The sequence below is a fragment of the Brachybacterium sp. AOP29-B2-41 genome, assembly GCF_052378395.1.
In the GTDB taxonomy this organism is placed as follows: Bacteria; Actinomycetota; Actinomycetes; order Actinomycetales; family Dermabacteraceae; genus Brachybacterium.
In genome coordinates this window covers 55,909-112,896 of sequence record NZ_JBQSXR010000010.1, presented here as the reverse complement: position 1 = coordinate 112,896, position 56,988 = coordinate 55,909, and the positions used below count along the sequence as shown (strand labels likewise).

The 56,988-nt window shown below is 68.9% G+C and carries 51 protein-coding genes and 2 tRNA genes (2 of these 53 cut by a window edge); 18 read left to right on the top strand and 35 right to left on the bottom strand.

The genetic code is table 11. The features are described 5' to 3' along the window. The 3 genes from ACT3T9_RS11310 to ACT3T9_RS11300 all read right to left on the bottom strand — a co-directional run. Positions 1-56: the start of a tetratricopeptide repeat protein gene (locus ACT3T9_RS11310; protein ID WP_441444788.1), read on the bottom strand. 850 nt of this gene lie to the left of the window's left edge; 56 of the gene's 906 nt are visible here — the first part of the coding sequence; its start codon is at positions 54-56; its stop codon lies beyond the left edge, outside the window. Between the two features lie 75 nt (positions 57-131). Beyond that, a complete protein-coding gene (locus ACT3T9_RS11305; protein WP_444606631.1) occupies positions 132-1,223 on the bottom strand; it encodes a hypothetical protein in 1,092 nt (363 codons plus the stop codon). Continuing rightward, positions 1,220-2,215: a hypothetical protein gene (locus ACT3T9_RS11300; protein ID WP_444606630.1), complete on the bottom strand. Its 996-nt coding sequence runs from the start codon at positions 2,213-2,215 to the stop codon at positions 1,220-1,222. The genes ACT3T9_RS11305 and ACT3T9_RS11300 overlap by 4 nt, the downstream gene beginning before the upstream one ends. Positions 2,216-2,411: 196 nt before the next feature. On the opposite strand from ACT3T9_RS11300, the gene nucS reads away from it, so the two are divergent. Together nucS and ACT3T9_RS11290 are read left to right on the top strand one after the other, a co-directional pair. After that, positions 2,412-3,119: an endonuclease NucS gene (gene nucS, locus ACT3T9_RS11295; protein WP_444606629.1), complete on the top strand. Its 708-nt coding sequence runs from the start codon at positions 2,412-2,414 to the stop codon at positions 3,117-3,119. A gap of 146 nt (positions 3,120-3,265) precedes the next feature. Continuing rightward, the gene (locus tag ACT3T9_RS11290; protein WP_444606628.1) at positions 3,266-4,495 is read left to right on the top strand and encodes an N-acetylglucosamine-6-phosphate deacetylase; all 1,230 of its coding nucleotides are present in this window, start codon (positions 3,266-3,268) and stop codon (positions 4,493-4,495) included. 158 nt (positions 4,496-4,653) lie between these two features. Here ACT3T9_RS11290 and ACT3T9_RS11285 read toward each other — a convergent pair whose 3' ends face one another. The 22 genes from ACT3T9_RS11285 to lysA all read right to left on the bottom strand — a co-directional run bounded on the left by ACT3T9_RS11285 (position 4,654) and on the right by lysA (position 27,980). Then, a complete protein-coding gene (locus tag ACT3T9_RS11285) occupies positions 4,654-5,094 on the bottom strand; it encodes a DUF2550 family protein (RefSeq protein WP_441444783.1) in 441 nt (146 codons plus the stop codon). Positions 5,095-5,110: 16 nt separating this feature from the next. After that, positions 5,111-5,392 (bottom strand): F0F1 ATP synthase subunit epsilon, encoded by a 282-nt coding sequence (locus ACT3T9_RS11280; RefSeq protein ID WP_441444782.1) that lies wholly within the window; start codon positions 5,390-5,392, stop codon positions 5,111-5,113. Then, entirely contained in the window at positions 5,389-6,846 is a 1,458-nt protein-coding gene (gene atpD, locus ACT3T9_RS11275; RefSeq protein WP_441444781.1) for a F0F1 ATP synthase subunit beta, read from the bottom strand. The genes ACT3T9_RS11280 and atpD overlap by 4 nt, the downstream gene beginning before the upstream one ends. A gap of 51 nt (positions 6,847-6,897) precedes the next feature. Further along, positions 6,898-7,812 (bottom strand): F0F1 ATP synthase subunit gamma, encoded by a 915-nt coding sequence (locus ACT3T9_RS11270; protein WP_444599413.1) that lies wholly within the window; start codon positions 7,810-7,812, stop codon positions 6,898-6,900. 70 nt (positions 7,813-7,882) lie between these two features. Continuing rightward, the gene (gene atpA / locus ACT3T9_RS11265) at positions 7,883-9,508 is read right to left on the bottom strand and encodes a F0F1 ATP synthase subunit alpha (protein WP_442332093.1); all 1,626 of its coding nucleotides are present in this window, start codon (positions 9,506-9,508) and stop codon (positions 7,883-7,885) included. Between the two features lie 86 nt (positions 9,509-9,594). Beyond that, positions 9,595-10,410: a F0F1 ATP synthase subunit delta gene (locus ACT3T9_RS11260; RefSeq protein ID WP_441444778.1), complete on the bottom strand. Its 816-nt coding sequence runs from the start codon at positions 10,408-10,410 to the stop codon at positions 9,595-9,597. 9 nt (positions 10,411-10,419) lie between these two features. Continuing rightward, on the bottom strand, positions 10,420-10,965 hold the full coding sequence (locus ACT3T9_RS11255) for a F0F1 ATP synthase subunit B (RefSeq protein ID WP_441444777.1): 546 nt from the start codon (positions 10,963-10,965) through the stop codon (positions 10,420-10,422). A gap of 10 nt (positions 10,966-10,975) precedes the next feature. Further along, the gene (gene atpE, locus ACT3T9_RS11250; RefSeq protein ID WP_087485484.1) at positions 10,976-11,203 is read right to left on the bottom strand and encodes an ATP synthase F0 subunit C; all 228 of its coding nucleotides are present in this window, start codon (positions 11,201-11,203) and stop codon (positions 10,976-10,978) included. A 108-nt stretch (positions 11,204-11,311) separates the two neighbouring features. Continuing rightward, positions 11,312-12,055, bottom strand: coding sequence for a F0F1 ATP synthase subunit A (atpB, locus tag ACT3T9_RS11245; RefSeq protein ID WP_441444813.1), 744 nt, complete (start codon positions 12,053-12,055; stop codon positions 11,312-11,314). 259 nt (positions 12,056-12,314) lie between these two features. Next, complete coding sequence (locus ACT3T9_RS11240) at positions 12,315-12,824, bottom strand: hypothetical protein (RefSeq protein ID WP_441444776.1); 510 nt, start codon at positions 12,822-12,824, stop codon at positions 12,315-12,317. Then, positions 12,808-13,932, bottom strand: a complete 1,125-nt coding sequence (locus tag ACT3T9_RS11235; RefSeq protein ID WP_441444775.1) for an MraY family glycosyltransferase — start codon at positions 13,930-13,932, stop codon at positions 12,808-12,810. Before ACT3T9_RS11235 ends, ACT3T9_RS11240 begins: the two co-directional genes overlap by 17 nt. Beyond that, positions 13,929-14,939 carry an L-threonylcarbamoyladenylate synthase gene (locus ACT3T9_RS11230; RefSeq protein ID WP_441444774.1) on the bottom strand — a complete coding sequence of 337 codons (1,011 nt, stop codon included), beginning with the start codon at positions 14,937-14,939 and terminating at the stop codon, positions 13,929-13,931. The genes ACT3T9_RS11235 and ACT3T9_RS11230 overlap by 4 nt, the downstream gene beginning before the upstream one ends. Then, positions 14,936-15,841 (bottom strand): N5-glutamine methyltransferase family protein, encoded by a 906-nt coding sequence (locus ACT3T9_RS11225; RefSeq protein ID WP_444606627.1) that lies wholly within the window; start codon positions 15,839-15,841, stop codon positions 14,936-14,938. Before ACT3T9_RS11225 ends, ACT3T9_RS11230 begins: the two co-directional genes overlap by 4 nt. Next, positions 15,841-16,977 carry a peptide chain release factor 1 gene (gene prfA, locus ACT3T9_RS11220; RefSeq protein ID WP_441444772.1) on the bottom strand — a complete coding sequence of 379 codons (1,137 nt, stop codon included), beginning with the start codon at positions 16,975-16,977 and terminating at the stop codon, positions 15,841-15,843. Before prfA ends, ACT3T9_RS11225 begins: the two co-directional genes overlap by 1 nt. Positions 16,978-17,071: 94 nt before the next feature. Beyond that, positions 17,072-17,281: a 50S ribosomal protein L31 gene (gene rpmE / locus ACT3T9_RS11215; RefSeq protein WP_345079107.1), complete on the bottom strand. Its 210-nt coding sequence runs from the start codon at positions 17,279-17,281 to the stop codon at positions 17,072-17,074. Between the two features lie 131 nt (positions 17,282-17,412). Next, entirely contained in the window at positions 17,413-18,387 is a 975-nt protein-coding gene (locus ACT3T9_RS11210; protein WP_441444771.1) for a LacI family DNA-binding transcriptional regulator, read from the bottom strand. A 5-nt stretch (positions 18,388-18,392) separates the two neighbouring features. Beyond that, positions 18,393-20,408 (bottom strand): aldo/keto reductase, encoded by a 2,016-nt coding sequence (locus tag ACT3T9_RS11205; RefSeq protein ID WP_444606626.1) that lies wholly within the window; start codon positions 20,406-20,408, stop codon positions 18,393-18,395. A 206-nt stretch (positions 20,409-20,614) separates the two neighbouring features. Next, a complete protein-coding gene (rho, locus tag ACT3T9_RS11200; RefSeq protein WP_444606625.1) occupies positions 20,615-22,795 on the bottom strand; it encodes a transcription termination factor Rho in 2,181 nt (726 codons plus the stop codon). Positions 22,796-23,125: 330 nt separating this feature from the next. Next, the gene (gene thrB / locus ACT3T9_RS11195; protein ID WP_444606624.1) at positions 23,126-24,040 is read right to left on the bottom strand and encodes a homoserine kinase; all 915 of its coding nucleotides are present in this window, start codon (positions 24,038-24,040) and stop codon (positions 23,126-23,128) included. Beyond that, on the bottom strand, positions 24,037-25,095 hold the full coding sequence (thrC, locus tag ACT3T9_RS11190) for a threonine synthase (RefSeq protein ID WP_441446077.1): 1,059 nt from the start codon (positions 25,093-25,095) through the stop codon (positions 24,037-24,039). Before thrC ends, thrB begins: the two co-directional genes overlap by 4 nt. A 4-nt stretch (positions 25,096-25,099) precedes the next feature. Then, complete coding sequence (locus ACT3T9_RS11185) at positions 25,100-26,449, bottom strand: homoserine dehydrogenase (protein WP_441446078.1); 1,350 nt, start codon at positions 26,447-26,449, stop codon at positions 25,100-25,102. Between the two features lie 118 nt (positions 26,450-26,567). Then, entirely contained in the window at positions 26,568-27,980 is a 1,413-nt protein-coding gene (gene lysA / locus ACT3T9_RS11180; RefSeq protein WP_441446079.1) for a diaminopimelate decarboxylase, read from the bottom strand. 354 nt (positions 27,981-28,334) lie between these two features. Here lysA and ACT3T9_RS11175 point away from each other — a divergent pair, with 354 nt between their 5' ends. Next, a complete protein-coding gene (locus ACT3T9_RS11175) occupies positions 28,335-30,611 on the top strand; it encodes a bifunctional alpha,alpha-trehalose-phosphate synthase (UDP-forming)/trehalose-phosphatase (protein WP_441446080.1) in 2,277 nt (758 codons plus the stop codon). Between the two features lie 62 nt (positions 30,612-30,673). Here the strand turns inward: ACT3T9_RS11175 and ACT3T9_RS11170 are convergent. The 3 genes from ACT3T9_RS11170 to ACT3T9_RS11160 all read right to left on the bottom strand — a co-directional run bounded on the left by ACT3T9_RS11170 (position 30,674) and on the right by ACT3T9_RS11160 (position 32,662). Further along, positions 30,674-30,749 (bottom strand) — tRNA-Arg (locus ACT3T9_RS11170). 78 nt (positions 30,750-30,827) lie between these two features. Next, positions 30,828-31,886, bottom strand: coding sequence for a tRNA (adenosine(37)-N6)-threonylcarbamoyltransferase complex transferase subunit TsaD (tsaD, locus tag ACT3T9_RS11165; RefSeq protein WP_441446081.1), 1,059 nt, complete (start codon positions 31,884-31,886; stop codon positions 30,828-30,830). Then, positions 31,883-32,662, bottom strand: a complete 780-nt coding sequence (locus tag ACT3T9_RS11160) for a M23 family metallopeptidase (protein ID WP_442332458.1) — start codon at positions 32,660-32,662, stop codon at positions 31,883-31,885. Before ACT3T9_RS11160 ends, tsaD begins: the two co-directional genes overlap by 4 nt. Before the next feature lie 489 nt (positions 32,663-33,151). Between ACT3T9_RS11160 and ACT3T9_RS11155 the strand changes: the two genes are divergently transcribed. The 5 genes from ACT3T9_RS11155 (at position 33,152) to ACT3T9_RS11135 (ending at position 40,068) form a co-directional block, all read left to right on the top strand. Continuing rightward, positions 33,152-33,976, top strand: a complete 825-nt coding sequence (locus ACT3T9_RS11155) for a response regulator transcription factor (RefSeq protein WP_441446083.1) — start codon at positions 33,152-33,154, stop codon at positions 33,974-33,976. Continuing rightward, complete coding sequence (locus ACT3T9_RS11150; RefSeq protein ID WP_441446084.1) at positions 33,973-35,070, top strand: ATP-binding protein; 1,098 nt, start codon at positions 33,973-33,975, stop codon at positions 35,068-35,070. The genes ACT3T9_RS11155 and ACT3T9_RS11150 overlap by 4 nt, the downstream gene beginning before the upstream one ends. Before the next feature lie 150 nt (positions 35,071-35,220). Further along, a complete protein-coding gene (locus ACT3T9_RS11145) occupies positions 35,221-39,117 on the top strand; it encodes a multifunctional oxoglutarate decarboxylase/oxoglutarate dehydrogenase thiamine pyrophosphate-binding subunit/dihydrolipoyllysine-residue succinyltransferase subunit (RefSeq protein WP_444502100.1) in 3,897 nt (1,298 codons plus the stop codon). Between the two features lie 94 nt (positions 39,118-39,211). Beyond that, positions 39,212-39,856, top strand: a complete 645-nt coding sequence (locus tag ACT3T9_RS11140) for a GDSL-type esterase/lipase family protein (protein ID WP_441446017.1) — start codon at positions 39,212-39,214, stop codon at positions 39,854-39,856. A gap of 137 nt (positions 39,857-39,993) precedes the next feature. Continuing rightward, a complete protein-coding gene (locus tag ACT3T9_RS11135) occupies positions 39,994-40,068 on the top strand; it encodes a 50S ribosomal protein bL37 (RefSeq protein WP_395963762.1) in 75 nt (24 codons plus the stop codon). A gap of 130 nt (positions 40,069-40,198) precedes the next feature. Here the strand turns inward: ACT3T9_RS11135 and ACT3T9_RS11130 are convergent, their stop codons facing one another. Then, on the bottom strand, positions 40,199-40,570 hold the full coding sequence (locus ACT3T9_RS11130) for an anti-sigma factor (protein WP_441446016.1): 372 nt from the start codon (positions 40,568-40,570) through the stop codon (positions 40,199-40,201). Then, positions 40,567-41,364 carry a sigma-70 family RNA polymerase sigma factor gene (locus ACT3T9_RS11125; RefSeq protein WP_441446015.1) on the bottom strand — a complete coding sequence of 266 codons (798 nt, stop codon included), beginning with the start codon at positions 41,362-41,364 and terminating at the stop codon, positions 40,567-40,569. The genes ACT3T9_RS11130 and ACT3T9_RS11125 overlap by 4 nt, the downstream gene beginning before the upstream one ends. A gap of 256 nt (positions 41,365-41,620) precedes the next feature. On the opposite strand from ACT3T9_RS11125, the gene ACT3T9_RS11120 reads away from it, so the two are divergent. The 6 genes from ACT3T9_RS11120 (at position 41,621) to ACT3T9_RS11095 (ending at position 47,746) form a co-directional block, all read left to right on the top strand. Beyond that, positions 41,621-42,187 carry a hypothetical protein gene (locus ACT3T9_RS11120; RefSeq protein WP_441446014.1) on the top strand — a complete coding sequence of 189 codons (567 nt, stop codon included), beginning with the start codon at positions 41,621-41,623 and terminating at the stop codon, positions 42,185-42,187. Between the two features lie 5 nt (positions 42,188-42,192). Next, a complete protein-coding gene (aroA, locus tag ACT3T9_RS11115) occupies positions 42,193-43,518 on the top strand; it encodes a 3-phosphoshikimate 1-carboxyvinyltransferase (RefSeq protein ID WP_442332462.1) in 1,326 nt (441 codons plus the stop codon). Further along, the gene (gene rsgA / locus ACT3T9_RS11110; RefSeq protein WP_441446012.1) at positions 43,515-44,591 is read left to right on the top strand and encodes a ribosome small subunit-dependent GTPase A; all 1,077 of its coding nucleotides are present in this window, start codon (positions 43,515-43,517) and stop codon (positions 44,589-44,591) included. Before aroA ends, rsgA begins: the two co-directional genes overlap by 4 nt. A gap of 98 nt (positions 44,592-44,689) precedes the next feature. Beyond that, on the top strand, positions 44,690-45,484 hold the full coding sequence (gene hisN / locus ACT3T9_RS11105) for a histidinol-phosphatase (protein WP_441446011.1): 795 nt from the start codon (positions 44,690-44,692) through the stop codon (positions 45,482-45,484). Between the two features lie 179 nt (positions 45,485-45,663). Then, the gene (locus tag ACT3T9_RS11100) at positions 45,664-46,884 is read left to right on the top strand and encodes a pyrophosphate--fructose-6-phosphate 1-phosphotransferase (protein ID WP_441446010.1); all 1,221 of its coding nucleotides are present in this window, start codon (positions 45,664-45,666) and stop codon (positions 46,882-46,884) included. 31 nt (positions 46,885-46,915) lie between these two features. Further along, on the top strand, positions 46,916-47,746 hold the full coding sequence (locus tag ACT3T9_RS11095; protein ID WP_441446009.1) for a C2 family cysteine protease: 831 nt from the start codon (positions 46,916-46,918) through the stop codon (positions 47,744-47,746). Between the two features lie 81 nt (positions 47,747-47,827). On the opposite strand, the gene ACT3T9_RS11090 is transcribed toward ACT3T9_RS11095, so the two are convergent. Beyond that, positions 47,828-48,457, bottom strand: coding sequence for an SGNH/GDSL hydrolase family protein (locus tag ACT3T9_RS11090; protein ID WP_441446008.1), 630 nt, complete (start codon positions 48,455-48,457; stop codon positions 47,828-47,830). Between ACT3T9_RS11090 and ACT3T9_RS11085 the strand changes: the two genes are divergently transcribed. Beyond that, on the top strand, positions 48,456-48,758 hold the full coding sequence (locus ACT3T9_RS11085; RefSeq protein WP_441446007.1) for a hypothetical protein: 303 nt from the start codon (positions 48,456-48,458) through the stop codon (positions 48,756-48,758). The genes ACT3T9_RS11090 and ACT3T9_RS11085 overlap by 2 nt on opposite strands. A gap of 37 nt (positions 48,759-48,795) precedes the next feature. Further along, positions 48,796-49,398 (top strand): DUF1349 domain-containing protein, encoded by a 603-nt coding sequence (locus tag ACT3T9_RS11080; protein ID WP_441446006.1) that lies wholly within the window; start codon positions 48,796-48,798, stop codon positions 49,396-49,398. A 410-nt stretch (positions 49,399-49,808) separates the two neighbouring features. Here ACT3T9_RS11080 and ACT3T9_RS11075 read toward each other — a convergent pair. Together ACT3T9_RS11075 and ACT3T9_RS11070 are read right to left on the bottom strand one after the other, a co-directional pair. Continuing rightward, positions 49,809-49,882 (bottom strand) — tRNA-Met (locus tag ACT3T9_RS11075). 172 nt (positions 49,883-50,054) lie between these two features. Next, positions 50,055-53,159, bottom strand: a complete 3,105-nt coding sequence (locus tag ACT3T9_RS11070; protein ID WP_441446005.1) for a UPF0182 family membrane protein — start codon at positions 53,157-53,159, stop codon at positions 50,055-50,057. A gap of 156 nt (positions 53,160-53,315) precedes the next feature. On the opposite strand from ACT3T9_RS11070, the gene ACT3T9_RS11065 reads away from it, so the two are divergent. Further along, positions 53,316-53,849, top strand: a complete 534-nt coding sequence (locus tag ACT3T9_RS11065) for a PPA1309 family protein (RefSeq protein WP_441446004.1) — start codon at positions 53,316-53,318, stop codon at positions 53,847-53,849. Between the two features lie 19 nt (positions 53,850-53,868). Here the strand turns inward: ACT3T9_RS11065 and ACT3T9_RS11060 are convergent, their stop codons facing one another. After that, positions 53,869-54,378 carry a single-stranded DNA-binding protein gene (locus ACT3T9_RS11060; protein WP_441446003.1) on the bottom strand — a complete coding sequence of 170 codons (510 nt, stop codon included), beginning with the start codon at positions 54,376-54,378 and terminating at the stop codon, positions 53,869-53,871. A 326-nt stretch (positions 54,379-54,704) separates the two neighbouring features. Continuing rightward, on the bottom strand, positions 54,705-55,334 hold the full coding sequence (locus ACT3T9_RS11055; protein ID WP_444502098.1) for a superoxide dismutase: 630 nt from the start codon (positions 55,332-55,334) through the stop codon (positions 54,705-54,707). 176 nt (positions 55,335-55,510) lie between these two features. On the opposite strand from ACT3T9_RS11055, the gene ACT3T9_RS11050 reads away from it, so the two are divergent. After that, positions 55,511-56,988, top strand: partial view of an ATP-dependent helicase gene (locus tag ACT3T9_RS11050; RefSeq protein ID WP_444606623.1) — the start only. 3,211 nt of this gene lie beyond the right edge of the window; 1,478 of the gene's 4,689 nt are visible here — the first part of the coding sequence; its start codon is at positions 55,511-55,513; its stop codon lies off the right edge, out of view.

The following is a 56,988-nucleotide window of genomic DNA, read 5'->3' as shown; positions in this document are numbered from 1 at the left end:
CCTCCGGCGGGCTGCTTCAGCGCTGCCAGATCGATGATTCCGTACGGATCGGTCACAGGTGTACTCCTTCGACGACTGCAGGACGGACCCAGTCTAGGGAGTCGTGCCGGGCATGCGCTGAGCCTGCCCGGTCACTTCCCGCTGGCATTCAGCGCGGTCTGCGTCGCGCCGATCGGCTGGACCTGTCCACCTGCGTCCTGAGACGGGATGTAGAGCGCGACATGGGTGCCGTACTCCCGAATGTACTCGGAGGTGAACTCCTTCTTCCCGATCACCTTGGTGTACTTGTTGTCCTCGGCGTAGCGCATCGTGGCGCCGTCCTTGATGGTGACCTTCCGGGTGGACATCAGCGTGCCCATCACGATCGCCCCGCCGTCATCGGTGCGCAGCCCGAGCAGCTCGCCGTCCTTGACGGTGTAGCTCTCCCGCACGGTCGCAGCCTCGTCCCACTCGACCCCGGCGTTGAGCTCGGAGCGCTCGGTCTGGATGCGCTCATGGGTGCCGGCCTGGAAAGGGTTGGGAGCGAGCAGGTCCTCGGCGTCGTCGGCATCGCCGCCGGTGAGCACCTGGGCGTAGAGCGCGAGCGCCTCGGCCGGAGTCATCACCAGGCCTTCGGTGTCCGCGGTGACCTGCTCCGCACCGATCAGCTCGTTGGCGACCACGGGCATCTCGATCCCCACGGCCTGCTGAGCCCAGCCCCAGGAGCTGTAGGGCGATTTCGCATCGGCCTGCTGCAGCGCCATGAAGTACGGGACCCCGTCCTCCGCCACCGAGTCCTGGACCAGCGCGATCGCGACCCGGGGGAACTCTGCGGTCACGGAGGTCATCGGGACGATCAGTTCGGTGCCGGGGACCTTGAGGTCCTCGGCCCACTCCTCTGCCTTGGCGATCATGGCGTAGGCGGCAGTGCGGAACTCGGCGGCGGATCCGGAGACACGCGGGGCGAGCAGCGCCGCGTCCCGCGCCTCATCGGCGGCGACCACTGCGGCATTGACCTCGGGCACGATGGTCGCGAACTGCTCCGTGGTCTGGACCGGAGCGGGCTCCTCTCGCGGCTCGCCGGTGGGCGGGGCCTCCGGCGGTGCGAGCTCGGCCGTGCAGGCGGCGAGGAGTCCGCTCGCCATGAGGGTTCCGGCACCGAGGAAGAGGCCGCGGCGACCGACGGATCGGCTGTTCATGGTGGTGTCCTTCGATGCAGGGTAGGGCAGGTCGTGGCGGCTCATCGGCGCTCCTCGTCATCGCCGAAGAGCCGGACCGGTCCGGCAGGATCCGAGTCGTCGTCCTCGGTGCCGGGCGTGCCGGGCGTTCCGAGCGACCAGACGCTCTCCTCCGGCACCGGATCCGTACCGGCGGTCTCGGTGCCTGCAGCCACGTCGTCAGCGGGTGCGGCGCCAGCGGCCGCGCCATCAGCAGGTGCGGCGTCAGCGGAGGTGAGGTCCGCGGAATCGACGTCGGGCTCGTCGGCGTCGGACTCATCGACGGTCGCAACAGCTTCGCTCCCGCCGGCTGCGGCACCGGCCAGGGCCGGAGCGGCCTGGTCCGCGACGCCGGGCTCCCCGTCCTCGACGCTCCAGTCCTCGTCCTCATCGCGTCGGCGGCCGCCGATCGAGACCACCAGCAGCACCAGTCCGATCACGGCGATCGCGGCGCCACCGGCGTAGGCGAAGGGCACCCATTCGTTCTCGGCGTCGACGGGCCAGGTGATGGAGACCTTGTCCGCGCCGGGGGCGGTGCCGTCGGTGACGATCAGCAGTGGCCGGTAGGCCTGCGCGTTCTCCCCATTCTCGCCCGCCCAGAAGTCCGCGACATCGATCGTGTAGGGGCTGGGCTTCGTCTCCACGGACCGCCAGAGGTCAGACGTGGTGGGATCGGTCAGCTCCGCGGCACCCTCGGGGTTGACCTCCTGGGTGCTCAGCGTGGTCCAGTCGTCGGCGCCGGTGATCCGGGTGTAGCGGACGTCTTCGAGGTAGGCATCGATATCGCCGTTCGCAGCGGTGATGACCGAGACGTCAGAGGCGCCTTCGATGACGACCTTCCCCTCCTCGCCGCCCACATAGAGCACACCCGGGTCGATCACCACGGCAGAGCCGGGATCGTCGAAGGTGACCGTCGCGGTGGTCTCGGTCTCGGGCGCCCAGGTGGTCTCCCCCAGGCGGCCCAGCACGAGTCCGATGATTCCGATGAGGATCAACAGGACTGCCAGGGGTCGTTGCACGGTAGGAAGCTCCTTCGGGGTGGCCCGGGATCGGGACCGGTGCGGGGACCTGTTCACGATACGAGCGGCGCGGATCCCAGACCAGGCCCTAGTGAGCATCTGCACCTGGGTAAAGCCCTTCTCATGAACGTCTCATCGAACTCTCATCCTCCGGCCCGGGACCAGACCGCCACGGCCGGTGACGTACCCTGGATGGGTGCGTCTCGTCGTTGCCCGTTGCTCTGTCGACTACACCGGTCGGCTCACCGCCCATCTCCCGCTGGCCCCTCGGCTGCTGATCATCAAAGCCGATGGCAGCGTCCTCATCCATTCCGATGGGGGAAGCTACAAGCCCCTGAACTGGATGAGCCCTCCCTGCACGCTGTCGACCACGCGTCGCGGCGACGAGGAGGCTGCCGACGATCCCGAGGGCGGCTGGTTCGAGCAGTGGGACGTGGTCCACGGGAAGACGGGCGACCGGTTGCGGGTGCGGCTCCACGAGGTCTTCGAGGACTCCTCCCATGAGCTCGGCGTGGATCCCGGCCTGCAGAAGGACGGGGTCGAAGCCCATCTCCAGGCTCTGCTGGCGGACAACATCGAGACCTTGGGCACGGGCTGGTCCCTGGTGCGCCGCGAGTACTTCACCGCGATCGGCCCGGTGGACATCCTCGCCCGCGACCAGGACGGCGGTTCTGTCGCAATTGAGATCAAGCGACGGGGCGAGATCGACGGCGTCGAGCAGCTCACCCGCTATCTCGAGCTGCTCAATCGTGACCCGCTGCTGGCTCCGGTGCGCGGCATCTTCGCCGCCCAGGCGATCAAGCCGCAGGCCCGGGTGCTCGCCGGTGACCGCGGCATCGACTGCGTGACCCTCGACTACGACGCCCTGCGCGGCATCGACGACGCCGAATCCCGTCTGTTCTGACTGCCTCTGTTCTGGCAGTCTCTGTTCTGACCGTCGCTGTTTCGACCGTCGCTGTTTCGACCGTCGCTGTTTCGACCCTCTCTGTTCTGACCGTCGCGCCTGATCCGATGGCGCCGTCGGCATCCACCGCCTGACCAGGAGCGACCATGAGCACGTCCGAGCCTGAGCGGTCCCCCGCACTCACCGCTGATCTGGTCCTGCGCGGAACTGCCGTGCTCGAGCAGGGGCTGGTGCCGGACGCGCTGGTGCTGATCGGAGGAGGCGACATCCTCTGGGCCGGGCCCGCCGCACTGGCTCCGGAGCATGGGGCGACGAAGGTCCTCTCCCACGACGGCATCATCCTTCCCGGGCTGGTAGACCTGCACTGCCACGGCGGTGGCGGGGCGTCGTTCCCCGATGCGAGTGATCCCCGCGAGCTGCTCACGGCGGTGCACGAGCATCGTCGACATGGCACGACCAGCCTGGTCGCCTCTCTGGTGACCGCCGATGCGCAGACGCTGCGCTCTCGCGTCGCGGATCTCGCCCAGCTCGCCGCCGACGGCGAGATCGCGGCGATCCATCTCGAGGGCCCGTTCATCTCCGTCGCCCGGCGCGGGGCCCAGAATCCCGAGCACATCACCGGCGGCGATGCCGATCTGGTCCGCGAGCTCGCCCAGATCGCCGGCGGCGCTCTCGTCACCATGACGGTGGCCCCGGAAGCAGAAGACGCCGACGCGGTGATCGAGGCGCTGGCCGAGGTCGGGGCACTCCCCTCGCTCGGTCACACCGACGGCAGCAGCGCCCAGATGACACGGGCGATCGAACTCTCCCGCACCGAGCTGCGGCGGGAGCACGGTCGTTCCGCGCTGCCCACCGCGACCCATCTGTTCAACGGAATGCGTCCGATCCATCATCGGGATCCCGGCCCCGCACTCGCCGCTCTGGATGCCGCCGCGCGCGGGGAGCTGGTGGTCGAGGTGATCGCGGATGGCGTCCACCTCGATGCCCGCACCGTGGCCCACGTCTTCACGATCGCTCACGAGGACAGCGTGGCATTGGTGACCGACGCGATGGCGGCGGCCGGGATGCCGGACGGCCAGTACCGGCTCGGCGCGCTCGACGTCACGGTCGATGCGGGGGTGGCGACCCTCACCGGCGGCACGTCGATCGCCGGTGGCACTGCGCATCTGCTCGACGTGGTCCGCTTCGCGGTCACCGAAGCCGGGGTGGACCTGGTCCGCGCCGTGCGTGCGGCCTCCACAGTGCCGGCCACGGTGCTCGGCATGCAGGATCGGATCGGGATGCTGGCCGCAGGCCGCCGTGCCGATGTGGTGCTGGCAGATGCGCAGCTGAGGCCCATGACCGTGCTGCGTAGCGGCGAGACCGTGAGCGTCTGAGGCTCTGAGCGTCTGAGGCTCTGAACCTCTGCTCTGAGGCTCTGGGCCTCTGGGCCTCTGGGCCTCTGGGCCTCTGGGCCTCTGGGCCTCTGGCGAGCCTTAGGGAGGTCGCGTGCTAAGGCCTTGGGGCTCCAGAGCCGCATGATGGGGTGAGGGTCTCAGTCGGCGTCGCCGAGGACCATCCCCGTCGGTGCGGCCTCGAGCCAGGAGTTCAGCGCCGCCCCGGAGACCAGGTCCACGATCGCGCTGACCTCACGCCCGCCGCGCAGGTCGAACTCGAGGAGATAGGAGTCCTCCCCGCCCTCGATCGGGGACGGGAGGCGACGCCGCGAGACGTCCAGGATGTCGATCCGGCGGATCACCACCTCGGGGCGCACCCGCAGCGAGAAGGCCCGGAACCAGCGCAGCCGGTCGTTGCCGAAGCGCATCAGGCCGTGCTGCCAGCTGGTGCCGCCCACCAGCCCCCGGCGCCGCAGCGTGCACTCGAAGGCACCTCGGCGGCGAGAGACCAGCACCTGGCGCAGCACCACGAGCAACGCGGCCACGACGACGAGCATCCCGACCCCCAGCAGGAGGATCGGGATGCTCAGCTCTGTCATGGTCGGAGGGCGCGGATCAGAACCGGGAGTCCTGCGACGGAACGCTCGTCGCGTCGTCCACGCCGATGGTCACGACATCGGAGTCGACCGAGACGAAGCCGCCGTCCACGGCAAGCTGCTCGACGTGGCCGTCCTGGTCGATGATCCGCACCGTGCCGGTGCCGAGGATCGCCAGGGTGGGCTGCATCTGGGGCAGGATGCCCATCGAGCCGTCCACGGCAGGCACGACGACCTGCGCGGCCTCTCCGGTCCAGACGGTCCGGTCCGCGGTGACGAAGGTGACGTCGAGCGCACTCACGCGCCGAGCTCCTTGTCGATGCGGTGCTGGTTCTCGAGCACCATGTCGATCCCGCCGACGTTGAAGAAGGCGGACTCGGTGATGTGGTCGAACTCGCCGTCGCAGATGCCGCGGAAACCCTCGATGGTGTCGCGCAGCGGGACGTCCGAGCCGTCGACGCCGGTGAACTGCTTCGCGAGGTGCGTGTTCTGGGAGAGGAACTGCTGGATGCGGCGCGCACGCGAGACGATGACCTTGTCCTCCTCGGACAGCTCATCGACGCCGAGCATAGCGATGATGTCCTGCAGCTCCTTGTTGCGCTGGAGGATCTGCTTCACGCGCACCGCGGTGTCGTAGTGGTCCTGGCCCACGTAGCGCGGGTCGAGGATCCGCGAGGTCGAGGTCAGCGGATCGATCGCCGGGTAGAGGCCGCGCGAGGCGATCTCACGCGAGAGCTCGGTGGTGGCGTCGAGGTGGGCGAAGGTGGTCGCCGGAGCCGGGTCGGTGTAGTCGTCGGCCGGGACGTAGATCGCCTGCATCGAGGTGATCGAGTGGCCGCGGGTCGAGGTGATGCGCTCCTGGAGCACACCCATCTCGTCGGCCAGGTTGGGCTGGTAGCCCACTGCAGAGGGCATACGGCCCAGCAGGGTCGAGACCTCGGAGCCCGCCTGGGTGAAGCGGAAGATGTTGTCGATGAACAGCAGCACGTCCTGGCTCTGCACATCGCGGAAGTACTCCGCCATGGTCAGTGCCGAGAGCGCGACGCGCAGGCGGGTGCCCGGCGGCTCGTCCATCTGGCCGAAGACGAGGGCCGTCTTCTCGATGACGCCGGATTCGGTCATCTCCTCGATGAGGTCCCAGCCCTCACGGGTGCGCTCGCCCACGCCGGCGAAGACGGAGACGCCGTCGTGGTTGTTCGCCACGCGGTAGATCATCTCCTGGATGAGGACCGTCTTGCCGACGCCCGCGCCGCCGAACAGGCCGATCTTTCCGCCCTGCACGTAGGGGGTGAGCAGGTCGATCGACTTGATGCCGGTCTCGAACATCGTGGTCGCCGATTCGAGCTGGTCGAAGTTCGGTGCCTTGCGGTGGATCGGCCAGCGCTCGGAGATCTCGAGCTCGGAAGCCGGCTTGTTCAGCGGGTTCCCGACCACGTCGAAGACCGTACCGAGCGTCGCATCGCCCACGGGCACGGAGATCGGGGCGCCGGTGTCGGTCACGGCCTGACCGCGCACGAGGCCATCGGTCGGCTTCAGAGCGATCGCACGGATCATGCCGTCGCCCAGGTGCTGGGCGGTCTCGAGCGTCAGGGTCGAGGCCTCGAGGCCCGAGCCTTCCGCCGAGATCTCGATGGTCAGCGCGTTGTAGAGGTTCGGAATGTTCCCCGGGGGGAACTCGATGTCGACGACGGCGCCGGTGACGCGGGCGACGCGCCCGGTGGCGGTCGCGGTCGGAACGGGGGCGGTGGTGGTCATGTGCGTTCTCTCCATGTCGGGCCGACGCGCGGGGCGCTGTCGGCCAGGGTCTCAGCGTTCGGTGCGGCCAGATCCCGAGAGGGCGTCGGCGCCGCCGACGATCTCCGTGATCTCCTGGGTGATCTCCGCCTGACGGGCGGAGTTCGCCAGTCGGGTGAACTTTCGGATCTGGGTCTCCGCGTTGTCGGTAGCGGACTTCATGGCGCGCTGCGTGGAAGCGTGCTCCGAAGCCATCGCCTGCAGCAGGATGTTGATGATCCTCGACTCGACGTATCGCGGCATCAGCTCCGCGACGACGGTGTCGGCGTCGGGAGCGAACTCGTACAGCGGGAACGCCGGTCGAGACTCGACTGCCCCGGGCGCCACAAGACCCATCGGCACCATCCGGATGGACTTGGTGTCCTGGACGAACCGGGTCTTGAACTGGGTGCCCACGACATACAGCTCGTCGAGGTGCACGGCCGGGTCCTCGCTGAGGAGATCCCCGGTGAGGACTCCCGCGATCTCCCGACCGAGATTCGGCAGCTCGTTCTCCTTGTACGGAGTCCACGCGCGATGCGGGGGACGATTTCGGAAGCGGTAGTACGACTCGCCCTTGCGGCCGACGACGTACATCACCGGTTCCTTGCCCTCGTCGCGGAGCGTGTTCGCGAGCTGCTCCGCCGCCCGGATCACGTTGTGCGAGTACGGACCGGTCATGCCGCGGTCCGCCGTGATCATCAGGATTCCCGCACGGCCCGTCTGCTGGCGCTCGCTGTCCAGGAACGGGTGCGTGATCTCATCGGAGTGGGTGGCCACCGAGCCGATGGCGCGCGTGAGCGCATCGGCGTACGGCGTCGTCGCCAACACCCGGGCGTGGGCCTTGGCGATGCGCGACGCGGCGACCATCTCCTTGGCCTTGAAGATCTTCTTCATCCCTTGGGCTGAACGGATCTTCTGCTTGTAAACCCTCTGCTGGGCTCCCATGTCTCTCCTCGTGCGGGGTGGATGCGTCCGGCGGATGCCGCCGCCTCCTCAGAGGCGGCGGCAGCTCGCATCAGCCGCGGACGATCTTCTCCTGCTCGATCTGATCGGCTGCGAGTCGGCCGCTCTCGTCGTTGCGCACCGCACCGTCGCCCTTGCCGGCGAGGTAGTCCTGCTTGACCTGGTCGAGAATGCTCGAGAGCTCCTCTTCGGTGGCGGACTCGAACTTGCCGGTGCTGCGGATCGCCTCGAGCACGCCGCCGTTGTGGCGGAGATGCTCGAGCAGCTGACCCTCGAACTCGCGCACGTCCTCGACCTCGAGGTCGTCGAACTTGCCCTTGGTGCCGGCCCAGATCGAGACGACCTGCTCCTCCATCGGGAACGGCGAGTACTGGGACTGCTTGAGCAGCTCCATGAGACGGGCGCCGCGGCTCAGCTGCTGCTTCGAGGCGGCGTCGAGATCCGAGGCGAACATCGCGAAAGCCTCGAGGTCCCGGTACTGGGCGAGGTCGATCTTCAGCGTGCCCGAGACCGACTTCATGGCCTTGGTCTGGGCGGAGCCGCCGACGCGGGACACCGAGATGCCGACGTCGACCGCAGGGCGCTGGTTCGAGTTGAACAGGTCCGACTGCAGGAAGCACTGGCCGTCGGTGATCGAGATGACGTTGGTCGGGATGTACGCCGAGACGTCATTCGCCTTGGTCTCGATGATCGGCAGGCCGGTCATCGAGCCGCCGCCCATCTCGTCCGAGAGCTTCGCACAGCGCTCGAGCAGGCGCGAGTGCAGGTAGAAGACGTCACCCGGGTAAGCCTCACGGCCCGGCGGGCGGCGCAGCAGCAGCGACACAGCGCGGTACGCCTCGGCCTGCTTCGAGAGGTCATCGAAGATGATGAGGACGTGCTTGCCCTCGTACATCCAGTGCTGGCCGATGGCCGAACCGGTGTAGGGAGCGATGTACTTGAAGCCCGCGGGGTCGGAGGCCGGGGCGGCGACGATGGTGGTGTACTCCATCGCGCCGTTCTCCTCGAGCGTCGCGCGCACCGAGGCGATGGTCGAGCCCTTCTGGCCGATGGCGACGTAGATGCAGCGCACCTGCTTGTCCGGATCGCCCGACTCCCAGTTCGCCTTCTGGTTCAGGATCGTGTCGATCCCGATGGCGGTCTTGCCGGTCTGCCGGTCACCGATGATCAGCTGACGCTGGCCACGGCCGATCGGGGTCATCGCATCGATCGCCTTGAGGCCCGTCTGCATGGGCTCCTTGACGGCCTTGCGCTGCATGACGCCGGGAGCCTGGAGCTCGAGGGCGCGACGGCCCACGGTCTCGATCTCGCCGAGGCCGTCGATCGGGGTGCCGACCGGGTCGACCACGCGGCCGAGGTAGCCGTCACCGACGGGCACGGAGAGGACCTGGCCGGTGCGACGCACCTGCTGGCCCTCCTCGATGCCGGTGAACTCGCCGAGCACGACGACACCGATCTCGCGCAGCTCGAGGTTCAGCGCGAGGCCGAGGGTGCCGTCCTCGAAGCGGACGAGCTCGTTCGCCATGACGTTCGGCAGGCCCTCGACACGCGCGATGCCATCGGCGGCTTCGCTGACGCGGCCGATCTCCTCGCGCTCGGTGGCGCCTGCCTGATAGGTGGACACCGCAGTGTCCAGGGCGTTCCGGATCTCCTCCGGGCTGATCGTGAGCTCCGCCATCTGGTGCTTCGCTTCCTCTCGGTCTCCCCGCTGGGGGGGGGATGGTCTTCACAAAGTGCTGGGGACGCCGGGGCGTCGGGACTAAGTCAGGCCACCAGCTGCGACCGGGCTCGGGAGAGCCGGGCCAGCACGGTGGCGTCGTAGAGGTCGTCGCCGACCTGGATCCGGAGACCGCCCACGACATCAGGGTCGACCTGGAGGTTCATCTGAACCTCGCGGCCGTAGATCCCGGCGAGGACCGCGCCGAGTCGGGACTGCTGTGCCTCGTTCAGGGGCACCGCGCTCGATACTGCAGCGAAGACGCGCCGACGACGATCGGAGGCGAAGCGTGCGAACTCCTCGACCCGCCGGGCCGGCTTGGTCGCGGTGCGACGTCCGACAGCTCTGGCCGCGAGGGCGAGAGCGAGCCGGTGGGTGCGACCCTCCAGCAGCGAGCGCAGGATGGTGGCGCGCTGCGCGGGATCCTCCCGAGAGCCGTCGAGCGCCGCAGTGAGATCACCGCTGTCGTCGATCAGCCGGGAGATCTCGAACAGCTCTCCTTCGACCTGCTCGAGCACGCCCTCGGACTGCGCCTGGGCAAGCAGCGCCGAGACGCCGAGCAGCTCGAGAGCGTCGAGGATGTCCTCCTGCTCGGACCAGCGCCGCTGCACGATCTCGAGCGTCAGCTCGAGGCTCTGCGGGCTGACCCGGCTGTTCAGCAGCGCACGCACGGTGGCCTCCTTGACCGCGGCCGGTCGGCCGGGGTCGGAGAGCGTGCGCACGAGCTGGTTGCTGGAGTCGATGGCATCTGCCACCGAGAACAGCTCCTGGGCTTCGGACTCCAGTGCACCGTTGCCGCCTGCGAAAGCGGCTTCGGCCTGCCGGAGCACCTCGGCGAAGGAGGTGGAGGAGGTTCCTCGCATCACGGTTCCTTATCGGGTGGTGGTCTGGCTCGACTCGAGGTCGTCCAGGAACCGGTCGATCACACGGCGGGAGCGCTCATCGTCGGTGAGTGACTCGCCGACGATCTTGGACGCCAGATCGCTTGCGAGCGATCCGACCTCCCCGCGCAGCTCGGTCGAGGCGGCGATCCGCTCGGCACTCAGCTGCTGACGGCCGTTGGCGAGCACGCGCTCGTTCTCGGCGTCGGCACGGGTACGGGCCTCGTCGACGATCTTCTGACCGTCGGCGCGGGCCTTCTCGCGGATCGAAGCGGCCTCCTGCCGAGCGGCAGCGAGCTCCTGCTCCTGATCGCTCTTGAGCTGGTCGACCTGCTCCTGGACCTTCTCCGCGTTGCGGATGCCGCCCTCGATCTTCTCTGAGCGTTCGTCCAGCACGGCGTTCATGCGCGGGAGCACGAACTTCATGAAGACGAGCACGAAGATCAGCAGGAAGATCGCCGACCAGGCGATCTCCTGCGGGAGCGGGATGAGCAGCCGCCAGCCGGGGACTTCTCCCCCTGCTTCTGCCAGAATCATCTGCTCCGCCTCAGAAGATCAGGCCGGTGACGATCGCCAGCAGCGCGAGGATCTCGGTGAAGGCGACGCCGATCAGCATCGTGGTCTGCAGCTGCGAGCGCATCTCGGGCTGACGAGCCTGAGCCTCAGCGGTCTTGCCGACCAGGATGCCGAGGCCGATGCCCGGGCCGATGGCGGCGAGGCCGTAGCCGATGGTCGCAATGTTGCCGGACACCTCAGCGAGGATCGTGGGCTCCATGGGGGTTTCCTTTCGTTGTGCCGCGTGGGGGCGACGATCAGGTTCTTGGGGGTCAGGCGGGAAAGCACCGCTCGGCGGTGGCCGCGAGGCCGCCCGCCGTGGCGGGGGTCAGTGCTCGTCGGAGGTCGCGAGCTGGATGTACACGGCGGTCAGCATCGTGAAGATGAAGGCCTGCAGTGCGCCGACGAAGATCTCGAAGCCGTAGATGCCGATGGCCATCGCTCCGGCGAAGGGGCTGATCGCGATCAGCCAGTCTCCCGAGAACAGCAGCGCGTGGGTCATGCCGATGAACACGACGATCATCATGTGTCCGGCGACCATGTTCGCGAGCAGTCGGATGGTGAGCGATGCCCAGCGAATCACGACGACCTGCAGCAGCTCGATCGGGATCAGCAGGATGTAGATCGGCCACGGGATGCCGGGGGGCATGGTCTCGGACTTCAGGTAGCCCAGGAAGCCATGCTTCTTGATGCCGGCGCCGACGTAGGTGACGAAGGTCCACAGGGCCAGCAGCAGAGGCAGCCCGATCACCGAGGTGCCGGCGAGGTTCAGGCCGGGGATCACACCGGCCAGGTTCATCGAGAGGATGAAGAAGAACATCGTGATCAGCATCGGGGCGAAACGCTTGCCATCCTTGAGGCCCAGCGTGTTCGCGATGATGTTGTTGTTCACGAAGTCGATCACGAGCTCGACGACGCTCTGGACGCGTCCGGGAACGAGCTTGGCCCGCGAGGCGATGATGCACATGGCGATCAGCACGACGGCGAGGACGATGAGCCGCACCAGCTGGACGCGGTTGAACTCGAACCAGGTCCCCTCGAAGAGGAGCGCCTCCGGGAAGAACTCCCCCAGCGTGGGGATATGGAAGAAGGAGTCCTCTGCATAGAGTGCGGGACTGAGGTCTGCGGTGTTCAGCTCGATCTCCCAGATTCGTTCGACCGTCGAGGACGGCCTGGATGGTCATGCCAGATCGAGTCCACTCGCGGTGCGGCCACCGTGCGTACGGCGATGGACGACGCCATGGCGGCCCGGGTGGTCGATCAGCCCTCGTCTGGTTCACAGTTCTATGCCGTGATCAGCGGTCGAGCGCCTCCGGAAGCATAACAGAGACTCATACTCCGGCAGTGGCCTCGGGCTCCTCCTCGGCGCCCTGATGGGGCTCCACATCCAGGGGCTGGCGGGTGCGGGCCAGCAGCACGGCCTCGACGAGCACCGCCGAGACCGCGCCGACCAGCAGTGCGAGCCCGATCCACGGCGTGGACACACTCGCCAGGTCCTTCACGGCGATCAGGACGAGGATCACAATGAACATCTTGACGGCCCAGCTGCCGAGCACGGTCGCGGCCATCGAGATCGGGGTGAGCCGTTTTCCGAGGAAGGTGATGCCCACTGTCGGCAGCACCATCACGAGGGTGAGCGCCGAGCCGACGAGCGCACCCCAGAGGGCTGCGGGGTCCGGGCGCGTGGCGGCGATGACGACCACGACCGCTGCCAGGAGGACACCCACGGCGAGTGCGATCAGCGTGGCGCGCTGCATGGCCCGGTCGCCAGCGGTGCGGGGCGGCGAGGTCCTGCGGCTGGCCTGCTCGGGAGCGTCGGGGGTCTCAGGGTGAGGGGACATCGGATTCCTTCCGGTGACGGCCGGAGCGCCATCTGAGGGGGTCGAAGGTGAGTAGGACGGCGAACAGCAGACCGATCACCCAGAAGATGACGACCGTGCGCATCGGGAGCACCAGTGGGAGCAGCAGCCCCACCGAGATGACCACGGTCCAGGTGTACATGATCAGCACAGCGGTGCGCTTGCTGTGCCCGAGGCTGAGCAGGCGGTGGTGCAGATGCGCCTTGTCCGCGTGGAAGGGCGACTTGCCGGAGCCGATCCGTCGCACGACCGCGAGGGCGAAGTCCAGGAACGGGACCACCATCACCCCGATCGGGAGCAGGATCGGCAGGAACTGGCCGAAGAAGTCCGCGCCCGAGAGTCTGCCGGGGTCGACCTGGCCGGTCACCGCGATGGTGCTCGCCGCGAGCAGCAGGCCCAGCAGCATCGACCCCGAGTCCCCCATGAAGATGCGGGCGCGGGTGAGGTTATGGGGCAGGAAGCCGAGGCACGCCCCGATCATCACTGCGGTCAGCAGCGCGGCCAGCGAGGAGTAGTCCGTGGCCGAGGAGCTGCGGGTGAGCGTGTAGGCGTAGACGAAGAAGGCGGAGCCGCCGATCGCCATCACTCCGGCGGCAAGGCCGTCGAGGCCGTCCACGAAGTTGACCGCATTCATGCTCACCACCACCACCAGCACGGTGAGGATCAGAGCAGTTCGCCCCGAGAGGACGGTGACGCCGTTGATCGGCAGGGTCACCAGGCTCACGCCCTGCCAGGCCAGCAGCAGCGCCGCCAGCACCTGGCCGGCGAGCTTGGTCACCCAGTCCAGATCCCATTTGTCGTCAGCGGCGCCGAGCAGGCACACGAGGCCTGCTGCGGCGAGGATCGCCCAGGGCTGCCGAGAATCGCGGAAGAGCCCTTCGAGGAAGGGCACGTTGCTCGCGACCAGCATCGCGCAGACCACGGCCACAAGCATCGCGAGGCCGCCGAGCCGGGGCGTGACGGCATCATGCACGTCACGGTCCCGCACCGCTGTCATCGCCCCTGCGCGCCGAGCCAGCAGCCTCACAGCAGGGGTTACCAGGTAGGCGACCGCCGCTGCGAGCAGCAGGAGGAAGAGATAGATCCTCACCCGGGCGTGTTCTCCGCGGGACCATCCTCCGCGCCGCTGTCCCCGGGTGCGGCAGGGGCCTCACCGATCCCGTCCAGCGGAGTCTCGGCGAGCGGCAGCTCGGCACTGGCCGCGGACTGCTCCGGCTCGGAGGGGAGGTCCAGGACGGAGTCGTCCGACGACGCCGGGGGGTTGGCCGGGGGGTTGGGCGGGGTGTTGGGCGGGGTATTGCCGGCCTCGTCTGCATCGCCCGGGGTGATGCCGGCCGACCCCTCATCGGTGGCCTCCAGCTCCCCCGCCGCTGCGGCGTCGGTCGCTGCGGCCTCCTCCCCGGGCTGCTCGGCATCCTCGGGATCCGTCTCCGGCTCCGCCTCGGGCTCGGGCTCGGGGGCGGTGAAGATGTCCCCGACCGCCTCGATGATCCGCTCCTTGCTGATGGCGCCTTCGCGGACGATCTCCGCAGGGGTCACGGTGGTGTCCAGGATGGTGGAGCTCGAGCCGATCCGGGCCGGTCCCCCATCGAGGTAGATCGCCACCGAATCACCGAGCTGGGTCGCCGCGTCCAGGACGCTCTTCGCAGCGGGCTTGCCGTGGCGGTTGGCGCTCGAGACGGCGAGCGGGCCGGTGCGACGCAGCAGCTCGAGCGCCACCTCGTCCTCAGGCATCCGCAACGCCACGGTGCCGCGCGTTTCGCCCAGGTCCCAGGTGAGCGAGGGCTGGGCGGTGAGGATCAGGGTCAGCGCACCGGGCCACAGCTCCTCGGCGAGCTCCTCGACATAGTCGGGGAGGTCCGCGGCCAGTGCCAGCAGCACGGCGTGGTCGCCGATCAGCACCGGCGGCGGGGTGTCCCGGCCGCGGCCCTTGGCCTCGAGCAGCGCTTCGACCGCCTCCGGCGTGAAGGCGTCCGCGCCGATGCCGTAGACGGTGTCCGTCGGCAGGACGATCAGCTCACCTCCGCGGACGGCGTCGACGGCGGCGGCGAGGGCTTCCTCGCGGTTCTCTGGGTTCTGTGTGTCGTGCACGCTCACCGGGACAGTCTCTCACTTCCGAGGTTCGGTGCCCCCTGGGAGCGGCGCGCGATGAGGAAACGGTCGCGGCCGGTCAGGTCGGGGGCGGTGGTCAGCAGGTCGAAGCCGTCGAGCTCGGCGGCGAGGGCGCGGGTCGCTGCGCCCTGGACGTCCGCGTGCTCCATGATCAGCACTCCGCCGGGTCGCAGCAGGCGTCCGGCCCAAGCGATGACCGCTCGCGGCACCTCCAGGCCGTCGTCCCCGCCGCCGAAGAGTGCGCGGTGCGGGTCATGGTCGATGACCTCCACGTCACGGGGCACGGCGTCGGGCAGGATATAGGGAGGGTTGGAGAGGATCGCGTCGAAGGGTGCAGCGGCGACCAGTTCCGGGATCGCCGCTCTGAGGTCCGCCTGCACGACCCGACCACGGCCGGGTCCCGCCAGCTCGAGGTTCTCGGTGCTCAGCGCCGCCGCAGCGGCATCGACCTCGATGGCCAGCACGGCGGCGCCGGGGATCTCGTCGAGCACCGCAGCGCCCAGCGCACCGGAGCCCGAGCAGAGGTCCGCCACCTGGGTGGGAGCATCCGGGAGGTGCTCGCGCAGGAGGTCGAGGGCCAGCTCGGTCTCCGGCCTCGGGATGAAGATTCCGGGACGCACCGTGAGCATCAGTCGGCGGAAAGGCGCGCGCCCGAGGATCAGCTGCAGCGGCTCCCGCCGCTCGCGGCGGAGGGTGAGCCGCTCGAGGTCTGCGGAGAAGTCCGCCGGGAGCTCATCGAGCATCACCAGCGGCTGCTCGGTCCGCGCCGCATGGGCGATCAGTGCCCGGGCATCGACGCTCGGGGAAGGCACCCCGGCCGCTCCGAGCCGCTGGGTGGTCTCGGCCAGTGCAGTGCGCAGCCGGGCGCGCAGGTCTCGGGCGTCCATCAGAGCCGTTCCTCGGGGGTGCCCGCGCGGGCATCGGCCAGGCGGGCGTCCCGCTCGGCGGTCCGGGAAGAGGCGATCAGGTCGTCGAGGTCCCCGGCGAGGACCTGGGAGAGGTTGCCGGCCTTGTACCCGGTGCGGTGATCCGCGACCCGGGATTCGGGGAAGTTGTAGGTGCGGATGCGCTCGCTGCGGTCAACGCTGCGGACCTGCAGGCGGCGGGTCGCCGAGGACTGCGCCTCCTGCTCGGCGCGGCGGGCGTCCAGCAGGCGGGTGCGGAGGATCCGCAGCGCCTGATCGCGGTTCTGCAGCTGGCTCTTCTGGTCCTGGCAGGAGACCACCACTCCAGTGGGCAGGTGGGTGATCCGCACTGCGGAGTCGGTGGTGTTGACGCTCTGCCCGCCCGGGCCGCTCGAGCGGAAGACATCGATGCGGAGGTTCGCGGGGGCCATCGCCTCGGCCAGCAGCTCCGATTCATCGGCCTCGTCCGCTTCGGGCAGCACCAGCACGCCGACGGCGGAGGTATGGATCCGCCCCTGGGACTCCGTGACCGGGACCCGCTGGACGCGGTGCACGCCCGCCTCATGCTTGAGATGCGCGTAGACGCCGTCACCCGGCCCGGTCGCCGTGCGAGCCGTGATCGCGACGGTGACGTCCTTGAGGCCTCCGAGGTCGGACTCCGCGGAGGTCAGCACCTCCAGGCGCCATCCCTTGGACTCGGCATAGGCGCGGTACATGCGCAGCATCTCGGTGGCGAACAGAGCGGACTCCTCGCCGCCCGCTCCTGCCTTGATCTCGAGGATCACGTCGCGTGCGTCGTCGGGATCGCGAGGGGCGAGCAGGTCGTCGAGATGCTCGTGCTCGTGCTCGAGGCGGGCGGCGAGCTGCTCGGCCTCTGCGATCAGCTCCTCGTCCCCGTCCTCCAGGGCGATGAGCTCGCGGGCGGTCGCGAGATCCGCGGCAGTGCTCTCCATCCGCGCGGAGGCGGCGAGCACGCTCTCCAGCTCCGCATAGCGCCGACCGACTCGTCGGGCACGGGCCGGGTCATCATGCAGGGCGGGATCGGCCATCGACTCCTGGAGTCGGGCATGCTCGAGGCGCAGCGGAGCGAGGCGATCTGCAGCGTCTTGCTCGCTCATCGGTGCATCTTCCTCTGCGGCCCGGGCTCCGAACCCTCACATGCGACGACGCCGGTGCACGCCCGCAGGCGCGCACCGGCGTCGGAGACGTCGATCAGTTCTTCTTGCCGTAGCGGGCCTGGAAGCGAGCGACGCGGCCGCCGGTGTCCAGGATCTTCTGCTTGCCGGTGTAGAACGGGTGGCACTCGGAGCAGACCTCGGTGCTGATGGCACCGTTGCTCTTGGTGCTGCGGGTGGTGAACGAGTTACCGCAGGTGCAGGTCACCGTGGTCTCGCCGTAAGCGGGGTGGATATCAGCCTTCATGACTCTCCTTGCTCGGGGTCGCTGGGTCGGCGCCCGGCGGGCACCGTGAACCAGAACCGACGTCACAGTCTGCCACGACCAGCCCCTCCCGGGCGAGGGCTGTGGGTGCGGCGTGCGCAACATCGCGCTGCTCAGGTGGAGGCACGCACCTCCAGGCGGTACGGCACCACCCGGTGGGCGCCCTCCCCCTGCAGCGGGACGGAGCCGTCGAGCATCCCGGCGACGAGCGAGACCGTCTCCCGGGCCACCGCCTCGATGTCGATGCTCAAGGTGGTCAGCTCGGGGGTGACCAGCGAGCCGATCTCGAGGCCGTCGATGCCCACCAGGCGCACCTGGTCCGGCACGGTGATCCCGAGCTCGCGCAGGGCCCGCAGCAGACGGACGGCGAGTTCGTCGTTGAAGGCGACGAGCGTATCGACCCCGTCGGCGAGGACCTCCTCGAGGAGCTCCCTGTGTCCCTCCCTCGCATCCACCTCGCGCACCGGCACCTCACCCTCTGGGACCAGCGGCGAGAGTGCGGCGGCGAGCGCGAGGCAGCGTGAGCGGCCGAGCCCGCCGGTGAGGTCGAGCACCAGGGGTCGGCGAGCACCGGACCGGCCCAGGTGCTCGGCAAGCTCCGCCATGGCGGTGCCCTGCGCCAGCTCGACCACCCCACCCTCATCGAGATGGGAGCGATGAGAATCCAGCTGGACCACCGGCATCCCGCCCCGGCCACGGATGTCGTCGGTGAGCACCCCGTAGCCGACGAGCGCGTCGACCCGTCGCGCCAGATCCCCTGCCACCTGCTGAGGGTTCGGGGCGTTCATCGCCTCGGCGAGCACCACGTTCCAGCCATGGGGTGCGCAGGCGCGGACCACTGCGGCGCCGAGCTCTGCGAAGTACGAGTTCGAGAGATCCTCCACCACCAGGCCGAGAGTGATCGGGCCCTGCTCGACGAGTCCGCGGCCGAACCGCGAGGGCCGGTAGCTCAGCTCCTTCGCGGCCGCGAGCACCCGCTCCCGGGTCCCCGCGCTGATGCCGGGCAGATCGTTCATCGCGCGCGAGACGGTCTGCCGGGAGACCCCGGCCCGCTCGGCGACGTCGACGATCGTGGCCCGGCGTGGCATGCCGCTCATCGTACCGGCGACTTGAGATCCAACCAGGCCATCTCCTCCGTGGTCAGCTCGACGCCCAGTCCCAGGGTGGACGAGCGCATCTCGGCGATGCTGCGGGGGCCGAACAGGGCGAAGGTCGGGAACTTCTGGTGCAGCACGAAGGCCAGCGCGATCGCCGTGGCCGGAACCCCCCGCTCGGCGCCGAGCTGCTCTGCGCGGGCGAGGCGTTCGAAGTTCTCGTCGCTGTAATAGCAGCGCACCAGCTCTGCATCCGAGCGGTCCTCCGGATGGGCGCGGCCGGTGAAGAAGCCGCGTGCCTGCGAGGACCACGGCAGCAGGGCGATGCCGCGCTCCTCGAACCAGGCCTTGGACTCGGGGTCGGTGGCGTGGACGCAGCCTGCCCACGGCACGTCCAGCGCCTCGGCGAGGCCGAAGTGGTTGGAGACGCCGACGAACCCGGTGCGTCCGTTGGCACGGGCGTACTCGTTGGCCTCGTCCACGCGGGCCGGGGTCCAGTTGGATCCGCCGTAGGCGTGGATCCGGCCGGCGCGCAGGTGCTCGTCCATCGCGTCCACGAACTCCCCGACGGGGATCTCGGGATTGTCGCGGTGCATCATGTAGAGGTCCGCATAGTCCGTGCCCTGACGCTCGAGGGACTCCTCGAGCTGGCGCGTGATCGACTCCGGGTCGCAGTGAGGGGTGTGCGCTCCCTTCGTGATCACGACGACGTCCTCGCGGACCCCGCGGTTGCGCACCCACTGGCCGAAGAGCTTCTCGATGTATCCGCCGCCGTAGATGTAGGCGGTGTCGAAGGTCGTTCCGCCGATCTCGTAGAAGGCGTCGAACATCGCCGATGCCTGGGGCAGGGTCATCTGGTTGTCACAGCCCATCACCAGGCGGGAGATCTGCTTCTCGATCCCCGGGATGCTGCCGTAGGTCATGGCCGGGCCCGTCTGGGCCGAGCCGTGCTCGATCGGGCGTCCGGTGAGGGTCGGGATATCCGCGTCCTCCGCTTCGAAGGGGTACTGCAGCCCGATCTGCTCGCGCCAGGAGTCCAGCGCCCGTGCCTGGCCTAGCGAGTTGTCCGCGGTGAGCTCGGGGACCTCTCCTGCTCCGCGTGCTGCCGCGGCGAGCGCATCGGCCTCGAGGGCATATGGAGCGGCGGCCGGCACCTCGATCCGCTGCGGCTGCTCCCCGACCACGTCGAGCTCGATCACCGTCGGCTCCTGGCCGAGAGCCCAGGGATCGGACAGCCGGATCACGCCGCGGGAGCCCGTGATGGTCGCGGACTGCGGATCGGCCAGACGCACCCCGGTGCGCAGGCTCGCGGTGATGTCGCCGGGCAGTGTGAGCTCGGCGGTGGCCCATTCGTCCACCCCCGTCTGGCCGATGGTCCCGTGGCCGGTGACGGTGAGCGGATCGGCGAAGGCTCGGCCCTGTGCGGCTCCGGCGACGAAACGGGCCAGGGACATCGGGTAGCAGCCCACGTCGAGGATGCCGCCTCCGGCGATGGCCGGGTCGAACAGGCGCCCGCTGCGGCCGCCGGTGTCGAAGGCGAAGGACGCATCGACATGGGCGACATCGCCGATCGCGCCCTCGGCGACGAGGTCGAGCACGCGCTGGGTCTGGGGGTGGAAGCGGTACATGTATGCCTCCAGCAGCACCCGGCCGGTGCGTGCGGCCAGATCGAGGAGGGCCATCGAGGTGGCGGCGTTCGGGGTGAGCGGCTTCTCGCACAGCACGTGCTTGCCCGCTTCCAGGGCCATCGCGGCCAGCCGGGCGTGACCGGTATGCACGGTCGAGATGTACACGGCATCGACCTGTTCGGAGGCGAGCACCTCGGCGTAGTCACCGATCAGCGCGGGCTCCGCGAGGGGGAACTCGTCGGCGAAGCTCTGCGCCCGCTCCTTGGAGCTGCTGCCGACGGCGACCAGGACACCGTCCTGGGAGGCGGGCAGCTGGGAGGCGAAGCGACGAGCGATCGAGCCGGGGCCAAGAACAGCCCAGCGGAAAGGGGAGGAATCGCGATGCATGGAGGGGTTCATCCTTCTGAAGGGGTCCGACACTGGACGTGAACGTTCACGAGGGATCACGCTATCCCCTCTTCCCCGTCCTCACAAGCGTTGCCGGGAAGCAGGCCCGGAAGCTCCCGGCCGCAGACGCCGCAGGGCCTGCCCACCATGGTCGGTGGGCAGGCCCTGCGGCGTCTGCGACCTGCGCAGTGACGGGTGACGCCGGGTCAGTCGCCGCTGCGCCCGTTCACGCTCGGGGTGTTCTTCTGGACCGTCATGAGGAACTCGGTGTTCGACTGAGTCTTCTTGACCCGCTCCATGAGTATCTCGAGCGCCTGCTGCTGCTCGAGCGAGCCCAGGACACGACGGAGCTTCCACATGATGGCCAGCTCCTCCTTGCCCATCAGCGCCTCCTCGCGGCGGGTGCCGGAGGCGTTGACATCCACTGCCGGGAAGATGCGCTTGTCCGCCAGATGGCGGGACAGTCGCAGCTCCATGTTGCCGGTGCCCTTGAACTCCTCGAAGATGACCTCGTCCATCTTGGAGCCGGTCTCCACCAGGGCCGAGGCCAGGATGGTCAGCGAGCCGCCGTGCTCGATGTTCCGCGCCGCGCCGAAGAATCGCTTCGGCGGGTACAGCGCCGAGGCGTCCACACCACCGGAGAGGATGCGGCCGGAGGCCGGGGCGGCGAGGTTGTACGCGCGGGACAGGCGGGTGAGCGAGTCCAGCAGCACGACCACGTCGCGGCCCATCTCCACCAGGCGCTTGGCGCGCTCGATGGCGAGCTCGGCCACGATCGTATGATCCGAGGCAGGGCGGTCGAAGGTGGAGGCGATGACCTCCCCCTTGACGGTGCGCTGCATGTCGGTGACCTCTTCGGGACGCTCGTCGACGAGCACAACCATGAGGTGGACCTCAGGGTTGTTGGTCGTGATGGCGTTCGCGATCTGCTGCATGATGATCGTCTTGCCGGCCTTCGGGGGCGCGACGATGAGTCCACGCTGGCCCTTGCCGACGGGCGAGACCAGATCGATCAGCCGGGGAGCGACGCTCTTGGGATCGGTCTCCAGTCGCAGCCGCTCGTCCGGGTACAGCGGAGTGAGCTTGCTGAAGTCCACCCTCTGGCGCGCACGCTCAGGAGGCATCCCGTTGATGGTGTCGACCTGCACCAGCGCCGCGTACTTGCTCTGGTTCCCGCCACCGCCGCCGCTCTTGCCGCGGCGGTTCCGGCCACCGCCATGGTGCTGCTGCGGCTGCTCGACATAGTGGTCCTCGCCGTCGCGCGGCGCCTTGACCTGCCCGGTGATCGCATCGCCCTTGCGCAGACCTGCGCGCTTGACCTGATTCATCGTCACGTACACGTCGCTCGCACCGGGCAGGTAGCCGGTGGTGCGCACGTAGGCGTTGTTGTCGCGGATGTCCAGGATGCCGGCGATCGACATCAGCTCATCGCCGTCGCGGGAGTCACCGCCGTCCTGCTGGCCGCCCTGGGTCGACGAGCCGCCCTGGCTCCGCTGGCCGCCCTGGTGGTGCTGGCCCTGCTGACCGCCCTGGCCACCCTGACCACCCTGGCTGCCCTGACCGTCCTGCTCGTTCGCAGCGCCACGGCCGCGACGCTTTCGGTCGCGGGAACGGTTCCGGCTGCGGGACCGACCGCGACGGTCGTCGTCGTAGTCATCCCCGCCCTGGCGATCGTCATCCTGCTCGCCGGAGCGATCCGGCAGCTCGATGTCTTCGAGCCGGCGGCGCTGGTTGCCACCCTGCTGGTTGCCACCCTGCTGGCCGCCGCCCTGCTGGCCGCCGCTCTGCTGAGTGCTGTCCTGCTGGCCGCCGCCCTGCTGGTTGCCGCTGCGCGAACCGCGCTGCTGGTCGCGTCCACCACGCTGCTGACCGCCGCTTTCGCGGCCGTCGTCCTGCTGGCTGCGATCCTGCTGGCCGCGGTCCTGCTGGCTGCGGTCCTCGTGACGTTCTGCAGCGTCCTCTGCACGCTCGTCCTGCTGCCCGCGCGAGGCGGAGCTGCTCGGCAGCTCGATGCCCAGTGCAGGGGCGCCCTCGTCCTGTCGTGCGGCAGCCTGGCTGCCGCGACGGGAACGGGACCGGCTGCGGGTGCCCTGTTCGGCCCGGTCATCGCCGGACTCGCCCAGCGGGTTCTGCTGAGCCTGTTCGGCGGGAGCCTCGCTCCGCGCCGGAGCTGCCTGCTGGGCGGGGGCCTCTGCGGCAGGGGCGGCAGCGGCGGGCGCTGCGGCGGAAGCGGGTGCTGCTGAGGTCGATCCACCCCCGCGGATCGCGTCGATCAATTCGCTCTTGCGCAGCCGACGAGCGCCCTTGATGCCGCGCTCGGCGGCCATGGCCTGCAGTTCGGGAAGCTTCTTCGCCGCAAGGTCTGCGCCGGAAGTGGTGTCGTTCACCCGGGTTCCTTCCTGTCGAGCCGTTCTCGCCGGCTCTGTTCTGGTCTGGATGCCGCGCAACGCCGGGAGCTCTCGGGCTCCGGGTGCTGCAGCGACTGGTCCGAGCAGGGTTGTTCCCCCAGGATGCAAGGCATCTGTGGTCGGCCTGCCGGTGTGGTTCTGGGTGCGTCAGCGGAGGTGCACGGACCTGCGGGGCACATCATGAAGGGTGCGCGAGGACCGTGCGAAGCACTGATCAGGGGACACATCGAGGCGCGGAGTTCTGCGCACAGCATCCACCGGGGATCTGCTGCAGGGTTCAGCGCCGTGCGATATCGCCTGGACGCAGGCTCAACCTACCACAGGGGCGGAAGGGATCTCTCGCAGCCGCACCTCAGCGATCCGCCAGGCTTCGGGGTCCGTGACGAAGCGACGCACCAAGGGGGCGAGCTCTCTGCGATGTCCCGACAGCACCAGCACCGAAGGGCCCGCGCCGGAGACCACTGCAGGGTGGCCCTCACGGCGCAGCACCTTCATCAGCTCAATGCTCTCGGGCATACCTGCGGAGCGCTGCTCCTGGTGGAGGCGGTCCTCCGTCGCGTCCAGCAGCAGCTCGGGAGCGCCGCTGAGCGCGTGCACGAGCAGCGCGGCACGGGAGGCGTTGTGGACGGCATCCTGGTGAGGGACGTGCTCGGGGAGCAGACCGCGGGCCTGATCGGTGGAGAGCGTCGTGCGCGGCAGCAGCACCACAGGGTGCAGCACTCCTTCAGCACAGGCCAGGGACACTGCGCGGGCCGTGTCGCCGTGCATCCAGGAGAGCACCACGCCACCCAGGAGCGCCGGGGCGGCATTGTCGGGATGCCCCTCGAACTCAGTGGCCAGCTGCAGGACAGCCTGGTCATCCAGAGCCTGCGGATCAGAGATCATCCCCCGCGCGAGCAGCAGGCCGGCGATCGTCGCCGCGGCGCTCGAGCCCAGGCCACGGCCATGCGGGATCCGGTTCAGCGCGCGCAACCGCAGTCCGGTCTGGGGAGCACCGGCATGATCCAGACCGCGGCGCAGAGCACGCACGACCAGATGGTCCTCCCCTGCGGGGACCGCACCGGCGCCCTCTCCCTCGACCTCGATCTCGATCGAACCGGTGGTCGCCTCGACCGTCAGCTCGTCACAGAGGTCCAGCGCGAGCCCCAGGGTGTCGAAACCGGGCCCGAGGTTCGCGGAGGTCGCGGGGACCTGCACGGACACTCGCGTGTTCTGGATCCTCACAGGCCGATGGCCTCCGCTGCGGCGGCGATGTCGACCGGCACGACGGTCGGCGTCAGGTCGTGCTGGGTCAGGGCGGTGTCGGTGTCCTTGAGTCCGTTGCCGGTGACCGTGATCGCGATCGTCGCCCCGGCCGGGACCAGCCCTCGCTCGGCCTGCTGCAGCAGGCCGGCGACGCCGGCCGCAGAAGCTGGCTCGACGAAGATACCGACCTCGCCGGCGAGGAGCTTCTGCGCATCGAGGATCTGCTGGTCGGTGACGGCATCGATGAGACCACCGGAATCGTCGCGCGCGGTCACGGCGAGGTCCCACGAGGCCGGCGCGCCGATCCGGATCGCGGTGGCGATCGTCTCGGGGTCGCTGATCGGGTGGCCCGCCACGAACGGTGCGGAGCCGGCGGCCTGGAAACCCCACATCTGCGGCAGCGACTGCGTGATGCCTGCCTCGCGGTACTCGCGATAGCCCATCCAGTAGGCGGAGATGTTCCCCGCGTTGCCGACCGGGAGGATGTGGATGTCCGGAGCCCTGCCCAGGGCATCGCCGACCTCGAAAGCGGCGGTCTTCTGGCCCTGGAGCCGATAGGGGTTCACGGAGTTCACGAGCTCGATCGGATGCTCTGCGTCCAGCTTGCGGGCGATCTCGAGGCAGTCGTCGAAGTTGCCGTCGACCTGGATGAGCTTGGCACCGTGGACCACTGCCTGGGCCAGCTTGCCAGCAGCGATCTTGCCCTGCGGCAGGAGCACCGCACAGGTCAGGCCCGCGGCGGTGGCGTAGGCGGCGGCCGACGCGCTGGTGTTCCCGGTGGAGGCGCACACGACAGCGGTCGCACCGTCGTTCAGCGCCTTCGTCATCGCGGAGACCATTCCCCGGTCTTTGAAGGAGCCCGTCGGGTTCATCCCCTCGACCTTGATGTGCACGTCCGCGCCCACGGTCTTCGACAGGGTGGGCGCGTGCAGCAGCGGGGTGCCTCCCTCCCCGAGGGTCAGCAGGGTGTCGTTCGCGGTGAACGGGAGGTGCTCGAGATATTCGGCGAGGACGCCGCGCCACTGGTGTGCCATTGGGTCATTCTCCTTCGATGCGCAGGACGGAATCGATGCTGAGCACCGTGGCAGTGGAGGAGAACACATCCAGAGAGGCGGTCATCGCGGACTCGAGCGCACGATGGGTGCTGATGCCGATGTGGGCACGGGCCTGCTCCCCCTCCTCTCCGCGTTCGTCCAGCAGCTCCTGGTGGATGGTCGAGATCGAGATCCCGTAGCCCGAGAGGGTGCCGGCGATCTCAGCGAGCACACCGGGGCGGTCCTGCACGGTCAGGGAGACGTAGAACGCACTGCGCAACTCCTCGAGCGGGATCGACTCGAGCTCGGCGTAGCGGGACTCCCGCGGTCCCACTCCCCCATGGACCCGGGCGCGGGCAGCGGAGACGACGTCGCCGAGAATCGCGGAGGCGGTCGGTGCACCGCCTGCACCCTGTCCGTAGAACATCAGGGAGCCGGCGGCCTCTGCCTCGATGAACACCGCGTTGTACGCCTCGGAGACCGAGGCCAGGGGGTGGTGGTCGGGGATCAGTGCCGGGTAGACACGGGCTGAGATCCGCTCGCCGCCCTCCTCCTCGATCCGCTCGACGATCGAGAGCAGCTTGATGGTGCGTCCCATGCGGGCGGCTGCGGTGATGTCCTGCGCGGAGACGGCGGTGATGCCCTCGCAGTGCACGTCCGCGAGCCGGACCCGGCTGTGGAAGGCGAGCGAGGCGAGGATGGACGCCTTCGCCGCCGCGTCGTGGCCCTCGACGTCCGCCGTCGGATCAGCTTCCGCATAGCCGAGCTCCTGGGCGTCGGCCAGGGCGTCCTCGAAGCTCGCCCCGGTGCGCGTCATGGCGTCGAGGATGAAGTTGGTGGTGCCGTTGACGATCCCGAGCACGCGCTGGATGCGGTCCCCCGCGAGGGACTCGCGCACCGGGCGCACCAGCGGGATCGCGCCGGCGACCGCTGCTTCGAAGTAGAGGTCCACGCCATGGGCGTCGGCCGCTTCGTAGAGCGAGGCACCGTCCTGGGCCAGCAGCGCCTTGTTGGCGGTCACCACGCTGGCTCCGTGGATCATCGCGTCCAGCAGCAGCGTGCGGGCCGGCTCGATGCCGCCCATCACCTCGACCACCAGATCCGCCTCCCGCACCAAGCGGGTCGCGTCGTCGGTGAGGAGGGCCGCGGGCACGTGCTCTCCGCGGTCCCGGCCGAGATCGCGCACGGCGACGCCGATCACCTCGAGCCGAGCCCCGATCCGGTGGGTGAACTCGCTGCCCTGCTGGGAGAGCAGGCGCAGCACCTCAGAGCCGACGGTCCCGGCGCCGAGGACGGCGACTCGGAGCGTCGGCAGATCCGGGGACACCGGGCTGCCTGAATGGTGCAATGACATCTGCGAGGTGGTCCTTCCACGGGGTCCGACGGATCGGCGGAGGCGGGCCCCCGCACTGTATCCGAGGGGGAGGGCGCTCCGTGACCCTGCATGAACGATTGCGACAGCCGCCGGAAGCTCAGCCGACGTCGAGGCCCAGCAGGTCCTCCTCCGTCTCGCGACGGATGAGGGTGCGGATCTCACCATCACGGACCGCGACCACCGGCGGTCGCGGGACATGGTTGTAGTTCGAGGCCAGTGAATAGCAGTAGGCACCGGTGACGGGGACCGAGATCAGGTCGCCGCGGCGGACGTCGCCGGGCAGGTACTCGTCCTTGACCACGATGTCGCCGCTCTCGCAGTGCTTGCCGACCACGCGGACCACCTCGGGGGTGACGTCGGAGACCCGACCGGTGAGCAGGCACGAGTAGTCGGCGTCGTAGAGGGCGGTGCGCACGTTGTCGCTCATACCACCGTCGACCGAGACGTAGAGGCGGTGATGAGGGCCGCCGAGGCGCACGTCCTTGATGGTGCCCACGGAGTAGAGCGTCTGTGTGGAGGGGCCGGCGATCGCGCGGCCGGGTTCGAAGGACACGTGGGGCACGTCGAGCTCGAGCTCGAGGCACTGCTTCTCGACGATCCGGGCGATGCCGTTCGCGAGCGCTTCCGGCGTGGCCGGCGTGTGCTGGGTGTTGTACATGACGCCGAAGCCGCCGCCGAGGTCGAGGTTCTTGATGGTGTGACCGAGCTCGTCCCGGACCTCGGCGACCAGCCCGAGCACGCGGCGTGCGGCGACCTCGAAGCCGCCGGTGTCGAAGATCTGGGAACCGATGTGGGAGTGCAGGCCGATCAGGTCCAGCTGGGGTGCCTCGAGCACGCGACGCACCGATTCCAGGGCGGCGCCTCCGGAGAGGGAGAGACCGAACTTCTGGTCCTCGTGCGCGGTGGCGATGAACTCGTGGGTGTGCGCCTCCACACCGGTGGTCACCCGCAGCATGACGGCAGTGCGCACGCCGAGCTGCTCGGCGAGCGCGTTGACGAGCTCGATCTCTTCGAGCGAGTCGATGACGATACGGCCTACCCCTGCCTCGAGGGCGCGGCGGATCTCGCCCTCGGACTTGTTGTTGCCGTGCAGCGCGATACGGGCAGCGGGGAATCCAGCACGCAGCGCCACGGCGAGCTCGCCGCCGGTGCAGACATCGAGGCCCAGCCCGTCCTCCTGGACCCAGCGGGCCACCGCCCCGCACAGGAAGGCCTTGCCCGCGTAGTAGACATCGGCCCCGGCATGCGCGTGGAACGCCTCGGCGAAGGCATCGCGGAAGGCCCGGGCCCGGTGGCGGAAGTCCTCCTCGTCGAGCACGAACGCAGGGGTGCCCACCTCTTCGGCGATGCGGTGGACGTCGACCCCGCCCACCTCGACCGCGCCCTGTGCATTCCTGGAGGTGTTGCGCGACCACAGCCCATCGATCAGGGTGTTGACATCGGTCGGATAGGGCAGCCAGGTGGGGGCGGCATCGTTGCCATGAAGGGCTCCGGCTTCGTGGGCGCGCATATCTGCTCCTGGTCTCGCACTCTCCCGCCCCGGCGGACGTGCCGAAGGGTCGCGCCATCGGCGCCCTGCCGAGGGTAGGCGCGCCACCGCGCACGGCGCAGGCGCGTCCGGTCCGCGAACGCCCCTCCGGGCTGTGCCCGTCCAGCCGGCTCAGAGCTGTGCCCATCCAGCCGGCCGGGATCCTCCACGCCGGTCAGAACCCCAGCTCACCGGCAGGCTCAGGGCCTTCCGGCGCGACGGGGTGAGTGAGCGCACTTGATAGTGTCGAGATATCGGCGCGGGAGCCCTGTCCGTCGCTCTCGGGCGACGACAGCCCCCTCGCCTCCTCACCCGACTCGACGCGAAGGAGACCCGATGCCCTCAGCATCCTCGACTCAGGGCGGGCACCACCAGCTGGTGGTGGTCGCCAACCGGCTGCCGGTGGATTCACGCACGCTTCCCGATGGTGCCACCGAGTGGGTGACCAGCCCCGGCGGCCTGGTCACGGCCATGGAGTCGGTGATGCGCAACGTCGACTCGGGGGCCTGGGTGGGATGGGGCGGCTCCCCGGGAGACGCTCCGGACCCGTTCGACGCGGATGGGATGAGCCTGTACCCCGTACGGCTGGACCAGCAGGACATCGAGCGGTACTACGAGGGGTTCTCCAATGGCACCCTCTGGCCGCTCTATCACGACGTCATCGTCGAGCCGGAGTTCCATCGCGGCTGGTGGGACACCTATCTCTCGGCGAACCGGCGCTTCGCGCAGACCGCGGCCCAGGTGGCGGCCGAGGGCGGGATGATCTGGGTGCACGACTACCAGCTCCAGCTCGTGCCGCAGATGATCCGGGCCTCGCGCAGCGACGTGCGGATCGGATTCTTCAACCACATCCCCTTCCCCGCCGTGGAGCTGTTCTCCCAGCTGCCCAAGCGGAACTCGGTGCTGCGCGGGCTGCTGGGCGCCGACCTGCTGGGCTTCCAGCGCGAGAGCGATTCGCTGAACTTCGTGGCGGCGGTGCGCAAGCTCCTGGGCTACCACGTCGAGGGGAAGACGATCTTCGTGCCCGGCCTCGGCGCCGCTCCTGTGCGCGAGGTACAGGTGCAGACCTTCCCGATCTCGATCGACTCCGCCGCCGTCTCCGCCCTCACCGAGGACCCGGAGATCCGGGAGCGTGCCGCGCAGCTGCGCCGAGACCTCGGCGAGCCCGAGAAGATCGTGCTGGGAGTGGACCGCCTCGACTACACCAAGGGCATCCGCCACCGCCTCAAGGCCTACGGCGAGCTGCTCGATGACGGGTCTATCGATCCGCACGAGACGGTCATGATCCAGGTCGCCACTCCGTCCCGGGAACGGGTGGAGGCTTACCGCCAGCTGCGCGACGAGATCGAGCTGATCGTGGGCAGGATCAACGGCGAGCATGCCCCCATCGGCCGCCCCGCCGTCTCCTATCAGCACCACTCCTTCGATCGCCGCGACATGACCGCGCTGTTCATGGCTGCGGACGTGGTGCTGGTGACGGCGTTGCGCGACGGCATGAACCTGGTGGCCAAGGAGTACGTCGCCTCCCGGCCCGACCTCCAGGGGGTGCTGGTGCTCAGCGAGTTCGCCGGCGCCGCCGACGAGCTGCGTGCCGCGGTGCTGGTGAACCCGCATGACATCGACGAGCTGAAGGCGGCGACGCTGCGGGCGCTGGCGATGCCGCCCGAGGAGCAGGAGGAGGCGATGCGCTCCCTGCGCCATCAGGTGATGGAGCAGGATGTGCAGGCCTGGGCGCACAGCTTCCTGCAGCAGCTCGAAGAGTCCCGGACCCCGGAGCAGAAGACCACCCCGGTGGTGCACCTGAGAGGGGACAAGACCAGCGCGGACGCAGAGATCGAGACGGCGCTGAAGGACTTCACCGAGGTGCCGCGGCTGCTGATCGCCTCGGACTTCGATGGGGTGCTCGCACCGATCGTCGCCGATCGCGATGCGGTCCAGCCCGACTTCCCTTCGCTCACCGCGCTGCGCGAGCTCTCGGAGCTGCCCGGCGTCGCGGTCGCCCTGGTCTCGGGGCGGGCGCTGGCCGACCTGGACGCGCTCACCAACATGCCCAGCTCGGTGGTGCTGGTGGGATCCCACGGTGCGGAGGTGGGGGCGCTGCCGCCGTGGATGCAGGCTGAGGTGGTCGACAAGACGGCGCTGGCGATGACTCCGGAGAAGGAGGACCTGCTCGCATCGATCACGGCAACCCTGCGCAGGATCGCCCGTGCCCATCCGGGCACGGAGGTCGAGACCAAGCCGACGGCTGCGGTGCTGCACACCCGCAATGCCAAGGGCCGCGGCGCGATCAACGCCACGGAGTCCGCGCTCGAATACGCGACGACCCTGCCGGATGTCACCGTGACGCCGGGCAAGGAGGTGGTGGAGTTCGCCGTCGTCCACACCTCGAAGGGGGTGGCCATCGATGCCCTGGCCCGGGCGAGCGCCGCCGACGCGTGGCTCTACCTGGGTGACGACGTCACCGACGAATCCGTCTTCGCCCAGCTCGGCGCCCATGATGTGGGGCTCAAGGTGGGCGGCGGAGACACCGCGGCCACGTTGCGGATCTCGGACACCGAGGCGGTGCGGGGCGTGCTGCAGCGGCTGCTCGCGCTGCGGGGCGAGCAGAGCTGATCCTCAGCGGAACAGAGAAGAGCCGGGACGCCGTCTGCTGACGACGTCCCGGCTCTTCATTCTGGTGCCCGCGACAGGATTCGAACCTACGACCTTCTGCTCCGGAGGCAGACGCTCTATCCACTGAGCTACGCGGGCCGACCACGGAAGTCTAGCAACACCTCTCGCCCGGGGTCGTCCTCGGACACTCCGCAGACGGTCGGTGTGAGCGGGACCTCACCGCAGCAGCGGCAGCTGGGCCCCGTGCAGAACGGCGGAGGGATCCGCGGCGATGCGCAGCCCGCTCGGAGCGGCGCCGGAGCGTACCAGGAGGTCGCCGACAGCGGCGATCATCGCCCCGTTGTCGGTGCACAGCGCCGGCGGTGGGATCCGCAGCTCGATGCCCGCCGCGTCGCACTTCTCCTGCGCCACGGCGCGCAGCCGAGCATTCGCGGCGACGCCGCCGACGATGATCAGGGTGTCCAGATTCCGTTCCTTCACGGCCCGGAGCGCCTTCTTGACCAGCACGTCGACCACGGCCTGTTCGAAGGAGGCTGCGATGTCTGCGACCGGCACCGGCTCTCCCGCCCGTTCGAGGGTCTCGACGGTCCGAGCCACCGCAGTCTTCAGCCCGGAGAAGGAGAAGGTGAACGGCGCGTCCTTCGGCCGCAGCATCGCGCGGGGGAAGGAGAACGCGGTGGGGTCCCCCTCGACCGCGGCACGGGAGATCGCCGGGCCACCGGGATAGCCGAGTCCCAGCAGACGCGAGACCTTGTCGAAGGCCTCGCCGGCAGCGTCGTCGAGGGTGTCGCCGAGGTGCTCGATGGGATCGCGCACCAGATCCCCGACGGCGAGGATCGAGGTGTGACCACCGGAGACGATCAGCACGATGCTGCGCTCGGGCAGCGGGCCGTGCTCGAGGGTGTCGGCGGCGGCGTGTCCGGCCAGGTGGTGGACGCCGTACAGGGGCTTGCCGAGCGACCATGCGATCGACTTCGCGGCGGCGAGGCCCACATGAACTGCAGTGGCGAGGCCCGGACCGGAGGTCACAGCGACGTGGGTGATGTCCGACAGCTGGATGCCGGCGTCCTCGACGGCGATTCGCAGGGTGGGGACCACCGCCTCGACGTGGGCACGGGCGGCGATCTCGGGGACCACTCCCCCGAAGTCGGCATGCTGTGCGGCGCTCGAGGCGAGACCCTGCCCCAGGAGGACTCCGTCGGAGACGAGGCCGAACCCGGTCTCGTCGCACGAGGACTCGATCCCGAGGACGATCGGGGACCCGGAGGTCGTCACCGCAGGATCGACATCGGGTTGGAGTAGTTGCCCGCCTCGTCCATCTTCGCGAAGTGCAGGTGGCAGCCGGTGGAGCGGCCGGTCGAGCCGACGTAGCCGATGGTGTCGCCTGCGCCTACGGTCGCACCCACCGAGGTGTTGAACCCCTGCAGGTGGTAGTAGCCGGTGACGACCCCGTTGCCGTGGTCGATCTTGACCCGGTTGCCGGAGGCGTGGTGGTACTCGACCGCGACGACGGTGCCGGACTTGGCCGCGTGCACCGGGGTACCGCAGGAGGCACCGAAGTCGACGCCGTCATGGCCCTTGTAATAGCCGAGAACGGGGTGGACGCGGCCGCCGTAGCCGGAGGTGATCGTGCCGTTGACGGGACGGACGTAGCCGGAGCCGCCGATGGGAGCCGCCGCGCCGGAGCCGTCGACCTCGACCGCCTCGGGTTCGGGTTCGGGCTCAGGGAGGGAGACCTCGATGCCGGTGCCCTGCTCTGCAGGCTCCTCGGCGGCGGCCTCGTCGGACGCGGGAGCGGTGCGCTCCTCGGAGCGGCTGGCGCCGTCCTCCTCGGTGCGGGTCTCGACCGCAGCATCGACGGTCGCGGCGGCCTCGGCGGCGGGCAGCGCCACCGGGGCGATGGCGGCAGCGGGCTGCGCGGCGACGGCAGCGGGCTGAGCCTGCGCCACGGTCTCGCCCTGCGGGGCGGCCTCATCGATCCCGGCCGCGGCGGCAGCCAGCGGAGCGGCGATGGTGGCGGTGGCCAGGACTCCCAGGACACCCGCCTTCAAGGCACCCGAAGAGAGTGCAGAATCGCGATGGGTCCCTCCGACTGCGCGGTGCTTGCGCACTGCTGCGCGTCCGTCGGCGCGATGATTCGCCACGTGTTGACCTCTTCCATTGCGACTGCGTAGTTCCCGTTCAAGCCTCTGTCCGAACGCGACGCCGGACAGGGGAAGTACGCGTCGCCGAACAACCTCGACCAAACTACGTGCCGCTCGGGGCGCCCGACGAGCAGGTCAACCGGGTCATTGCCAAGTTTTTGCCGAGATGCCATAAAGGTTGCCCGATCTTGACGCGAGGGCGCCCAGCCAGGGGTTCGCATCACGTCCGGAGGCTCGGGAGTGCCCCGTGCGTCACATTCCGGCGCGGCACCCGTCGCTGCGGTTCCTGCCGCTGCGATACCCGCCGTCACGCGCCGGGTGCCGGGCCGGTCGCAGGTCCCCACCTGCCCGGCCGTTACCCGGAGGGATCCAGGCAGCGCCGTCTAGAGTGTCCCCATGCCGACCCCGGACAAGACAGCAGCCACCGGAAACGCCCCCGTGCGCGTGGTGGTGATCGAGGACGAGCCCACGATCACCCGTGCGATCGCCGACCGGCTCACCGCCGAAGGGTGGGAGGTCTCCACCGCCCTGGACGGTCCGTCCGGAGTGCGGACGGTGGCCGAGGTGCGACCCGATGTGGTGGTGCTGGATGTGATGCTCCCGGGCTTCGACGGGCTCGAGGTGTGCCGCCGGATCCAGGCCGACGAGCCGGTCCCGGTGCTCATGCTCACCGCGCGCGACGACGAGACCGACATGCTGGTGGGCCTCGGCGTGGGCGCGGATGACTACATGACCAAGCCCTTCTCGATGCGCGAGCTCGTCGCCCGCCTCAAGGCGCTGCTGCGACGGGTGAGGCGCGCCGGTGCACCGGCCCCCACCGAGGCGGAGAAGCAGGAGGCTCTTGAGTTCGGGGACCTGGTCATCGACCGGGCCGGCCGCAGGGTGATGCGCGCTGGGGCCCCCGCCCATCTGACGCCCACCGAGTTCGATCTGCTGCTGTGCCTGGCTGGAGCGCCCGGCACCGTCCTGACTCGCGAGCAGCTGCTGGCGGATGTCTGGGACTGGGTGGACGCGACCGGAACCCGCACCGTGGACTCCCACGTCAAGGCGCTGCGCCGCAAGCTCGGCGCCGACCTGGTGCGCACGGTCCACGGAGTCGGCTACGCCCTGGAGATCCCCGAGGACCCGGAGGCGGGCGCGGAGGCTCCGGGCACGAGTGCAGGGACCACACCGGACCTCTCCTCGATGGCGACCCCCAACCTTCCCACCGACGGCTCGTGAGCTCCCCCCGGGGCGGGGTGCCCGGCTCTTCTCGGCGCCGCGTCCCCGAGCGGCTCGACGTGCGCCCCCTGGATCGTTTCCGCTCCTTCAAGGTCAAGCTCGGCATCCTGGTCGCGGCGAGCGTGAGCGTCGCAGCGCTGCTCACGCAGGTGAGCATCCGTGCCGGCATCGAACCGCTGCTCGCGCTGCCCCTGGTGGTGATCGCCGCGCTGGTCTTCACCCAGCTGCTGGCCCGCGGCATGACCTCGCCGCTGCGCGAGATGACCGGCGCCGCCCAGGCCATGGCCCGCGGCGACTACAGCCGAGAGGTGCGCACCAGCAGCCGCGACGAGGTGGGTCAGCTGGCCGCAGCGTTCTCCACGATGGCCTCTGAGCTCGAGCAGACCGACCGGATGCGCCGGGACCTGGTCGCCAACGTCTCCCATGAGCTGCGCACCCCGGTCGCCGGGCTGCGCGCGCAGCTGGAGAATCTCGTGGACGGGGTCACCGAGCCCGACCCCGCCGCTCTCGAGGTGGCGCTGAACGAGACCGAGCGGCTCTCCCAGCTGGTGGGCCACCTGCTGGATCTCTCCCGTCTGGATGCCGGGGTGGTCGAGCTGGATCTCGAGGCCGTCGAGCTCACTCCGTTCCTCCACGAGGTGGTGGACGCCGCGTCCCTGGCCTCGGGCGGCCGCGACGTGAGGTGGATCGTCGAGGTCGATCCTCCCGACCTGTCGGTCGCGGCGGATGCGGCCCGCTTGCATCAGGTCATCCACAACCTGCTCGAGAACGCCGCCCGGCACTCCCCCGTCGGCGGTCGGATACATATCTCCGCGGTGCGCACGGGAACGGACCGAGGGGTGCGGATCGACGTGCACGATGAGGGCCCGGGCATCGCGCGCGAGGACCGCTCCCGCGTGTTCGAACGATTCCAGCGAGGGGGCTACGCCGACTCCTCGGGAGGCACCGGCCTGGGCCTGGCGATCGCCCGATGGGCGGTGGGCCTGCATGGCGGCACGATCGAGGTGCTCGACGACCCCCGCAGCCGGGACGACCAGGACGGCCGCTCCTCGCTGATCCGAGTTGTGCTCCCGGGGGACGCGCCCCTGGTCTGACAGGGTGATCCTGGCCTGACAGGGTGATGTCAGGCACCTCACCCCCTCTGTTCCTGCCGAGGAGGCGGCGTCCGCGCACGTCGGGCACCGTCTGCCGTTAGGCTGAGCCCATCCGTATCTCTCGACCGTGAGAAGGCTGGCGATCTCAGAGTGTCACAGCAGACACAGGACTCCGATTCTGCGGAGTTCGGCCCGAATCAGTGGCTCGTGGACGCGCTCCGCGAGCAGTGGCGTGAGGATCCCTCGAGCGTCGACCCGAGCTGGGCGGAGTACTTCTCCACCCACACGGTGAACGCCGAGCCCTCGGCCCCTCCCGAGTCCTCCTCGAGTACCGACTCCCCCTCGAGCTCCTCCGAGACGTCGACGACGACGCCTCCGAAGAGCTCCGAGAGCTCGCCCGTCGCCCAGGAGCAGGACGCTTCTGCCGCGAAGGCATCCGCCGCTAAGGCCGATCCCCCGCCGGCGCAGCCCGCCGAGGCGGCGTCTGCAGCGGCCTCCCCTGCCCAGTCCTCCCCGTCCTCCCCGTCCTCCTCGTCGGCCGCAGCTCCAGCGTCCGCCTCCCAGCCCGCGAAGGAATCCCCTGCCGTGAACGACCATCCCGCGAAGTCAGCCTCCAAGGCACCGGCGGTCTCCACCACCTCGGACCGTCCCGCGAAGGTCCCCACCACCACGTCGCAGATCCCTGCCGTCGAGCTGCGCGAGCCCGAGGTCGTCAAGCTGCGCGGCCCTGCCGCGGCGATCGTGCGCAACATGGCCGAGTCCCTCGAGGTGCCCACGGCCACCTCGGTGCGTGACGTGCCGGTGAAGCTGCTGTTCGACAACCGCATCGTCATCAACAACCATCTCAAGCGCCACCGCGCCGGCAAGGTCTCCTTCACCCACCTCATCGGCTGGGCGATGATCGAGGCGATCACCGAGATCAACGACATGAACAACGGCTTCGATGTCGACGAGAAGGGCAAGCCGCTCCTCCTCAAGCGGGAAGACATCAACTTCGGCCTCGCCATCGACATGCCACGGCCCGACGGCTCGCGCGGCCTGGTGGTGCCGAGCATCAAGGCAGCCCAGCGCTTCGACTTCCGCGGCTTCTGGAAGGCCTATGAGGAGGTCGTCAAGAAGGCCCGCGCCGGCAAGCTCACCATGGACGATTTCGCGCACACCACGGTGTCGCTCACCAACCCGGGAGGCATCGGCACCGTCCATTCGATCCCGCGGCTCATGCAGGGCCAGGGCGTGATCGTGGGCGTCGGGGCGATGGACTACCCCGCCCAGTTCCAGGGCGCGAACCCCGCCACCCTCGCGGAGCTCGCGATCTCGAAGGTCATGACGCTGACCTCGACCTACGACCACCGCATCATCCAGGGCGCCGCCTCGGGCGAGTTCCTCAAGCGGATGGGCGACAAGCTGCTGGGCAAGGACGGCTTCTACGACCGTGTCTTCGTCTCGCTGCGGCTTCCGTACCAGCCGGTGCGCTGGGTGCCGGACAACCCCTTCAAGCACACCACCTCGGAGCGCCTGGCCCGGGTGATGGACATGATCCATGCCTACCGCGTGCGCGGGCACCTGATGGCGGACACCGATCCCCTCCAGTACAAGGTGCGCACCCACCCGGATCTCGATGTCGAGACCTATGGCCTGACCCTGTGGGACCTGGACCGCACCTTCCCCACCCGTGGGCTGGGCGGCAAGGACGAGATGTCGCTGCGGGACATCCTCGGGGTACTGCGCAATGCGTACTGCCGCACCATCGGTGTGGAGTACATGCACATCTCCGACCCGGAGGAGCGTGACTGGATCCAGCAGCAGATGGAGACTCCGCGCAAGCCCTTCGACAAGACCGAGCTGACCCACATCATGGATCGGCTCAATGCGGCGGAGGCCTTCGAGACCTTCCTGCAGACCAAGTTCGTGGGCCAGAAGCGCTTCTCGCTGGAGGGCGGCGAAGCCGTCATCCCGATGCTGGATGCCGTCCTGCATGGCGCCGCGCACAACGGTCTCGAAGAGGTCTGCATCGGCATGTCCCACCGAGGCCGCCTCAACGTGCTCTCGAACCTCGCCGGGAAGAGCTACGGTCAGATCTTCCAGGAGTTCGAGGGCAACTACGGCAAGAAGCTCGGCTCCGGCGACGTCAAGTACCACCTGGGCACCGAGGGTACCTACACCTCGCATGACGGCGAGTCCACCAAGGTGTACCTCGCAGCGAACCCCTCTCACCTGGAGGCCGTGAACCCGGTCCTCGAGGGCATCGTCCGCGCCAAGCAGGACCGTCTCGAGCGGCCCGAGGAGTTCCCGGTGCTCCCGGTCCTCGTGCACGGTGATGCGTCGTTCGCTGGCCAGGGAGTGGTCACCGAGACCCTCAACCTCTCGGAGCTGCGCGGTTACCGCACGGGCGGCACCATCCACGTGATCATCAACAACCAGATCGGTTTCACCACGCTGCCGGACTCCTCGCGCTCCTCGTACTACTCCACGGATGTCGCCAAGTCCACGCAGCTGCCGATCTTCCACGTCAACGGCGACGATCCGGAGGCCTGCGTGCGGGTCGCCGAGATCGCCTTCGAGTTCCGTCAGAAGTTCCAGCGCGATGTCGTCATCGACATGGTCTGCTACCGCCGCCGCGGGCACAACGAGGGGGACGATCCCTCGATGACCCAGCCCGAGATGTACAAGCTGATCTCGGAGAAGCCCTCCACGCGCAAGCTGTACATGGAGGCGCTGATCGAGCGCGGAGACCTCACCGAAGAGGAGACCGAAGGGCTGGTTCGCAACTTCCAGGATCACCTGGATGAGGCGTTCGCCTCCACGCGCGGGGGCGCTGCGAGCTCTTCGGACACGGACACGGTCAATGGCCTGGAGCTGCCGGACGCTCAGCAGGACGCTGCGGAGCCCGAGGAGGTGCGCACCGCCCTCGATCCCGCCGTGCTCGAGCAGATCGGCAAGGCGCACACCGACATCCCGGGTTCGTTCACCGTCCACCCCAAGCTGATGACGGTGCTCCAGCGCCGCACGCAGATGTCCACCTCCGGCAAGATCGACTGGGCCTTCGGCGAGCTGATCGCCTTCGGCTCGCTGCTGCTCCAGGGGCATCGGGTGCGACTGGCGGGCCAGGACTCCCGACGCGGCACCTTCGTGCAGCGCCACAGCGTGCTCATCGACCATGAGAACGGTGACACCTGGACCCCGCTGTCCTACCTCTCTGACGACCAGGCTCGCTTCAATGTCTACGACTCCTCGCTCTCGGAGTTCGCGGCACTGGGCTTCGAGTACGGCTACTCGGTCGAGAGCCCGAACTCCCTGGTGCTGTGGGAAGCGCAGTTCGGCGACTTCGTCAACGGCGCGCAGACCATCATCGACGAGTTCATCTCCGCCTCCGAGCAGAAGTGGGGCCAGAACTCGAGCGTGGTGATGCTGCTCCCGCACGGCTACGAGGGCCAGGGACCGGACCACTCCTCCGCCCGCATCGAGCGCTTCCTGCAGCTGTGCGCGGAGGAGAACATGCGGGTGGCGGCCCCGTCGACCCCTGCGAGCTACTTCCACCTGCTGCGCAAGCAGGCGCTCGCAGAGCCCAAGAAGCCGCTGGTGGTCTTCACCCCGAAGTCGATGCTGCGCAACAAGGCAGCGGTGAGCGGCGTGGAGGACTTCACGACCGGGACCTTCGAGCCTGTCCTGCCGGACACCACCGTGGACCCGGCCGGGGTGCGTCGCGTGCTGATCGCCTCCGGCAAGGTCTACTGGGACCTGGCCGCCCGCCGCGAAAAGATGGGCACTACCGACACTGCGATCGTCCGCGTCGAGCAGCTCTACCCGCTGCCCAGCGAGCAGCTGAAGAAGGCGCTGGACGGCTACCCCGACGCCCACCTGGTGTGGGTCCAGGAGGAGCCGCAGAACCAGGGCGCCTGGAGCTTCATGGCGATGAACTTCGCGGTCGAGGTCGGTCGCACGCTGCGGGTCGTCGCCCGAGCGGCCTCCGCCTCCCCCGCCACCGGCTCGAACGCGACCCACAAGGTCGAGCAGGAGGATCTGCTCGATCGGGCCTTCGACGCCTGATTCCTCGCGGGTCACGGGTTCGCCCGTGGCCCGCGACGCGGTTAGTGTTGACGCCGTTAGTGTTGAGGTCCCCGTCCCCGTCCAGGAGGTCCCGGTGCCCACCGTGCCCATGACGCTCGCCCCGCATCCGGAACCCCGGATCCGCATCATCGCGCTCGGAGACGAGCTCCTCGCCGGGGTCGGTGACGCCCGCGCACTGGGCTGGCTCGGACGAGCGGTGGCCAGCGAGCAGGGTGCGGACAGCCGCATCGACGTCTTCACCGCGGCACTGCCCGCGCAGAGCTCCGCGGACCTGGCCGAGCGCTGGGACGAAGAGGTGCAGCGTCGCTTCTCGACCCAGGGGCAGGCCGACGGATCGATCGATCATCGGGTGGTGGTGGCCATGGGACGCGGCGACGTCGAGGCGGGGATCTCCCTGGCCCGCTCGCGCCTGAACCTCGCCAAGATCCTCGACGGGCTGGAGCGTCTGCGGATCCCCGCGTTCGTGGTCGGCCCGCCGCCCAGCCGCGACCCGGGGACCACGAGCTCCGTCCGTGAGCTCTCCGCAGCCTTCGAGGACGTCTGCTCCCGTCGTCGGATCCCCTTCGTCGACACCGTCGGCGGTCTGACGGGTCACGACCAGTGGGAGAGCGACCTGTCCCGCTCACCGGGCGACCATCCGGGGCAGACCGGCTACGGGCTGATGGCCTGGCTGGTGCTGCACGCCGGCTTCGGCTCCTGGCTGGGCACCTCATCCTGACTCACCCGCCCCTGAGCAGGGACGAGGCCGAGTGACCTCGGACTCAGCAAAGTTCATGCGCCCCCTCCGGGAGACTCCAGGGGCGGCGTGATGTGGCACAATCGTCGGGTTCCCCCGGGCGAAGAAAGGAGATCGTGATGAGCAAGCGAGGACGCAAGCGCAAGGCTCGCCGCAAGAGCGGCGCGAATCACGGCAAGCGCCCCAACAGCTGACCGTGACGTCGCCACGAGCGACATGACGAAGGGCCCCTCCCATCGCGGGAGGGGCCCTTCGTCATGCCTGCGCTCGTCATGCCTGCGTCGGCGCCCGAAGGCAGTCTCTTCGCGGCGGCGCCACTCTCCGTCAGTCGGAGTCGGGATACGTGCGACGGGTGGTGGTCGAGCTGGTGGTGATGCGCACTGTGCTGCCGTCGACCTCGGTGCGGGTCACCGAGACGGTCCGGCACTGCACGGCGATGCGCTCGCGGAGCTCGGAGGGTGCGCGATCCGCACAGCTGCGGCGCACCAGCTCCTTCACCCGGCGCACCTGCTCCCACTCATCGGCGCATTCCGGGCAGTCCACGGTGTGGCGCTGCATCTTCTCCACCATCTCCCGGGGAAGCTCACCGTCGAGCGCCTCTTCGAGCCCGTAGCGAAGATCCCGTCGCGGCCGCTGCCCGGCATCCTCACGCCCTGCGTCGTCGCTGTCACGCCCTGCGTAGTCGCTGTCGCTCATCGTTCCTCCTCCCGATCGTCCGACGAGGTGATCGTCTGGTCCCGCACATCCGTCTCGGCTTCCGTCGTGGCGCCCGGCCCGGAACCTGCCCCTGTATCCGACCCGGTGCTCGACCTTGTGTCCGACCCGGTCTCCGTGGGGTCCTCTCGCAGGAAGCCGCTGCGGTAGGCATAGTCGGAGAGCTGCTCGCGCAGCTGTCGGCGCCCGCGGTGCAGGCGCGACATGACCGTGCCGATCGGGGTGTCCATGATCTCGGCGATCTCCTTGTACGCGAAGCCCTCCACGTCGGCGAGATAGACGGCGATGCGGTAGTCCTCCCGCAGCTCGCCCAGCGCATCTTTGACCGCCGAGTCGGGGAGGCTGTCGAGCACCTCGGTCTCCGCCGAGCGGAGACCGCTGCTGGTGTGGCCCGCGACCTCCGCCAGCTGCCAATCCTCGACCGTGTCGGTCCAGGCCTCCTTCGGCCTGCGCTGCTTCTTGCGGTAGATCGAGATGTAGCCGTTGGTCATGATCCGGTACAGCCAGGCGCGCATGTTGGTGCCCGGGGTGAACCGATCACGAGCACGGAAGGCCTTGACGAAGGTGTCCTGGACCAGATCCTCCGCGTCATGCGGGTTGCGAGTCATCCGCAAGGCGCCGCCATAAAGGGAGTCCAGGTGCGACAGCGCCTCGGTCTCGAAGTCGAAATCCTGCACGTCGTCAGGGGCTGGGATCGTCGGCGCCCGGTCAGCCTCAGGGGGGCCTGCCTCGGGCGGGCCGGCCTCAGGGCTCGGGGTGGCATCAGTCTGGATCATCGTCCTCCAACCTACGCCACGGGGCCGGGTCGGAGCGTGCTCGAGCACAGTCACGGACATACATCGTCTCCTCTCCCGGCATCCGCCGGAGTCTCGCGGGATCGTCAGGGGCGGCCAAGTCCGTCCCCTCCATGCACCCGGTGCAACGCAAGAGGCCCGGCGGATGTTCCCTCCGCTGTAGTCTGGACGCCGGTGAGCTGCCCGACACGGCCGGCTCACCGGACCTGCTGACACCCGTCAAGAACGTGAGGACACCATGGCCCTGGTCCGCCGCATCGCACGACCGCTGCTCGCCGCTCCCTTCATCTTCGAAGGTGTGCGCACCGCACTCCACCCCGAGCGGGAGATCGATGTCTACCCGCAGGCCTTCGACGCGGTCGATTCTGCGATCGCCAAGAGCTCAGCGCCCGGCTTCGTCGATGCGCGCACCGTGATCCGCGCTGCCGGCGCGGTCGCGGCCGGCGCCGGCGTCCTGTACGCCACCAACCGTTACCCGCGCGCCGCGGCGGCGACGCTGCTGTTGACCACCTCGATCGGCTGGGCCGGACGCAAGAAGGTCTGGGAGCTGCGGGGCGAGGAGCTGACCCATGAGGTCCAGTCGATCCTCACCGACGCCGGGCTGCTCGGCGGCGTGCTGCTGGCAGTGGTGGATCACGATGGTCGTCCTTCGCTGGGCTACCGCGCGAACAAGTTCGTCGAGCGCAGCCAGAAGAAGGCCGCTGCGACGCAGCGTGAGCTCGAGAAGAAGGCCGACAAGCTGGAGAAGAAGGCGAAGGGCGCAGTGCAGACAGCACAGAAGCAGCTCTCCGTCCAGCAGGGTTGACCTTGATGGCTTCCGAGGTGCTGTGGAACGCACCTGTTGCTGACGAACCCGTCGACGCGCTGGTGCGGGTCCCGGGATCGAAGTCCCTGACCGCGCGCTGGATGCTGCTGGCGGCCGCCGCGGACGAACCCTCGACGCTGCGTGGCGCCCTGGTCTCCCGCGACACCCGGCTGATGCGCGATGCGCTCGAGCGACTCGGCGCGGTGCTGGTGGTGCAGGACGGCTCCCTGCAGGTGACACCGCTTCCGCCCCCTGCCGAGCATCCTGCCGACCCGATCGAGATCCACACGGGTCTGGCGGGGACGGTGATGCGGTTCGTGCCGATGCTCGCAGCCCTCCATCACGGAGACGTCCGCTTCACCGGGGACGACGCCGCGCTGCAGCGTCCGATGGATGCGGTCATCGACGCCCTGCGGCAGCAGGGCGTCGAGATCACCGAGCACGGACAGCCCGGGCATCTGCCTCTGACCGTGCACGGCACCGGGCGCCTGCGCGGCGGCCGGATCGAGGTCGACGCCTCTGCCTCCAGCCAGTTCGTCTCCAACGTGCTGCTGGTCGCCGCGCGTGCCGAGACGGATGTGGAGCTGGTGCACGTGGGCCAGGTGCTGCCCTCGCTGCCGCACATCGAGATGACGCTGGAGACGATGCGTCAGGCCGGGATCCAGGCCTCTCATCGCATCGACGACCAGGGTCGGCACAGCTGGAGCGTGAGCGCCGGGCCTATCCGACCGGTGCAGGTCTCCATCGAGCCGGACCTGTCGAACTCCGGCCCCTTCCTGGCCGCGGCGATGGTCACCGGCGGCACGATCGCGGTTGACGACTGGCCCGAGACCACGACCCAGCCGGGGGATGCCTACCGGGAGCTGCTGAGCCGGATGGGCGGTGAGATCTGGCGTGAGGACGAGACGCTCTGCGTGAAGGGCACCGGGAAGATCCGTGGCATCGACGCGGATATGTCCGCGGTCGGCGAGCTGGTGCCCACCATGGCGGCGCTCTGCGCTCTCGCGGACTCTCCGTCCCGGCTGACCGGAGTCGCGCATCTGCGCGGCCACGAGACCGATCGGTTGAAGGCCCTGGCCACTGAGCTGTCGAAGATCGGGGCACGCACCGTCGAGCTGGAGGACGGGCTGGAGATCCACCCGGGGCCGCTGCATGGCGAGGTGTTCGAGAGCTACGAGGATCACCGCATGGCCACTGCCGGCGCGATCATCGGGCTCAGGGTTCCGGACCTGCGGGTGGTCAACATCGGCACCACCCAGAAGACCCTCCCCGACTTCGTCGGGATGTGGCTGGCGATGCTCCACCCGGAACCGGCGGTGGACGACGCGTGAGCCGCTCGGCCCGCGAGTACGACGAGAGCGATATCCGCGTCCGCCCCAGCAGGCGCGGCTCGCGGCCTCGTACCAAGGACCGGCCCAAGCATGAGGACGCCGTCACCGCCCGCGTGGTCTCCGTGGACCGCGGGCGGTGGCGGACGATCGTCGAGGAGGGCACCGGAGCGGAGCGCGCGGTCACCGCGATGCGTGCCCGTGAGCTCGGCCGCTCCCCCATCGTTCCCGGCGACCTGGTCGGCCTGGTCGGGGACATCTCTGGGCGTGATGGGTCGCTGGCCCGCATCGTGCGCATCCAGGAGCGCAGCTCCTTCCTGCGCCGCAGCGCCGATGACGACGACCCGACCGAGCGCCCGCTGGTCGCGAACGTCGATCTGATGGTGATGGTGACCGCTGTCGCCGATCCCGAACCGCGCGGCGGCATGGTCGACCGCTGCCTGGTCGCGGCTTATGTCGCCGGCGTCGATGCCCTGCTGGTGCTCACCAAGACCGATCTGCGCTCCCCCGACTCGTTCCTCACCGCCTATGCGCCGCTGGGGCTCGATCATGTGCGGACGCGACGGGAGTTGCCCGAGGAGGCGGCCGAATCCGGGCGTCCCGGGCAACCCGGGATCGTGGGCCTGGAGGAGCTGCGCGAGCGGCTCTCCGGGCGGGTCAGCGTGCTGATCGGGCACTCGGGCGTGGGCAAGTCGACGCTACTGAATGCCCTGGTCCCCGGTACCGACCGGGCGATCGGAGTGGTCAACGACGTCACCGGCCGGGGCCGCCACACCTCCTCCTCAGCGCTCGCGATGGCGCTGCCGGAGGACGACGGCTGGGTGATCGACACTCCCGGCGTGCGCTCCTTCGGGCTGGGCCATGTGGACCCCGAAGAGCTGCTGGAAGCCTTCACAGACCTCGCGGAGCTCGCCGAATGCTGCCCCCGTGGCTGCACCCATCTCGAGGACGCGCCGGACTGTGCTCTGGATGCGCTGGTCGAAGGCGGCAAGGCGGGAACCGCCGGTCCTGCCCGTCTACTCTCCTACCGGCGCCTGGCCACCGCGCTGCGCAAGAACGATCCCTGGGAGCTGTGAACGCAGCGCGGAGAAGCCGCCGCTGCGCCGCGCAGGTGGCTTCCCGAGGGTCCGCGTCGCTGCGGGAAGCAGGCGGGCACGGGTCGTAGTGTGGGCGCATGTCGAGTCGATTCGCCGATGACCTGCGCCTGGCCCATGTGCTCGCCGATGCCGTGGACCAGCTGACCATGTCCCGCTTCAAGGCACAGGACCTCGAGGTCTCCACCAAGCCGGACCTCACCGAGGTCACCGATGCCGACCGCGCCGCCGAGCAGCTGGTGCGCTCTCAGCTCTCGCGCTCACGCTCCCGGGATCAGGTGATCGGTGAGGAGTTCGGCTCCACCGGTGCGTCGCCGCGTCAGTGGGTCATCGACCCCATCGACGGGACCAGCAACTTCGTGCGCGGCGTGCCCGTCTGGGGCACGCTGATTGGCCTCATCGAGGATGGCCGCCCCGTGGTGGGCCTGGTCTCTGCGCCAGCGTTGAACCGGCGCTGGTGGGGCGGCGAGGGCGCAGGGGCGTGGACGGGCTCGCGGATCAACAGCGCCTCTCGCCTTCAGGTCTCCTCCGTCGACTCGATCGAAGAGGCCTCGCTGTCCTACTCCTCCCTGCACGGCTGGGCGGATCAGGACCGGCTCCCGCAGATGCTGAACCTCATGCAGCGCTTCTGGCGCACGCGCGCCTATGGTGATTTCTGGTCCTACATGCTCGTGGCGGAGGGCGCGGTGGATGCGGCCTGCGAACCGCAGCTCGCCCTGCACGACATGGTCGCGCTGGTCCCGATCCTCACCGAGGCCGGCGGCCGCTTCACCTCGCTCGAGGGTGAGGACGGCCCCTTCGGCGGCAGTGCGGTGGCGACCAACGGTCGCCTGCATGAGGAGATCCTCGAGGCGCTCGCGGCCCGCGACTCCTGAGGACGCGAATACTGAGTTTTCCGCTCCTGGTCCGGGCGGGAGATCCGAACGGGCGCCCACGGAGTCAACCTCGTCGCGGCGACCGCGGCGTCCACGCGGGGACCTTCGTCATCGGGCCCCAGGCCGTCTCGGTAGACTCGGGGCACTGTGCCCCCGAACTGTGAAGGGAATCCTTCTCCATGACCGTCAAGCGCGTCGCCCTCCTGACCGCAGGTGGCTATGCCCCCTGCCTGTCCTCCGCCGTCGGCGGTCTCATCGAGCGGTACACCGAGCTCGTGCCCGACGTCGAGATCATCGCCTACAAGCACGGCTACTGGGGCCTGCTCTCCGGCGAGAAGATCGTGGTGGACGACGAGGTGCGTGCGAAGGCCGGCCTGCTGCACAACTACGGCGGCTCCCCCATCGGCAACTCCCGCGTGAAGCTCACCAACACCGCGGATCTGGTCAAGCGCGGCCTGATCCAGGAGGGCGAGAACGCCCTCGAGGTCGCGGCGAACAAGCTCAAGGCCGACGGCGTGGACGTGCTCCACACCATCGGCGGCGACGACACCAACACCACGGCCGCGGATCTCGCGAAGTTCCTGCACGAGAACGGTCACGAGATGCAGGTCGTGGGCCTGCCCAAGACCATCGACAACGACATCGTGCCGATCAAGCAGTCGCTCGGTGCGAAGTCCGCCGCAGAGCAGTCGAGCATCTTCGCGCAGAACATCATCGCCGAGCACGGCTCGAACCCGAAGATGCTGATCATCCATGAGGTCATGGGCCGTGCCTGCGGCTACCTCACCGCACAGGCGGCCGAGTACTACCAGACCTGGCACTCCCAGCAGGAGTGGCTGCCCGGGATCGGGCACCGCGCCGAGCGCTGGGACGTGCACGCCGTGTTCCTGCCCGAGCTGAAGCTCGACATCGAGGCCGAGGCCGAGCGCCTCAAGGTGGTCATGGACGAGGCCGGCTGCGTGAACATCTTCCTCTCCGAGGGTGCGGGCATCCCCGAGATCGTCGCCGAGATGCAGGCGCGCGGCGAGGAGCCCGAGAAGGACCCCTTCGGCCACGTCAAGATCGACACCATCAACCCCGGCCAGTGGTTCGCGAAGCAGTTCGCCGAGAAGCTCGGCGCCGAGAAGGTCATGGTCCAGAAGTCCGGCTACTTCTCCCGCTCCGCGAAGGCGAACCCCGAGGACATCCGCCTGATCAAGTCGATGACCGACTACGCGGTCCAGGTCGCTCTCGAGGGTGGCTCGGGACTGATCGGGCACGATGAGGAGCGCGGGGATGTGCTGCGCGCCGTCGAGTTCGAGCGGGTCGCCGGGCACAAGGCCTTCGACATCTCCCAGCCCTGGTTCCATGAGGTCATGGAGCGCACCGGCCAGAAGATCGTCGCGGCTGAGAAGCACTGAGCCTCTCCATGATGTCCGGGCGGAGATCCTCATGAGCAGCTCCCGCCCGCGCGTGCGCACCTGGCGCCGCACCCTTCGCGCGCTCGCCCTGACCGGGCGGGCGCGCGATGCGCGTCTCGGGGCCACTGAACCCGCCTGGTCCGGTCCGGAGACGGGCTCCCCCGACCCGACTGTCCATCACCTCGGGCCCGGACCGGGCGCCACCGCGCTCAAGGCGGACCACGGCCCGCTCGCCCCACCGCAGCTGCTGAGGCCCAGTCAGGGGCGGCTCGGCGACTGCTGGGTGATGGCCTCGATGCTCGCGATCCATGAGACGGCTCCGGAGCGTCTGCGTGCTCTCCTCTCTGCCGAGGAGGAGGGCATCGTCACGGTGCGGCTGCCCGCGGTGTCGGTCCCGATCCGCGTGGATCGGATGCTGCCGGTCGATGAGCAGGGGATCTTCCAGTACGGCCGACGGGACGGCGCGAACCCGGGCTGGGTGGGCGTGCTCGAGAAGGCGATCGCCGCCCATGTGGCCGGGGACTACCGCTTCCTGCAGCGCGGCTTCGCCCGTTTCGGCTTCGAGCTGCTGCTGGGCGAGCGGGTCCACTCCCAGCTGCGGATGCCGAGCGCCGCGCAGATCATCACCTGGCGCGACGAGGGGCGGGCGATCGCCGCCTCCACCCATCCGCTCAGCTCGCGTGTTCCCACCGCCGCCGGCCCGTTGCCCCGCAACCATGTGTTCGCGGTGGTCGGCGCGGATGCGCGCAGCGGTCATGTGCACCTGCGGAATCCCTGGCGCCCTGATCAGCTGCTGGTGCTCGATGCCCGCAGCTTCCGCCGCGGGTTCCTCTCGGTGGATGTGACCGCGCCGCTGCGGTGAGGCTCCACGGGGTGCCGGAATCGGACGGATGACCGGCGGGATCTGAACCCGTCACCTCCACGGCGCAGCGTGAGGAGCCGTTCAGCGTCCTGCTGCGTCGAGCCAGGCGTCGGCGATCAGGCGGTGCCCCGGCGGGGTGGGGTGCACGCCGTCCTCGGCGATGCTCTGCGGGGTGTGACCTGCCGCGAGGGCCGTGGCGAGCACCTGCTCGAGATCCACGATGCGGTGGCCGTGCTCCTGCGCGAGCCGGCGGATGATCGCCACCTTGCCGTCGAGGTCGCTGTGGATCCGCGTGCGCTCCTCGTCGATGTCCGCGACGAACGGGATGATCATCAGCACCGGTGCCTCCGGCACCGAGGCGGCGAGCTGCGCGAGGAGGTGGCGGTAGCCCTGCTCGAACGATTCCTCGGTAACATGCTCACCCCGGGTGAAGCGGTGCCAGGAGTCGTTGACGCCCACGTAGATCGTCACCAGGTCGGGGGTGAGGTCCAGGCAGTCGGGGCCGAATCGAGCCTCGAGGTCGGCGACCTTGTCCCCGCCGATCCCGCGGTTGATCACCGTGGAGGTGGGCTCGTGGGCCGCGAAGTGCTCCGCGAGCAGACGGACGTAGCCGTGGCCGAGCTCCTCGGGGTCTTCTCGACGGCCGGCATCGGTGATCGAATCGCCGATGAAGAGCAGGGTGCGGGATGCGGGGGCGGTGGGCGCGGTCATGGCGGACATCGTGCCAGAAATGCGATTCGGATGCTCGAATGATCTGCGACCACTCGCCGCGACACGTCCAGCACTGTGCGGGTCGCGCAGTGCAACGGCTGGTGCTATCGCGACGTCGATACCCGGATCGGTGGCGTTCGGGGTCTTCAGCGACGGCTCTGACGAGGGCGATAACGATGCCGAAGGCGATGCCGATGCCGATGCCGATAGCGATGCCGCCGAACACCCCACCGTAGACTCGCCTTCGACCGCTTGCGCGTCCGATGCCGATCCCGGCTCACGACTGTTCCGCCCCGGATGACTCGTAGGAGTCCCGGACGACTCGTAGGAGTTCTGTGATGTCTGCCCTCACCCTGCCCGCGCTCCCGTTCCCGCTCGAACCGTCGCGGGTGCCATGGGAAGTTGTCGGAGAGGACGAGCTGCGGGCCACCTCCGAGGCCAGAACCGACATCTTCATCGCGCCGTTCCCCGGCGCGGAGCCCACGCTCAATGCGGGGACGCTGTTCGGTACAGCGCCGGAGGGCGACTTCCAGCTCAGCGCACGGGTCACGGTCGGCTTCCACTCGAAGTTCGATGCCGGGGTGCTGATGCTCTGGCACGACGAGGAGCACTGGGCGAAGCTGTGCTTCGAGGCCGCCCCGGACGGCAGCACGACCGTGGTGTCGGTGGTCAACCGCAAGGTCTCCGATGACGCGAACGCGATGATCGTCGAGGGCGAGCAGGTGTGGTTGCGGATCAGCCGGATCGATGGCATCTACGCGTTCCACAGCTCGTTCGACGGTCTGCGGTGGGACATGGTGCGTCTCTTCGCCCTCGACTCCCCCGCTTCTCTGCAGATCGGCTTCGAAGTGCAGTCGCCGACCGGCGAGGGCTGCGACGTCGTCTTCGACCAGATCTCTTTCACCGCAACGCGCCTGGAGGATCAGCGCGACGGCTCCTGAGCGCGCCCGGCAACATGCAGCCAGGTCTCTGAGCCGGCCGGGGCTTGCTGAGGCCCGCTGCAGCGTCCTCAGCGCGACGGGCCCCGGGCTCCGCACCTCCTGCGTCTATCGAGCCGCAGAGCATCGCCCAGCCTCTGCCTGGGGGTGGCCGTGACGAGGTGCTGATCGGCGAGGTGCGAAGGGTCCAAGTCCTCGTGCCGAACGGACTCTGCCAGGCCGAGCTGCGTCTGCAGAGCCGAACCCATCTGCTCTCACCGCACTTGGCCGCTCGTCGCCCCGGTCGACACCGAGAGCCTGGCCTGGGTCAGCCGGTGGACAGGAAGGTCAGACCGTGCGAAGGCGGTCCCCGCGATCGAGCATAAAACTAGGGCCCCTGATCAGCATTTCTGCTGGCCAGGGGCCCTATCTCGTAGCGGGGGCAGGATTTGAACCTACGACCTCCGGGTTATGAGCCCGGCGAGCTACCGAACTGCTCCACCCCGCGTCGACATGTGTAACTCTACGACCCCCTCGCCCCCACGTCCAACCGAGAGTGGTCGAACGTGTGCCATGACACGTTCATAGGCCGTTCACCTGCCTGGACGCCGGAACGCCCGGCCGGATCCGGCGTGGGCCGGCGCCGGTCGGGCGTCCTGGGAGGGATGGTCAGCGACGGATCAGCCGCCCCCGCCATCGGAGGGCTGGGCCGGCACTCCGGTGCCGCCGAGCTCCTTGTTCGCCTCGATCGCACGGTTCAGCGCATCACTGAGACGTGTCTGCGCGTCGCCATAGGCGGCCCAGTTCCCACTGGCCATCGCAGTCTCGGCATCCGTGACCGCGGTGTCCATATCCGTGAGGGCTTGGTCCAGGCGCTCCTGAGCGGTCCCGGCAGCGGGCGGCGGGGCCTGCTGCCCTTCCTCACCCTCGGCCGGAGCCTGCTCGCCCTCATCGACAGTGCCGTCACCCGTCTCGGTGTCAGCAGTGCCGGAGGGTGCGTCAGGGTCGACGACCTCGGCATCACCGGCGTCGGCGCCCGAGTCACCGCCGAAGACGAGGTCCAGCGCCTCGTCGAGCGTCGGCGCGAAGCCGATCTTCTCGCCGAAGGAGACCAGCACCATCTGCAGCAACGGGTACTGGGTACCGCCGCCGGTCTGCGAGGACTGCAGATAGACGGGCTGCACGTAGAGCAGGCCGCCGCCCACCGGGAGGGTGAGCAGGTTGCCGTTGATGACCTCGGAGTTTCCGGACTTCAGCAGGTTCAGCGCCTGGGAGACGTTCGGCTCCGCGTTGAAGGTGGCCTGCACCTGGCCAGGGCCGTTGACCGGGTTCGAGGCCGGCAGCACGAGCAGCGTCATGTCACCGAAGCTGTCGGCGGGGTTCCCTTCGGCGTTCCCGGTCTCCGAGTCCACGGCGAGATAGCCCGTGAGCACGTTCTGGCCGTCGGAGGGGATGAAGCTCGAGGAGAGCATGAACCGCGGGTTCTCCGCGTCAGGCATCTGCATCGTGAGGTACATCGGCGGCTGCGGGGCCTGCTGGCCCGTGGTGCCATCGGTGTTGGTCGGCGCCGGGACGGTGGGATCCGGCGGCACCTGCCAGAAGTCCTGCTGGGTGAAGAAGTCATCCGCGTCGGTGACGTGGTACGTCGACAGGATCTCGCGCTGGGACTTGAAGTAGTCCGCGGGATAGCGCAGGTGCGACATCAGATCGCCGCTGATCTCGGAGGCCGGGCGCAGCGCCTCCGGGAACACCTCAGCCCAGGCCTTCAGGATCGGGTCCTCGGTGTCCCACGTGTAGAGGGTCACCGAGCCGTCGAAGGCGTTCACGACCGCCTTGACGGAGTTGCGCATGTAATTCGCCGAGCGTTCACGGTTGGCGGCCGTGTTGTTCGGATTGGTCTGGGAGTCGTTGACCGTCTGGTCCAGATCCACAGACTGGGCGTACGGATATTCCGTGGTGGTGGTGTAGCCGTCGACCACCCACACCAGCTGATCATCGACCACGGCCGGATACATCTCGGAGTCCAGCGAGAGGAACGGTGCGACCTCACGGACCCGATGCTGAGGGTCGCGGTCATAGAGGATCTGTGACTCCTCGTTGAGGTAGTTGGAGATCAGAATGTTGGGATCGCGGAACTTGATCGCGTACAGCAGCTGGTTGAAGAAGCTGCCCACCGCGGGCCCACCATCACCCTGGAAGGTGTTGTAGACCTGGTCCCCGCCCTCCTCGTCATCGGTGCTGCCACGCTGGTAGTCGAACTCCTCGGGCTCGCTGCCCTCAGGAGCGCCGACGACCGAATAGTCCGGGGAATGGCGACCGAAGTAGACGCGCTCCTCGTGCTCGCTGAACGCGCCGCTGCCCGGCACGCCGGACTGCAGGAAGCTCGGCTCGCCATCGGCGTTGCGACGGTTGCCGTAGGCGGCGGCGGTGCCGTAGCCGTGGGTGTAGATGACGTGCTGATCCACCCAGGAACGATCGGCGAGACCGAACTTGTCCGGCCGCAGCTCACGAACGCCGATCACGGTGTCCTGCAGCTCGCCGTCGATCTCGTAACGGTCCACGCTGAGCACCTCGTCGAAGCCCCAGTACTGGCGGTTCGCCTCACGCTGCTCGAAGGTCGGCGAGATGATGTTGGGATCCATCAGTCGGATCTGCGCGGTGGTCGAAGCATCCTCACGCAGCGCCCCCGGCTCAGCATCGGTAGTGGCCGTGTACGGGACCTCGTTGACATCGTCGAGGTTGAACGCGGTGCGAGTGGCGTCGATGTTGTTCTGGATGTAGGGCTGCTCGAGCGCACGCTCGTTGGGCTGGACCTGGAACTGTTGGATGGCCCACGGGTAGAGGTTCCCGACCACCAAGGTGGAGAGGATCATCAGGCCCGCGCCGATCGCGGGGATGCGCCAGTCGGAGCGGAAGATCCACACCACGAACATCGCCGCCACCACGATCGAGGCGATCGCGAGGATGGTCTGCGCGGGCAGGATGGCGTTGTGGTCCGCGTAGGAGGCGCCTTCGAAGCGTGTATGGACGGCAGTGAGCAGGTCATAGCGCTGGAACCAGTGGCCAGCGCCGAGCAGCAGCACATAGATCGTGGCCAGCACTCCGAGATGCCGCCGTGCGGACCGGGTGACCTCGAGCCCGCTGTCCTGACCCCAGCTGACGCCGCCATAGATGAAGTGACCGATCACGGCGCCGACGATCGAGACCAGCAGCACGAACTGCCCGAAGGAGATCAGCATGTCGATGAGTGGCAAGGTGAAGACGTAGAACGAGATGTCATTCTCGAAGATCGGATCGACCTGGCCGAAGTCCTGGGGGTGCAGGAAAAGCTGCACGTCCTTCCAGCCCCGTGACAGAGCCAGCCCGCCGAAGGCACCGATCACGACCGGAGCACCGTAGGTGAGCCCACGGCGCAGCGGATCCACGGCGGCGCGGAACTGCTCGAGCGCCTCCTGCTCACGAGTGACCGGCGGGTACACGGGACGCCTGGTGTAGGCCATGCGCAGGCTGAGGAACAGCGGGACTGCGAACACGATGAAGCCGACCAGGAACAGGAGCGCCTGGGTGATCCAGCGGGTCATGAGCACATCGGTGAACTCGAGCTGGTCCATCCAGAGGTACTTGGTCCAGATCTCGGAGGCGAGGACCAGCAGGACGATCAGCAGCGCGAGGATGCCGATGGTGATCGCCAGCGGCGAGATCCGCCGGGGACCGCCAGAGCTCGCGTCAGGGGCCGGTCGTGGGCGCGGCCGTGGCATGTCGCCGAACGGGGCGGAGAAACTCACAGATAACCTCAGGTGCCTCGGTGCCGGAGCCCGTGATCACATCGCCTGCTGGGCAGGGGACGAGACTCCGGTATCCGGGTACAGTGTGGTGCCGCCGCGAGACGCGACGGTCCACCCATTCTGTCAGGCCGAACCTGTGAGGGACCTCTCGATCCGATGACGACTCCGGCCCCGGACCCACTCGACGCCTCCACCGCCGCGCTTGCCGCTGCGGTTCTCGAGGTCGCCCGCCATGTGGAGGGCAGCGTTCTGCCCGCACCACGCCTGTTCGCCCTGGCCCGCAGCGCGGAGCTGATGGCAGCCTCCCCGTCGCTCGCCGCGCTGCTCGGCGCGGCAGACGGCGAAGCCGGCGCCCCCGACGATCTCCATCTCACGCCGATCGATCTCGACGACGGCTCCCCCACCGCGGCTGATCCGCTCGCCGTGCTCGAGTCGGCGCAGTGGCCGGAGCTGGCTGCGGGCGGGGCGATCGTCTGCGACCTCGCACCGTCCGCGTGGAGCGCCCGCGATGACGAGAAGGACCAGAAGCTGCCCAGCGGCAGCTCCTTGCGAGTGGTCGTGGCTGCGCTGGCCGACGGCACCACCTGGTCTGCGGTGCAGCGCAGCGACAAGGACGACTACGTCCTCGGCGCCGCGCTGCTGCCGGAGATCTCCCAGGCTCTCGTCCAGACCCTGCAGGCCGCCGACTGAGACCGGTGGTGAGTCGAGCTCAGAAGACCGACGCATAGGAGTCGTCGTTCGACCCCTCCTCCACGGTCGTCGCCTCGTCGTCTCCGGTCGATGTGTCAGCCTCGACTGCCGTTCCCGCGGGCAGGACCTCCCCGGTGTTCGGATCCATATCGGGCACATCCACCGACCGCAGAGGGCGGGCGAAGCTGGTGCTGCCGAAGGTGAGGTCGTGGCCGATTGCCTCTGCCTGGATGTTCAGAGAGTGGCGGGCGGTGTTGTCCTCACCGGTCCACTCGGAGGTGTTCAGCCGGCCGGTGACGATGAGCGGCTGACCCTTGCGCACCGAGGCGAGCAGGTTGCGCGCCAGCTGTTTCCGAGCGAACACGGTGACGAATTCGGTCTTGCGGTCGGTGAAGTCCTGCGCGGACGAGTTGTAGTAACGCCCGGTGACCGCGACCCGCACCTTGGCGGTGACGGATCCGTCGTCCTGCGGATGTGAGGTGGGGTCGGCGGTGGCGTTGCCCATGATGGTGGTCTGGATATCCCGCATGGCGGTGTCCTTCCTCAGGTACCGGGACTTTCCCGGCCTCGGCTCCCTGCCGATGCCCTCAGCGTCGCGGTCGCGCCCCGTCGCTTCCAGTGCAGAGCGATTCCTGTGGACGAAGCGGCTCTGTGGAGGAACGGTCGGGCGGGAGTGAGGTGCGGACAGCGCAGCGGCCGGCCCCTCCGTGGAGGGACCGGCCGCTGTCATCCCGGACACGGGCCGGTGACGGCCCGCGCAACGAGGTGGATCAGACGCTGAATCGGATCCGGCACTGAGTCGGATCCGACGCCGAGCCGGATCAGGCGCTGGTGCTGATCATGCGCCGGAGCAGGTCAGGCCTTGGGGATGACCAGGCCGGAGGCGTTGCTCGTCGCGTTCTCGAACCGCGCCTGAACATCGGCCCAGTTCACGATGTTCCAGACCGCCTTGACGTAGTCAGCCTTCACGTTCTGGTAGTCCAGGTAGAAGGCGTGCTCCCACATATCGAGCTGGAACAGCGGGATCGTTGCGACCGGCACACCGTTCTGCTGATCGTAGAACTGCTCGATCACGAGGTTCCCGCCGAGCGGCTCGTATGCCAGCACAGCCCACCCCGAGCCCTGGATGCCCAGCGCCGCCGCGGTGAAGTGCGCACGGAACGCATCGAACGAGCCGAAGAACTCATCGATCGCCTGCGCGAGCTCACCGGTGGGCTTGTCGCCACCCTCGGGCGAGAGGTTCTTCCAGAAGATCGAGTGGTTCGTGTGACCACCGAGGTTGAACGCGAGGTCCTTCGAGAACTGGTTCACGGTCCCGAAATCATTCGCCTCGCGAGCCGCGGCAAGCTTCTCCAGCGCCGTGTTCGCGCCCTTGACGTAGGTCGCGTGGTGCTTGGAGTGGTGCAGCTCCATGATCCTGCCCGAAATCGAGGGATCCAGCGCGCCGTAGTCGTAATCGAGATCAGGAAGCGTGTACTCCGCCATGTGGATCATCCCTTCGTCGTGTGGTGCGCGGGGCCAGCTGGTGCGGGACCCGCCGTGCCATCCATCCTGCCACGATGGACTGCGAGTTGGCAGGGTCGCCAGCATCCGCCTCTTCCCCAGCACGGAGTACGGCCGACGCGCGGCGGCGTGTGGGCCCTGCGGGCCACAATGGGTCAATGGCCCTGTCTCGCCGCGCTCTCCCCTCGTTCTTCTCTGCTGCCACCGCGACGTGGTTCGCCGAGTCGTTCGAGTCGCCCACCCCAGCGCAGTCGGCTGCGTGGGAGGCGATCGAGCGCGGTGATGACACGCTGGTCGTCGCACCGACCGGCTCGGGCAAGACTCTCGCCGCCTTCCTCACCGCGATCGATCGCCTGGCGACGTCACGCGCCGAACGGCAGCCGACCATTGCTGCGAATACCGGATCCGGGCGCGGCCTCACCCGGGTCCTGTACCTCTCCCCCTTGAAGGCCCTCGGCGTCGATGTCGAGCGGAACCTGACCTCGCCCCTGGTGGGCACGGCACGGGCGGCGGAGCGGCTGGGAACGCCCCGCTCCGCGATCAACGTGGGCGTGCGCACCGGGGACACGCCGGCCGCCGAGCGTCGGCGGCTGATCTCCCATCCCCCGGAGATCCTGATCACCACTCCCGAGTCACTGTTCCTGATGCTCACCTCCCAGGCGCGCGAGACGCTCCGCGGGGTGGACACGGTGATCCTCGACGAGGTGCATGCGGTCGCGGGGACGAAGCGGGGCGTGCACCTCGCACTGTCGCTGGCCCGGCTCGATGCGCTGCTCGAGGCGCCTGCCCAGCGCATCGGGCTCTCCGCCACCGTCGAACCGGTCCAGGAGGTCGCCGATTTCCTCACCGGCTCCGGCCGTGTCCGCGAGGTGACCGTGGTGAGACCGGAGTCGACCAAGCGCTGGGACATCACCGTGACGCTCCCGGTGCGCGATCTGCAGGCGATCGAGCCTCCCGCCGATGCGGTCGACGACGAGGACGTGTCCGGCACCATCTGGCCGCATGTCGAACGTGCCGTGCTCGAGGAGGTCCTCGCACATCGTTCAACCATCGTCTTCACGAACTCCCGCAGCCAGGCTGAGCGCCTGACCGGCAAGCTCAACCGCCTGCACGCGCGGCGGTCCGCCGCCGATGGAGCCCCGGAGCCTGCTGGAGATGAGCTCGAGGACATCGCCCGCGCCCATCACGGCTCGATGTCCAAGGAGGTGCGCGCTGGGATCGAGGAGCAGCTGAAGTCCGGGACGCTGCGCTGCGTGGTCGCGACCTCGTCGCTCGAGCTCGGGATCGACATGGGCGCGGTGGACCTGGTCCTGCAGGTCGCCGCGCCGATGTCCGTCTCGAGCCTGCTGCAGCGGGTGGGTCGCGCGGGACATGACGTCGGTGCGGTCTCCCACGGTTCCCTGCATCCGTTGCACGCCGCAGATGTGCTGCGCTCCGCCGTCGCGGTGCAGGAGGCGGTCGCGGGCAGGATCGAGCCGCTCTCCGTGCCGCGCAACGCTCTGGACGTGCTCGCCCAGCACACCGTCTCGGCCGCCGCGATGGATGATCTGCAGGTCGAGGACTGGTTCGACCTGATCCGCACCGCGCATCCCTACCGGGCGCTGCCCCGCTCCGCCTTCGACCAGACCATCGATCT

Excerpts from the sequence above, each read along its gene's own strand:
- atpA (WP_442332093.1), bottom strand. The coding sequence starts at position 9,508 with ATGGCGGAGCTCACGATCAGCCCGGAGGAGATCCGGAACGCCCTGGAC.
- atpD (WP_441444781.1), bottom strand. The coding sequence starts at position 6,846 with ATGACCACCACCGCCCCCGTTCCGACCGCGACCGCCACCGGGCGCGTC.
- ACT3T9_RS11305 (WP_444606631.1), bottom strand. The coding sequence starts at position 1,223 with ATGAGCCGCCACGACCTGCCCTACCCTGCATCGAAGGACACCACCATG.
- ACT3T9_RS11225 (WP_444606627.1), bottom strand. The coding sequence starts at position 15,841 with ATGGACGCCCGAGACCTGCGCGCCCGGCTGCGCACTGCACTGGCCGAG.
- aroA (WP_442332462.1), top strand. The coding sequence starts at position 42,193 with ATGGCTTCCGAGGTGCTGTGGAACGCACCTGTTGCTGACGAACCCGTC.
- ACT3T9_RS11210 (WP_441444771.1), bottom strand. The coding sequence starts at position 18,387 with ATGCCACGCCGGGCCACGATCGTCGACGTCGCCGAGCGGGCCGGGGTC.
- ACT3T9_RS11130 (WP_441446016.1), bottom strand. The coding sequence starts at position 40,570 with ATGAGCGACAGCGACTACGCAGGGCGTGACAGCGACGACGCAGGGCGT.
- ACT3T9_RS11285 (WP_441444783.1), bottom strand. The coding sequence starts at position 5,094 with ATGACAGAGCTGAGCATCCCGATCCTCCTGCTGGGGGTCGGGATGCTC.
- ACT3T9_RS11255 (WP_441444777.1), bottom strand. The coding sequence starts at position 10,965 with ATGATTCTGGCAGAAGCAGGGGGAGAAGTCCCCGGCTGGCGGCTGCTC.
- ACT3T9_RS11205 (WP_444606626.1), bottom strand. The coding sequence starts at position 20,408 with ATGCATCGCGATTCCTCCCCTTTCCGCTGGGCTGTTCTTGGCCCCGGC.
- thrC (WP_441446077.1), bottom strand. The coding sequence starts at position 25,095 with ATGGCACACCAGTGGCGCGGCGTCCTCGCCGAATATCTCGAGCACCTC.
- ACT3T9_RS11090 (WP_441446008.1), bottom strand. The coding sequence starts at position 48,457 with ATGACCGCGCCCACCGCCCCCGCATCCCGCACCCTGCTCTTCATCGGC.
- prfA (WP_441444772.1), bottom strand. The coding sequence starts at position 16,977 with ATGAGCGAGCAAGACGCTGCAGATCGCCTCGCTCCGCTGCGCCTCGAG.
- ACT3T9_RS11155 (WP_441446083.1), top strand. The coding sequence starts at position 33,152 with ATGCCGACCCCGGACAAGACAGCAGCCACCGGAAACGCCCCCGTGCGC.
- ACT3T9_RS11065 (WP_441446004.1), top strand. The coding sequence starts at position 53,316 with ATGACGACTCCGGCCCCGGACCCACTCGACGCCTCCACCGCCGCGCTT.
- ACT3T9_RS11100 (WP_441446010.1), top strand. The coding sequence starts at position 45,664 with ATGACCGTCAAGCGCGTCGCCCTCCTGACCGCAGGTGGCTATGCCCCC.
- ACT3T9_RS11085 (WP_441446007.1), top strand. The coding sequence starts at position 48,456 with ATGGCGGACATCGTGCCAGAAATGCGATTCGGATGCTCGAATGATCTG.
- rpmE (WP_345079107.1), bottom strand. The coding sequence starts at position 17,281 with ATGAAGGCTGATATCCACCCCGCTTACGGCGAGACCACGGTGACCTGC.
- lysA (WP_441446079.1), bottom strand. The coding sequence starts at position 27,980 with ATGCGCGCCCACGAAGCCGGAGCCCTTCATGGCAACGATGCCGCCCCC.
- ACT3T9_RS11240 (WP_441444776.1), bottom strand. The coding sequence starts at position 12,824 with ATGTCCCCTCACCCTGAGACCCCCGACGCTCCCGAGCAGGCCAGCCGC.
- ACT3T9_RS11060 (WP_441446003.1), bottom strand. The coding sequence starts at position 54,378 with ATGCGGGATATCCAGACCACCATCATGGGCAACGCCACCGCCGACCCC.
- ACT3T9_RS11290 (WP_444606628.1), top strand. The coding sequence starts at position 3,266 with ATGAGCACGTCCGAGCCTGAGCGGTCCCCCGCACTCACCGCTGATCTG.
- ACT3T9_RS11125 (WP_441446015.1), bottom strand. The coding sequence starts at position 41,364 with ATGATCCAGACTGATGCCACCCCGAGCCCTGAGGCCGGCCCGCCCGAG.
- ACT3T9_RS11080 (WP_441446006.1), top strand. The coding sequence starts at position 48,796 with ATGTCTGCCCTCACCCTGCCCGCGCTCCCGTTCCCGCTCGAACCGTCG.
- ACT3T9_RS11055 (WP_444502098.1), bottom strand. The coding sequence starts at position 55,334 with ATGGCGGAGTACACGCTTCCTGATCTCGATTACGACTACGGCGCGCTG.
- atpE (WP_087485484.1), bottom strand. The coding sequence starts at position 11,203 with ATGGAGCCCACGATCCTCGCTGAGGTGTCCGGCAACATTGCGACCATC.
- ACT3T9_RS11260 (WP_441444778.1), bottom strand. The coding sequence starts at position 10,410 with ATGCGAGGAACCTCCTCCACCTCCTTCGCCGAGGTGCTCCGGCAGGCC.
- ACT3T9_RS11185 (WP_441446078.1), bottom strand. The coding sequence starts at position 26,449 with ATGTCATTGCACCATTCAGGCAGCCCGGTGTCCCCGGATCTGCCGACG.
- ACT3T9_RS11120 (WP_441446014.1), top strand. The coding sequence starts at position 41,621 with ATGGCCCTGGTCCGCCGCATCGCACGACCGCTGCTCGCCGCTCCCTTC.
- hisN (WP_441446011.1), top strand. The coding sequence starts at position 44,690 with ATGTCGAGTCGATTCGCCGATGACCTGCGCCTGGCCCATGTGCTCGCC.
- ACT3T9_RS11270 (WP_444599413.1), bottom strand. The coding sequence starts at position 7,812 with ATGGGAGCCCAGCAGAGGGTTTACAAGCAGAAGATCCGTTCAGCCCAA.
- ACT3T9_RS11175 (WP_441446080.1), top strand. The coding sequence starts at position 28,335 with ATGCCCTCAGCATCCTCGACTCAGGGCGGGCACCACCAGCTGGTGGTG.
- ACT3T9_RS11095 (WP_441446009.1), top strand. The coding sequence starts at position 46,916 with ATGAGCAGCTCCCGCCCGCGCGTGCGCACCTGGCGCCGCACCCTTCGC.